Consider the following 57,671-nt stretch of genomic DNA (forward strand, 5'->3'; position numbering starts at 1 on the left):
GATTCCTGAGCTTTGCGACATCAGGTAAAACTAAACACTTAAATTTGTTTATAAAAACACCTTGTAAGAGTGTGCCCAACACGGTTCAATTTTACAACTTACAACTTACAGCTTACAGCTTACAGCTTACAGCTATATCATTTATTGCGGTTTTCTTTACTAAATGCGCGGATCTTACGTTTTTGCGAAAGAGTCACTTTATTAGTACGTCCTGCAAATGGGTTATCACCTTCTCTAAATTCGATTTTGATAGGCGTGCCCATAATTTTTAATGCTTTACGATAGTAATTCATTAAGTAGCGTTTATAGCTATCAGGTAAATCATGTACTTGGTTACCGTGAATTACGATACGTGGTGGGTTATAACCACCCGCGTGCGCGTATTTAAGCTTAACACGGCGACCACGAACCAGTGGCGGCTGGTGATCAGCTTGTGCCATATCCATGATACGGCGCAGCATAGCAGTGCTAATACGCTTAGTTGCTGATTCATAAGCTTCGTCAATTGACTCAAACAAATGACCAACACCTGTACCATGTAAAGCTGAGATAAAGTGTAAGCGTGCAAAGTCAATAAAGCCTAAGCGACGGTCAAGCTCCGATTTGATACGATCTTTCACGTAATCATCAAGCCCATCCCATTTATTCACAGCAATAACCAGTGAGCGGCCAGAATTTAAGGCAAAACCAAGTAAGCTTAAATCTTGATCCGAAATGCCAGCGCGGGCATCTACAACCAATAGCACAACGTTACAATCTTCGATTGCTTGGAGGGTTTTGATCACTGAGAATTTCTCAACCACATCACTGACTTTTTTGCGTTTACGTACACCAGCGGTGTCGATCAACACGTATTCTTTTTCGTTACGAGTCATTGGAATATAAATAGAATCGCGGGTTGTGCCCGGCATATCATAAACAATAACGCGTTCTTCACCTAATATACGGTTAGTCAGTGTTGACTTACCTACGTTAGGACGACCGATAATAGCAAGTTTTACTGGCTTATCTGCAAATGCTTCATGCGCTGTAGAATCTTCATCATCTTCAGAATATAAATCGATTAACTCGTCGTCATCGCCTTTACCATCATCATTTTGCGCACTCAGCTCTGCAAGCAAAGGCTGTAAGGTGTGTTCAAGTAACAAGGTAATACCACGGCCATGAGCGGCTGCAATATGATGTACTTCGCCCAGTGACAATTGGTAGAACTCAGCACAATTTGAGTCAGCATCAATACCATCAGTTTTATTGGCAACAACAAAGCTTTTCTTTTCTTGTTTACGTAAATGGTTGGCAATAGCTTGATCAGCTACTGTCATACCTACGCGTGCATCAACTAAGAATAATACGATGTCGGCTTCTTCAATCGCCAGTAGCGATTGATCAGCCATTTCGATTTCGATGCCTTCTTCAGAGCCATCAATACCGCCCGTGTCTACCACGATAAATTCATAGCCATCGTAATTAGCTTGGCCATATTTTCGATCTCGCGTTAAGCCTGGAAAATCGGCAACGAGTGCATCACGCGTACGTGTTAAACGGTTAAATAATGTGGATTTGCCCACATTGGGTCGCCCAACTAGAGCGATCACGGGAAGCATAAACTACCTCTTAAAAAAACAACAAAAGGCTTCGCATAGCGAAGCCTTAAAAAAATAAATTAACTATTAATAACTTATAGTTATTTAGCAAATTAGTCCGGTATTTTTACCGCACTAACTTCACCATCTCGGGTGTATAAAATCAGTTTGTCGTCAGCAACAATTGGCTCAATAAAAAAGCCTGAACTGTCGAAGTCTTCACGCGATACAAGTTCGCCTGATTCTTTATTCAGCCAATGTAGATTACCTTCTTGGTCACCCATGGCTAAGTAATTTCCTGCTACCGCAGGCCCTGTTAAGTACCAACCACGAAGGGCTGGCTGACTCCAGCGTTCAATGCCAGAGGTTTTATCTAATCCATAAACAACACCATTACTATCTACTACGTAAATAGTTTGGGTATCCATGGCAATTTCACGGTAACTGCTGTATTCGCGTTTCCAGACAACATTACCAGAGCGAATATCTACAGCTGCTAAGTTACCATTATAGGCAATAGCATACGCATAAGGACCACTGATCAGAGGTTGTGTATCAACATCGACTAAACGTTCGAATTCTGATGCGCCTTTTGCTGTAGCAATTTCAGCACTCCACGCAGAGTAACCACTATCAGAGATAAGTACACTTAACTTGCCTGTTTCAAGGCCAACTAATACACCGCCGTTAGCAACGGTCGGAGAGCTTTGTCCGCGTAGTGTTAATGCGGGTACTTCTTGCTCATGACTCCAACGCTCTTCACCGGTATCAGGGTGAAGGGCTAATAATTTACCTGAGCCTAGGTTAACATATATAAGGCCATCACCGGCAGCTGGTTTTGATAACACTTCACCGGGAACTTTTTTGCGCCAAACAACATCACCCGTTTCACGGTCAAGGGCAACTAAATAACCATGCTCAGAGCCGATAAAAATTTTACCATAAGCTTGTAAAATACCACCGGATAATTTTGCACTAATGTCGCTTTGCCATGGCCAAAAGGTCAAATTTTCGCGAACATCCGTCTCCCAAAGAGTATTACCGTTTTCAAGCGATAGCGCTTCGACTTTACCAGCGCGGCTTGCTACAAAAACACGGTCTTTATATACCGCCGGTGTTAGCCGAGAAAAGTAATGTTCAACACCGTCACCAATGCTTTCTTGCCAAATTACTTTGGTTTCAAACTGATTAACGATTTCAGGCAATACCAGTTTGTCTTCGTCATCGCTTGATGAACAACCGACTAAGGTTGCCATACATAGCGCTATGGTTGCCGCTGTTAATTTTTTCATGGTAACCCCTTACGCCGTTGGGCTAGTTACTGCTAAGTCATCAAGTTTGATTTGCAATAATGGGTTATTCTCCAGACCGCCCGCATCTGCAGCAGTCTGATAAGCGGTGCGAGCTTGATTTGCATCGCCTTGAGCTGTGTATATATCACCTTTAAGCTCAGCGACTGTTGCAGTGAATGAATCTGCAAGTTTAGCGTTAAGCGTTGTTAAAGCTTGGTCGTATTGCTGCTGTGCTATTTGCACGCGAGCTAAACGGGTGGTCGCCGTTGCTTTTAAATCTGCATTGGTAACATTATTCATTATCCAGCTGAGCTTTTCACTGGCTACATCAAGTTGACCTTTTTCTACGGCTTCTTTAGCAGCAACAAAGGCTGCAAGTGCGCTGTAGTTAGTATCTTTGTGCTCTGCGATAAATGTATCTGCCGAACCTAATACTTCGCCACCTTCAACCAGCTGAGTATATGCATCAGAGGCACTTTCAGCAGTTGTAATTTGATTTTGGTTATATGCTTTCCAGCCATACAGGCCACCTAAACCAAGCACTACACCTAGCGCCAGTGATACACCATTTTCACGAAAAAAACGTTTGATCGCTTCAGCTTGTTGTTCTTCTGTTGAATAAATATCCATTACTACCTCGTCTTTTTTAGCTGTTTATTAGCTCAGCTAAAAGCGTTTTAATTTGTTCTAATTCTAAGGTGACCTGTTCTTTACGCTCACGTAAATACTTAACTGTCACTACGCCTTGTTCTAATTCATCTTCGCCGATAATCAGTGCAACGAGTGCATCGCTTTTATCTGCGCGTTTAAGTTGTTTCTTAAAGTTACCGCCACCGGCATGGACCATGATACGTAAGCCAGGTACTTCAGCACGTAATTTAGCTGCGATAATAGGGGCTTGAATGCTGGCTTTGTCGCCCATCGCTGCCAAATATACATCAGCGTTGCGACGAATGTCACCAACACATTCCAATGCTTGTAACATTAACACTAAACGTTCCAGACCCATAGCAAAGCCCACAGCTGGCGTTGCTTTGCCACCTAATTGCTCAACTAAGCCATCATAACGGCCACCTGCACATACAGTACCTTGTGAGCCGAGGCTATCTGTAACCCACTCAAAAACAGTGCGGTTATAGTAATCAAGGCCACGGACTAACTTTTCATTAACCGTGTATATGACGCCTGCGGCGTCTAAACGTTCACATAAATTTTCAAAATGTTCTTTTGATTCAGCATCTAAGTGTTCAGACAGTTTTGGTGCATCAACTAAAACCGCTTGTACATCAGGGTTTTTGCTATCTAGCACGCGCAGTGGGTTGCTGTACATACGACGTTTTGAGTCTTCGTCTAGTGCATCAATATGTTGCTCAAGATATGCCACAAGTGCATCACGGTATTGCGCACGAGCTTCGTTTGAACCTAAAGAATTAAGCTCTAAACGAACATGTTCGCTGATGCCAAATTGTTGCCATAATTGCGCCGTCAGTAAAATCACTTCAGCGTCAATATCAGCGCTGGCAATACCAAAGGTTTCTAAACCAAATTGGTGAAACTGACGATAGCGACCTTTTTGCGGACGTTCATGACGAAACATTGGGCCCATATACCAAAGGCGTTGCTCTTGGTTATACAGTAAGCCGTTTTGATTACCAGCACGTACACATACAGCTGTACCTTCAGGACGAAGTGTTAAGCTGTCGCCATTATTATCGGCAAAGGTGTACATTTCTTTTTCAACGATATCGGTGACTTCACCAATTGAGCGTTTAAAAAGATCGGTTGATTCTACAATTGGAAAACGAATTTCTTGATAACCGAACGATGCTACTGTCTCGCGTAAGATGTTTTCTACTTTCTGCCAAACTTGGGTATCGCCCGGCAGACAATCGTTCATTCCACGTATTGCCTGAATTTGTTTTGCCACTGCTAAATCCTAAAAACTGTTTTTTGCGTAATAAAAGATGACTACACAACAAGAATGCTAAAAATTGACCCGTCATTATAGCGTTCTAGCTATAAAGGTAAACGGCAAACGGCTTTGTTTGCCGACTATATTGTATTTATTCGACGATTTTAATGTCGATAGGGGTCTGTTTTTCTTTTTGTGCGATAAAGTCGCGTACATAGCCTTCGAGTTGATCAACAATATTGTTGTTATCAATTCGGGCTTTTTGACGTTCGCCATTAATATAAAGGCCCGAGCGGCGATTTGCACCAGCTAAACCAATATCACTCACTAACGCTTCGCCAGGGCCATTGACCACACAACCAATAACCGATACTGATACCGGTTCGATGATATCTTCCAAACGCTCTTCAAGTTGGTTCATGGTACTAACCACATCAAACTCTTGACGTGAACAGCTCGGACAGGCAATAAAGTTAATCCCGCGAGAGCGAATGCGCAGTGATTTTAAAATATCAAAACCGACTTTGATCTCTTGCACTGGATCAGCCGCCAACGATACTCGCAGCGTATCGCCGATACCTTCGGCAAGTAACATACCTAAGCCTACAGCTGATTTCACTGAGCCTGAACGCATACCGCCTGCTTCTGTGATCCCTAAGTGCAGAGGTTGGTCGATTTCTTTAGCAAGTAAGCGATATGCTCCTACAGCTAAAAACACATCAGAAGCTTTTACTGATATTTTAAATTGATCAAAATCTAAACGGCGCAAAATATTCACATGGCGCATAGCTGATTCAAGTAACGCTTCAGGCGTTGGTTCGCCGTACTTTTCTTGTAAATCACGCTCTAATGAGCCGCCATTAACACCAATACGAATTGGAATGTTGTGCTCACGGGCAGCATCGACTACCGCGCGAATACGCTCTTCACTGCCAATGTTGCCAGGATTAATACGTAAACAATCAACACCATACTTTGCTACTTGCAAAGCAATACGATAATCAAAGTGAATATCTGCAACCAGTGGAATGGTGACTTGTTCTTTTATGCTTCTAAATGCTTCGGCGGCGTCCATAGTCGGCACGGAAACACGCACTATATCGGCGCCGGCATCTTGAATAGCTTGAATTTGTGCAACAGTTGCATCAACATCCATGGTATCGGTGTTGGTCATTGATTGCACTGCAATAGGGGCGCCATCACCGATCGGTACGTTACCCACATTGATGCGGGTAGATTTTCTGCGTTTAATAGGAGATTCTGAAAACATAGTGACTACTCTGTTAACGGTAAATTAAATTTAGCTAAACGATTTTTTGGGAAACTGGAAATATCAATCTTTTCACCGTCAAGAGTGATATCAACAGCTTGATGCTTACCAAGCACGATAGAAAAAGGCAGATGACCTGATACAGTCATATCATAACCCGCTTTTTTAACACCAAATGCCACTTTATCACCTTTACCGTCATGAATTTCAACCCAACTTTCTTCATTGAAATGCATAACTATGGTGCCAAGGCCATCATTTTGTGGCTCGCTTGACGCTTCGCTCGGGACAACGTCTAGTTCGGTGGTATCGGCTTGTTGCTCCATAATTTGCGCCGCAGTGGGGTCATCAATCGATTCATCAGGGCCAGCTTGTTCTAGCTGGCTGATTGACGCCACGTCAGGCTCTGCCTGTGCGACTGCAACTGTCTCTTCGGCAAAGCTATTTAAAGATTGCGTTACAACTTGTTCGTCAAGAGGGGTTGAATTTTGCCACCACCATAATGCGGATGAACCAATAACAATTGCCAGAATAACGTAACTCACCAGCATCAACCGACTATCATGGGCTTCTTTTTCTGTTCGTCTAGAAAAGCTTTGCATGTTGGTTTTTTTAACGGTTTCCTGAGGTTCAGGGAACAGCGCTAAAACGGCCGCAGTATCTAAATTAAAGGCGCGACAATAACTTTTTGCATAACCTTTAACAAAGGTAGCAGGGCCGATTAATTGGTGTTCGTCATTCTCAAGACGTTGTAATTGCAACACCGATAATTTTAAATTTTTTGCCAACTCTTCTAAGCTGACATTCGCTTGCTCGCGGCTACTTTTTAAAGTTTGGCCAAGAGTGAGCGTTGTTGATTCCGTATTTTCATCATTCATAATGAGTATGATTCAGGGTCCACTAGTAACAGTCTATGCCCAGGTTTAAGTGCAACATCCGGGCTTAATTTATTCCATCGCATTAACTGATCAATTAACAAGCGACGCTTGGTGGCAATACTATACAAAGTATCACCGACGTTAATTTCGTAATAAATGTTGGGATCGTTGAGAAAAATTTTCGTCCCATTGACCACCCGATCAGATTCTTTCAGACCATTCCATTGGAGTAATTTCTGTAGTTTAACATTGTATCGTACTGAAATGCTAAATAGGTTTTCACCATCTTGCAAAACATGGTAAGGCGTCGTTAATTGTGGGATCCGCGAATTTAGCAACGGTGCGTGAGTATTTTGTTGCGGATCTTGAAAACGGATTTCAGGTGTAGAGCTATATCCTGACTCTGCGAAGACGGCGGCGTTGCGTTTTGGCTGGTAAAAAACCACCTTTTCGTCATCCGTTAATTGCTCACTAAATTGTGCTTGGCTTGGGGTTGAAGCCTGGCTGTTATTTGCAACGGCTTGGCTATCAGTGGGCGCACCAAAAGAAACAATTTTTACACCATCTTGTGCTTTACTGCTGCGAGCAAGCGTTTGGGGAGGCGTTGCGGCAGTCGCTGTGGGCGCTGTTGCTAAATGCACAGTTGGTATTGCTAATGCTTTAGCAACTGCCTCCTCAGAGGCTAATGATGCAATGTCCGTCGCTTGAGTTGAAGTTACAGCTGGATTGTTTGGTGTTTGTGCGACCACCAGAGCAGACATTACTGCGGCAGGATCATTATTGTTTGCTGGAGCACTGATCTGTACAGCGGTAGTATCAACGTTTGTTTGCACTGGCGTTGTTATTGCTGTGGTACTTAAAGCCGCCAAAATACCACTCGTATCGACAGGTGTTGATACTGTTGCTTGGCTTTGCTGGCTACTTTGTGATGCGGTGCTTTGCGTTGGCGCAACCGGTGAGGTTAGCAACGCGGCAGTTAATTCATTGCTGCTTGCATTGTTATTTTTAACGGCCATTGTTGGCGTTGTGATACTTTGCGCCGACGTACTAGTTGCTGGCGCTTTTTTCTTTTTTACAATGCGTATTTTGGGTGCCGAGATCACCTCTCCCGCAGGGCTATTTGCTTGTAGCTCATCTAATTTTGCTTGGCGGTATTGCGAGCGCAGTATTTCAAACTCACTACGTTTGATTTTTTGCTCGCGAATGATCCCCGCTTCACTTGAGGTTGGGTAGGTTTGCAATATCATTGCCGCAGTGGTTTCGGCTTTTTCAATGTGGCCCATGCGCTGCTCAACTAAATAGCTTAATAGCAATGAGCGAGACGATACTTGACCACTATTCTCATAACGCTCGAGTATTTCTTTTGCTCTATGTAAATCACTTTTAGCGTAATACAAAGCGGCTAAACTGATCAGTGATGAGGCACGCATTGAACTGTGATTAATGGCCGATTTGAAATATTTTTCAGCGTTATCAAAATCATCAAACTCAATGGCGCACAGAGCTAAATTTTCATAACTTTCTGCTACTCGTATATAACTTGGGATGGCAATGGCTTTGAGTAGTTGTTCTGTGGCGCGGTCGTACTCGTCAATACCGCATAAAAATACCCCGTAGTTATTTCGGGTATTAGGATCATTGGGATCAATTTTTATTGCTTTTTGATAGGCTTTATCGGCTTGTACGTTTTCGCCGACTTGTTGGTAATAATAAGCAAATGAATAATGGACTTCAGGAAGATCAGGAGAGAAAGACGCGGCGCGTTCGAGGTTATACTTTGCTTGCGAGCTATTACCAGTGCTTAAATATTCTAATGCTAAGGCTATTCGGGTACGTGCTGCGCCGGTATTATTGATTTTATTTTCAACGACTGGTTTGTCATTGCCATCATAACTATTTTCAGTTACACACCCAGTTAAAGCGAGTGCACTGATAGTTAAAGCAAGTAAAGATCGCATTACTTCTTCTCTTTATTATTGTCCATGCACCTATATTACCGAAAAGCCCTTATCTTGCATCATTTATTTAAAAATAAAGCAGCGCTAAGGGCTTTTGATTCACGACAACAGATTATGCTTGGTGGATATTAACCGCAATCGCATTATCGTCGCGCATTTTCTTTTTCGCTAAACGTTTTGTACGGTCAACTACATCACCAACTAACTGGCCGCAGGCCGCATCAATATCATCACCGCGAGTACGACGAACAATACAGGTAATACCTGCTGCTTGTAGCACTTTTGAAAAGCGGTCAATACGGCTGTTACTAGAGCGTGTATATTCGTTACCCGGGAATGGGTTAAACGGGATAAGGTTCACTTTAGATGGTGTGCCTTTGAGTGTTTTAACTAATTCATGGGCTTGATCTGTGCTGTCGTTAATACCATTTAGCATCACATACTCAATGGTCACATCTTTATTGGCTTTAGAGCCATCAATGTAACGACGACACGCCGCTAAAAACTCTTCAATTGGGTATTTTTTATTGATTGGCACTAAAATATCACGTAATGCGTTATCAGGTGCGTGTAGAGAAATAGCCAATGCAACGTCGATTTTTTCTTTCAATAAATCAAGTGCAGGCACCACACCAGAGGTACTTAAAGTAACGCGGCGTTTAGATAAACCAAAACCCCAATCGTCCATCATTAATTCCATTGCCGGAACTACGTTTTTAAGATTAAGCAATGGCTCGCCCATGCCCATCATAACGACGTTGGTGACCGGACGCTTTTCACTGTTGCCATCAAGGCCTATGTCTTTGGCCACACGCCAAACTTGGCCGATAATTTCAGATACTTTTAAGTTACGGTTAAACCCTTGCTGCGCTGTTGAGCAAAATGTACATTCAAGCGCACAACCAACTTGCGATGATACACACAAGGTGGCACGTTCTTTTTCTGGGATCCACACGGCTTCAACTTCTTGGCCGCCTTCAAGTATCAGCGCGTACTTGATTGTACCGTCACTGGCTTGTTGGCGTACGGTGATTTCAGGTGCGACAATTTCACATTCCGCTTTAAGTTTTTCTTTCAGCTTTTTGTTAACGTTGCTCATTTCGTCAAAGTTATCAACGCCAAAATGATAAATCCATTTCATCACCTGATCGCCACGGAATGGCTTTTCACCGAACGATACAAATAACTCGCGCATTGCATCTCGGTTTAAATCTAATAAGTTAATCTTTTTTTGCTCAGTGGTCATGAAACAACCTTAATCAGTGACGGTAGTGATAAAAATTTACAAAGGCGAATTGTACACAATTCACTCACTTTAATCATTAAGTAAAACATCATAAATTAGATAATTAATACTTTAACTAATGACTAAAAAAGGGCTCGAAAGCCCTTTTTACTTTTGCTTAGCGCGTTCGAATTAACGAGTACGTGGGCAAAGCTCTTCGTCTGCGAAGAAGTACGCGATTTCGCGAGCAGCAGATTCAACAGCGTCTGAACCGTGAACAGCATTTTCGTCGATGCTATCAGCGTAGTCAGCACGTAAAGTACCAGCTAGTGCTTCAGCAGGGTTAGTAGCACCCATGATTTCGCGGTTTTTAAGAACAGCGTTTTCGCCTTCAAGAACTGTAACCATTACTGGACCAGATGTCATGAAAGATACTAAAGCACCAAAGAAAGGACGCTCGCTGTGTTCTGCGTAGAAACCTTCCGCTTTCTCTTGTGAAAGGTGAACCATTTTAGCTGCAACGATTTTAAGGCCAGCAGTTTCGAAACGGTTGTAGATAGCGCCGATGTGGTTTTTAGCAACTGCATCAGGTTTTACGATTGAGAAAGTACGCTCTAAAGCCATCTTTATGCTCCAATAATTTTTAAGTAAAAGTGTGAATATTAACGGGCGCGAATTATACGCGTTTTAGTAGGCAATGCCTAGTTTTATTAAAAACTAGCTTGATGACAATTGTGCGATTTATAAATAACCGTGGACCGAGTATAGGAAATAGGGCTTTATTAGCAGGAAAATTATTACTGTGTCGTAATTGTTTCATAAATTTGAGTTGTAATTAGAAAATTGAATATCTTAAAAAGGAAATAATAATGAAAAAGTTATTTGTGATTGTGCTGTTAGCCAATTTTATTACAGCGTGTGGTTCAGACAACGAGGCTGCATTAGAGTGCCCGCCTACAGCTATTGCAATTGATATAAATAAGATTGAACTAGCGGTTAATGGTGGTGAGTACCAAGCGAATACTTTAATTTCTTATGATAAAGTTGACTTATCATTTGAAGCTTCAGGAGCCAATGTTTACAGCGACGGTAACGAACTTGATGAAGGCAAAACTTATGCTGAAAATTGCGTAACTTTGCCTGTTGTTATTCCGGCTAATAATAAATTAACTAAGCTTAATATTTATTCGTCCGCTGACTTTAGTGCTGATTTAACATCTGGCAGCAGTTTAAATGATGTGTTTAGTGTCATTGAATTTAATATTGAGAACAGCCAAGAAGCTATTACAGTTGCAAAAGTGCAAGAGTCACTACCCGTTATGATGCAAAGATACTTTAATTTTACGCTCAATACAGCGCCTGAATTTGAAAGCAGCCATGTGTTTTATATCGAAATAAGCTTAGATAATGGCAAGCAGTTTTTATTACAAACACCTGAGGTGTTACTTTCTAAGTAACTCTTTGGTGATAGCTTGTAAGAACGATTGGCTGCAAGGTTTAAATGCCATTGCAGCTAATTAACATGTGCTCCCATCTACCTTATTGGATTATCTGCAGTTTGTAGACTGAAGCGGTCGACATATTGTTCTAACGAAAAAGTATCTAGGCAAAGATTACAAAAATGTAAAAAGTAACCACTTTAACTATTCACTTAGGCTCGCTTTGTTGCTGCCAGATATACTTTTTTAAAACAACTAAAAGCTGAATAATCAGCAGTCATGCCCCGCCTTTGTGACGGAAGAATTGATGAGCAATGTTTTCATTATTTTGATTATATTTAAGTTTATCTTAGTGGAATTGGTATTTTCATTTTCTTTTTAGGTAAAAAATTCTTATCCATCACAGAAAAAGAAATATTTTAACTCTTTTTGAGCTAGAAATAGTTATATTACGTACAATAGTATAACTAGCTTTAAGCTACACTTTTTTTATATTGTTTAGTCGTTTTCATTTTATTAGATACGTTTTCTGGCTAAAAATGTATACCGTGCACACTAAATAACTAGGGTAACATATGTTTTTTAACCAATCTTTTAAAAATAAAATTGCCGAATTAGAAGGCATGCTTGCTATTGGCGAGCAGGTAAAGCAAAGTCTAGAGAGCGAAATGCTTGTTCTAGAGCTCGATAAACAGGGCCATGTGAGCAGACAGAACACTAATTTTGAACGCGAATTTAACTATTCAGATAGACAGTTATTGGAGCAAAGTGTACTTAATTTTATACCTGAAAATGCCAGACAAAATCCTGATTTTAACTCATTTAAAAAAGCGATAAAGGACTGTAAACATTGGGCTGGGGCAATTCAATTTACACACCAAGATGGAAAACGCGATTGGTTGCGTAGCATTTTACACCCAATAACCGATCAGCATGGGCAGTTTATTCATCTTACTTTGCACTGCACTTTGTTAACACGAACCATAGAAACTTCCCGTGAAAATCAAGATTTAATTAAAGCACTGCATCGCTCTACAGCTGTGATTGAATTTGACACCAATGCAATCGTATTAAGAGCAAACGATAACTTTTTAAAAGGTATGGGTTATTCTGAGCGAGAAGTAGTCGGTCAACATCACCGTATTTTTTGTGAGTCGGATGAAGCCAATTCAGCCGGATATGATGCGTTTTGGAAGCGATTACGCAAGGGCGAATACATCGCAAGTCGTTTTAAACGCATTGATAAATATGGCAATACTGTATGGTTAGAAGCGTCTTATAATCCTATTTTTAATGAGGCGAATGAGCTTTATAAAATAGTTAAATTTGCCACTGTGATCACCGAACAGGTAGAAAGAGAGCAGGCTATTGCAGCTGCTGCAAGTATTGCCCATAGCACATCAACAGAGACCGACAATATCGCCGATCAAGGTGCGCAAGTAGTACAACAAACAGTACAAGTTATGAATGAATTAGCCGTTCAAATGGAGCAAGCCGGCAAAGAGATTTCAGCACTAGATAAGCAGTCTCAGGTTATAGCAAATATAGTACAAAGTATTAGTAGCATTGCCGACCAAACGAATCTTTTAGCGCTTAATGCCGCGATTGAAGCAGCCCGAGCGGGCGATCAAGGCCGTGGTTTTGCGGTAGTTGCCGATGAAGTTCGCCAATTAGCTTCAAGAACCAGTAAAGCAACCGAAGAGATTGTTGATGTGGTACAACAAAATCAAAGTTTAACGCAATCAACAGTGGCGGTTATTGAACAAGGCAAAGTTAAAGCACAACAAGGCTTAGAGCTGTCCAACGAGTCTGGCATTGTAATGAGCAAAATTAAAAAAGGTGCGCAACAAGTCGTTGATGCTGTTAGTCAGTTTGCAAACCAGCTCGGGAGTAAAAATTGATTTAACGAGCAGAAGGATCCTGCTAGTTGATTACAGTCTTTTATGATCTTGATCAAGGTTGCGGTTAATCGTAATCCTTATACTTGCGCGCTTTATTTACCTTAACTATTCATGCAACCGACTTGTACTCGGTTCGATGTATGGAGCGCACATGCCGTCAGCCACTAATACCTCAGAGTTTTTTTCAACTAAACCATTTATCCCAGAGTTATTGTCACCAGCAGGCAATTTAAAAAACATGCGTTATGCCTTTGCTTATGGGGCTGATGCGGTGTATGCCGGGCAACCTCGTTATAGCTTGCGAGTGCGTAATAATGAATTTGATCTGGAAACGTTAAAAATAGGCATTGATGAAGCGCATGCGCTGAATAAAAAGTTTTATGTAGTATCAAACATTGCCCCGCACAATGCCAAAGTGAAATCGTATTTACGCGATATTGAACCGGTAATTGCTATGGGGCCAGATGCGCTGATCATGTCAGATCCGGGTTTAATCATGCTAGTACGTGAAAAATGGCCTGATATGGCTATTCATTTATCAGTACAAGCAAACGCAGTTAACTACGCAAGCGTACAGTTTTGGGCGAAGCAAGGTATTGAACGGGTGATTTTGTCCCGCGAGCTATCACTTGAAGAAATAAGTGAAATTCGCACGCTTTGCCCAGAAACAGAGCTAGAAGTATTTGTACATGGCGCATTATGCATGGCGTATTCTGGCCGTTGTTTGTTGTCAGGTTATATTAATAAACGCGATCCAAATCAAGGCACCTGTACCAATGCATGCCGCTGGGAATACGATGTAAAACCGGGTGTTGAAAACGAAACCGGTGAAATGGTACATAAATTTGATCCTCAGCAGATTATTCCTACTCTTGGCGACGGCGCACCAAGTAACGATATTGTTATGCTTGAAGAGCAAGGCCGCCCAGGTGAATATATGCCCGCTTTTGAAGACGAGCACGGCACTTATATCATGAACTCAAAGGATTTACGCGCCGTGCAATACGTAGAGCAGCTTACAAAAATGGGCGTGCATAGCTTAAAAATAGAAGGCCGTACTAAATCGTTTTATTATGTTGCGCGTACAGCACAGGTTTATCGTAAAGCAATCGACGATGCCGCAGCAGGAAAACCATTCGACGCTGATTTATTTAAAACATTAGAAAACCTAGCCCATCGCGGTTACACCGAAGGCTTTTTAAAGCGCCACGCCCATCAAGATTATCAAAACTACGAATACGGCCATTCAGTTTCTACCAAGCAACAATTTGTTGGCGAAGTATTAGGGCGAAATGCCACTGGTTTAGTTGAGATTGATGTTAAAAACAAATTCTGTGTGGGTCATTCATTAGAGCTGATGACCCCTAAAGGTAATATTAGCTTTACCCTTGAATGCATGGAAAACAAAAAAGGCGAAAGTATTACCGATGCTAAAGGTTCAGGCCACATAGTAAAAATTCCACTGCCTGATACTATCGATTTAGAGCACGCCATACTTATGCGCAACTTGGATGAAAACCAAGACACCCGCAATCCTTTCAAACAAGCTGTTTAACGGGTAAATCATGGCATTACTAATAAACAGCAAATGCATTAACTGCGACATGTGCGATCCAGAGTGCCCTAACGAAGCCATTTATATGGGCGCTAAAATTTACCAAATCGACCCTGCAAAATGCACTGAATGCGTAGGCCATTACGACAAACCCACCTGCGTGAGTGTATGCCCGATAGATTGTATAAAGCCCGATCCGAATCATCGTGAAAGTATAGATGAACTGGCCGAGAAGTATGTAAGGTTGACGGGTTAAAAAGCACTGCCCATTATTACCGAAAAATTTAAACGCTTTATAGATAAGTTTATGGCAGTTTTTAAATTTTGCAGACAGTGTCTGCAAAATTTAGCTGGTTAACTCTTACCTTTCTCTTTTAACCATATACATCTAACTGCATTGATCCCCTACTGAATTGTAGCGCATTTAGACTTTAAGAATTCTAAAAATACTTTTACCTTTTCTAGCGGGTATTTCCTGCCTGCATAAAATGCGTATAACACCAGATCTTCTGGTTCATGGTCGAGTTTAATATTGATCAATGAGCCGTTGTCTATATCTTCTTGGCATGCATGAGTGGGTAAAATGGCATAGCCGAGTCCTTTTAGTGCAGCGGCTTTGGCCATGTTGCCACTGTTTACTTTAAAATTAGATTTTACTTGCACTGCTTGTTGTTGTTTAAAACGCCAAGGCATACCTTGCAGTACTGATAAGCTAGTAATACAAGGAACTTTACTTAACTCATCTAGCGAGCGAGGCGGTGGCGCATTGTTTATCAGTTGTGGCGCGCCAACAATGCAACTGGGCCAGCGCAGCAGTTCTTTAGCAATCCAACCTGAATCGTCCAATGGCCCACGGCCAAAGCGTAGCACCAGATCAAATCCCTCTAACAAGCCTTCGGTTGGATTTAATTGCGTATCGCAACTTAGTTGTATTTGTGGATGCACAGAGCAAAACTCTGCGCTTATTTCGGCTAAAAAAGGCAGATCAGGCATGATGATTTTAAGGTGCCCGGCAAGAGAATCACCATACACAGACACCTCTTCTAGCGAGTCATTCATTGCTTGTATCAGTGGGGTGATAGATTGATAAAGTTGTTTTCCTGCAGCCGTTGCAATCATTTTTCGGGTGGTACGTTGTAATAACCTTAAATTAAGTTGCTTCTCTAATAACGCGACATGGCGGCTAACATTAGATGTAGGCAATTGCAGTTGTTCGGCTGCGAGTTTAAAGCTCAGTTGTTCATATACGCACTGAAAGCTGAGTAACCACTGAAGTTCGATTTTATCAATCATTAATTAACTCAAAATATGGGATTAATAACGCAATTATTACTAATTTATCTTAAAAAATGACTTTGTGATAATGGTTATTCAGTTAATTATTGAGGTAAAGAATATGAACAGCAAGCGAATTGCCTTTGTGGGTGCGGGCATCGGGGGAATAGCGCTGGCCATTCTTGCAGCACGAAAAGGTTATCAGGTGAGCATATTTGAGCGCGATAGTGAGATTTCTTCTATAGATGCCGGGGTAACGTTATGGCCGAATGCAATGTTTGTGTTACAGCAAATGGGCTTGGATAAACATATCCAAGCGCTGGGCGGTATGCCTTTGTTTATGCGTCTGTGTGATCAGCATGGCACGGTGCAAAGTGAATTTGATATTGCAAAAGTAAATACACTCAGTGGTTTTTCTAGTATCAGTATATTGCGCCGTGATCTTATGAGTGTGTTGGGCCGCACATTAGCTGATTTAGGGGTAAACATACATTTTAACAGCGCAATAACCGTATCAGAGATTGCTCAACTAAAACAAGATTTTGATTTAGTTGTGGGTGCTGATGGGCGGATGAACTCGGTGGTAAGGCAATTCTTATATGCTGAAAAAATCACTCCTCAGTATCAGGGGTTTATTAATATTATTGCTATTAGCCAGTTAAAACCGGGCACTTTAGATAATGTGATCCATGATTTTCGCGGCAGTGGCGAGCGCTTTGGTATTGTGCCTGTTAAAGCTGACCTTTGTTATTGGGCTGCCGGGTGGAGTGCAAATATTGATAAAGCGCGGCCGCTATCTACTTGGTATGAAGAAATGCACCAACGTTTTTTAACTTGGCCAGATGCAGTACAGCAGGTGCTTAAGTCTTATGATGAAAACTCACTGAAGCGAATATTTGTGCACGATATTGACCGTTTGCCATATTGGCATCAAGGTAACGTACTGATTATGGGAGATGCGGCTCATGCTCCTTTACCTACTTCAGGGCAGGGGGCATGTCAGGCGCTAGAAGATGCTTGGCATCTTGTACGGGTGTTAGAAAAGTATGATGATTTAGAGCACGCCTTAACGGCTTTTTATCAACAACGTATAGATAAAACCTCAGCCTCTCAACTTGTTGGTCGGCAAGTTGCGCAGAAAATTTTTACTACAGCAGCTGACACTAATGAGACCCCAGCGCTAGGTATTTGTGCTCAGCAGTTAGTAACGTTATGGATGCAAGGTTTGAGTAATTAACCAATCGAGCTCTGTTATTTAGGTATGAGCAAGGCTACTTATGAGGTGGTTATTTGTTCGCTTATTCAGTTACTTGTAAGTTGTGGTTAACAATCCATTAAGTCTGGCTGTGTACAATTGCCGCCTTTACAATTGTTAACCAGTAATGGACTCGTACATTCAATGTCAACCTCAACGTGTTACTCGCCTTTAGCAGCATCGCTGCGTTTTTCAGTTATTAGTTTATCGGTTTTTAGTGCTATGAATGCGGCGGCTGCCGAGCAATTAACAGGCACTCAAACAGAAAAAGATATGGAAGTGATTGAAGTGCGAGGTATTCGCTCTAGCATGGCTGAAAACTTAGCGGTGAAGCGTTTATCGAGTTCTGTGGTTGATGCCATTACCGCTGAAGACATTGGTAAATTCCCTGATAAAAACGTGGCTGATTCATTAGCCCGTGTGCCGGGTGTAGTGATTGAACGTGAAGGCGGTGAAGGATCAACGGTAAGTATTCGTGGTTTATCGTCTGATCTTACTTACACGCAGTTAAATGGTAATTTTATTGCCTCGTCACCAGGGGAGCCATCTCGTTCATTTGATTATGCTTTACTCCCATCAGCGATGATCGCAAGCGTTGAAGTATTTAAATCACCTGAAGCGCGACTAGATGAAGGTGGCGTGGGTGGTACAGTGTTAATGCGTAGCCGCAAACCACTGGATATGGATGCTAATTCGGGCGTTTTTAATGTTGAAAGTACTTATGCAGATGTAACGGAAGATTATGAACCGCAGTTTACTGGTTTGTATTCATGGAAAAACGATAGCGATAGCTTTGGTTTTTTACTTGGCTATACCCGTCAAGAACGCACCAACCGTACGCTATCTGGTGGCACAGATGCCAATGTTTGGCGTTACACAGGTCAGCAAGCCGTTGATATAAATGGTAACGAGGTTGATAACAGTAATGACTGGGGCGCAGTGACTGATGCCAACGGGCAACGTTATGAGAATATATGGTTTCCGCAGGTGGTGCGCAGCTCTGTTGTGAATGAAAAACGTGAACGTGAAGGCATGCAGTTTTCGACTCAGTGGCGACCAACTAATCGCATTGAACTAGGTTTTAATTACTTTGGCTTTAGTTTAAAGCAACAACGCAGCGACTCGATTGTTGATATGCCGGAATGGGCGTTAAATCCTGACTTTTTAACAGGTATTACACTTGATGAAAGTGGCACAATTGTCAATGGCATGGACTATAGTGCCATGGCCAGTGGCGTTGAAAAAGATATGCAATTGCCGTGGTTGCGCGGCAGTTATGTGGATGAAGAGTCAACCTCTGATACTTTTGATTTTAACTTAAGCTATGAAGGCGATAACTTTACAGCACGCTTTGTCGTCGGTAAAACTAAAGCTAAAGGCGGGCCAAAAGAAAGTTGGCAAGCAGCGTATAAAAGCTCAAACGCGGGTGAGGGGCAAAGTAATATTGAGAACGCCTCGCAAAGTGCCGCTTGGTCAATCAGTGATGACCGTATTTCGATGCTGATAGACCCAAATACACTCAATAACTTACTCGCAGGTGTTGGCGGAGGTCGTGATGCAGGATCATCGAACTCAAGTTTTGTACGTAGCACCTTAGAAGAAAAGTACTACCAAGGCGACGTTGATTTTTATGTTGATTGGGGCATATTGACCACCATTCGCACTGGTGCAAAATACCGCGATGCATCACTGCATCGCGAAACGGGCAACAACTTTTTCCTTGATCCGAGTTTTGATATTGCCGCAGGCGAGGCAAGCGCAGGGGGTATCACGCAATTTGATAGCTATCAATGGAATAATGGTATGCCACAGGCACAAGATGTGTTTAATGTGGAAGGTGAAAGCAATATTGCTGGTGGCTTTAATATCAATTTAATGCCAACTATTAATTGGGATAAATATCGCGATTATATTTACAGCAACTACGTGCCGTATACTCGAATTGAAGATAACTTTGTCTATGATATTGCCGAGCAGATCAGTGCGTTTTATTTACAAGGTGATTTTGAATACAGTGATATACGCGGTAATTTTGGTGTGCGCGTTGTACAAACCAAGACTCGCAGTGCTTCAACCGATCTCTATACCTTTTTATTGGATGAAACCGATGACGAAACGGGCGAGCAAATCACCGGTGATGATCGTTTAGTTGAGCAATACCAGTTGATCACGCAGCAAACAACAGGCACCCACGTATTGCCGAGTTTAAATATTGCGTGGGATGCCAGCGATGATGTGGTGATCCGTGGTGCGCTTGCTAAAGTGATGTCGCGCCCCGATTACGGCGATTTGGGTAGTCAACAGCGTATTACTTATGTGTCGGACGAATGGGCAGATGATCGCGCCGCTTTTAATGAACAACCCGGTTTTAGTGGCAGTGGTGGCAATAAAAATTTAAAAGCGTTTGAGTCAGTACAAGCCGATTTATCTCTTGAGTATTACTACGCGCCAGGCTCTGCATTAGGTGTTGCGTTATTTCATAAACAGGTCGATAACTTTATCGTGCCACTGGTGATTGATTCACAGCGTGAATTTGCAGGGCAAGCAGGTCTTGTTGATGCTGGTACTATTAGCATTTCCCCGTATAGCACCGTAGGTAATGGTACTGATGCGGTATCAAAAGGGGTGGAAGTGTTTATTCAACACGCCTTTGATAGTGGCTTTGGTATTTACGCAAACTACACGTATAACAACACCAATCAGGCCGATGTAACAGTTGCAGGTGAAAAGTTAGCAGAGTCGCCATTAATAGGCAGTGCTGACTATCAATATAACACCTCCGTTTATTATGAAGGGGATAGTTTTAACATTCGCGCTTCGTACAATAAACGAGGTGAAACGGTGCTCGGTATTAACAGTGGTTTAAATGTCTACCAAGACCCATACCAGCAAGTAGATGTAAATGCAGCATATAACGTTACCGATAACTTAAGCTTTACCGCAGCGGTAATTAACTTAACGCAATCGGAGTCGGTAACACGTTTGGGTAAAGATACCGATGCGAGGCTACTTAATACTAGTTATTCAGGCCGCCGTTATTATGCTGGGATTAATTACAGCTTTTAATTTGAAAAGTACCGGCTTTGCTCACGGTTGAGCACTTGCTGTACATCAACACTCGCCAATGGTTGGCTAAGATCACGACAGATCTCGCCATTGGCGATCAGCGCGAGATAACGTGAGCAACAAACTCTTAAAAAAGAGGTGAAATTGCTCACGTCATGTTTTGCTTGCAGGGATTCGCGATACAGTTTACAAATCATCTGATTAATACTCATGTTATCGCGTGCGGCAATTTCTTCTAAAGTGTGCCAAAAAAACTGCTCTAACCGAATTGAAGTGACAACACCATCAATACGTAAAGACTTCGTTTTATTACTCCATAATTCACTGTGAGCATTTATAAATAATTGGCACATGACCTTTCCCTGTAATTTTAGTTAAAACAAAGCGACAAACTGTTTTAACATAGCCGGATGCGCAGGCCAAGCTGGTGCTGAAACTAAATTACCATCGGTAATTGCACCATCCATTGGTAACTCAACGTACTCGGCACCGGCCATTTTCACTTCTGGTTGGCAAGCTGGGTAAGCAGAGATTTTTTTACCTTTAATAACACCTGCGGCGGTGAGTAATTGCGCGCCATGACACACCGAAGCGATAGGTTTATTGTTATTTGCAAAATACTTAATGATCTCAATTACTTTAGCATTCAAACGTAGATATTCAGGTGCACGTCCTCCTGGTAAGTAAAGCGCATCGTAATCAGCGGCATTAATGTTGGCAAATGTCGCGTTGAGCGCAAAGTTATGACCGCGCTTTTCGCTGTAGGTTTGATCCCCTTCAAAATCATGAATAGAGGTGGCAATCATATCGCCTGCTTTTTTATCTGGGCAGACTGCATCCACATCGTGGCCCATTGCCATTAATGCCTGAAACGGCACCATATTTTCATAGTCTTCTACAAAGTCACCAGTGATCATTAGTACTTTAGCCATTTGCTGCTCCTTACGATTTGTTAATGTATTTACTGCTTGTCCAGTTAAACATGCTCACAGTAAGTAAGGGTAGTATGGGAATACTACAGCTTTAATTTATCAACTGATCGGTAATATCATGCTGCAATCGCTACGGTAAAAAATCAATAAATGCTCTGACCATATGTTTTTAAGGTTTTCTCGCTAGGCTTATAAAAAACAAAATATAATTATTAAATGATACTTTTGAGGCTGCTTTTATCCTCTGCTTTAGCAATATTTCCAGTCTTACCGAGTCTGTTGCAACTTAGATAAGACTGAAGATTATTGTTAATGAGCAGGCGAATTTTTTATGCTATGAGGTGCAAAAACCTATTTGCTCAGCTTAGTAATACGAAGATGTTATCCGTGTATAAGTTGACTTTTAGTAATTATTTCCTACTTTCACTTTTACAATGATCTTATGTCTAGACTATATTTGAACTGGTAACTGATTAATTATTTTAATTTTAGTGCAATCTTACAATCAGTTTTTGCATGCAAAGATTGCCTTTACTATTGATAAGTGATGCATTGTATTGATGATTAGCTATTCCGATATGGCCGAGCGAAAACTTATTATTAGGTTATTCGCCGCAATAGGTACGGTAACAACGCTTTGTATGGCGATGATAGCTTTGTTTAATAATCAACCTATTTTGGCCTATCCTTTATTAGGCTCATCGGCTTTATTTGCCTCCTCTTTTTTTCTTGGCGATAGAGTTGAGATTTCCTCTTTAATTGTTCTGTATACTTTATATGCTTTAATGATTTATTTAGTACTTACAGGTGGGAGCCATGGCACTGGGCCGATTTGGATTTTTATTGTATCTCCGGTTACTTTTTTTGTGCGTGGTTTTAAACGGGGAATCATTGATTTAATTATTTTTGTAATTTGCGTAACTGGCGCCTTTTATTTATCGAGCTACTTTAAATTTTACAGCGGCTACTCGGTTTATTTTCCAATTCGCATTATTGCTTCTTTTATTATTGTTGCTCTGTTGAGTGGCTTTTATGAATATTTTCGGCAAATGTACAGCCATCGTTTGATTGAACTTGTTCAAAAAAATGAATATTTAGCGACTCGTGACCCTTTAACAAACCTACCCAATCGACGTTATGCAATGGAAGAGCTCGAGCAATTTGAAGCACAGCAGCAAACGGCGAGTATCATTATTGCGGATGTAGATAATTTTAAGGATATTAATGATCAATATGGTCACTCAGTTGGCGATGAAGTGCTAAAACACCTTGCTGAATTATTTGTTGCTCAGTTAAGTGAAAATGATATGGTGGCGCGCTGGGGCGGTGAAGAGTTTTTATTTTTTCTACGTCATAAAAATAAACAACAAGCGACACAATTTGCCAACGATATTCATCATGCTTTATCACAAAATCGTTTAGATATTGGTGTAAACCAGCTGGCTGTTACAGTGAGTATGGGGATCAGTAAATTAACCGCGGATGTGTCTATTGATAAAGCGATGCACAAAGCTGATGAATTGCTTTATCAAGCAAAGGAGCAAGGCAAAAATAAAACGTGTGTTTAGCGCTTATTGGGAACGCTATGAATACATTATATATAACAGGAGCCGGTGTGAGTGCCGCCAGCGGTATTCCTACCTTTCGAGGTGAAGATGGGTTTTGGACTATTGGTAGTAAAAACTATACGCCAATGGAAATGGCTACACGTGCTATGTATGTAAACAACCCGCGTGAGTTTTTAGCTTGGTATTATCATCGCTTTGCCACCTACCGTAACCATGGTCCTAACGAAGTTCATCAATGGTTGAGCGATAAAAACCTGATCACACAAAATATTGACGGGCTAGATGGCAAAGCAGGCAATAAAAACTATATCGCCATTCATGGTCGGCTTGATAAAATGACTTTGTTTCATGAGCAAGGTGATGATGTGAAAGCGCATGCGACACCGTGGGATAATGTAGACGAAAGCCGCTTACATGAGTCACTGCTTGAGCTGTTTAACATCGAAAACCAGCAGCCTGTGCTGGATCAATCTTTAAAGCCTTTTGTGTTGTTATTTGATGAATATTACGCTGAGCTTTATCGTATTAGCGAAGCACAACAGCGGATGCTTGATGCCGATAAAATCGTTTTTATTGGCACTTCGTTTAGCGTTAATATTACTCAAATGGCGCTAGAAGTGGCACGCAGTTACGATATCCCAATCGAAATTGTTGATCCAGAACCTGCGCATGTTATGCATCGTAATGTTAATTATCATAAAATGACGGCATTAGACTATATTCAACGTAACTAAACGCGAGCTTGATACGCGCTTTATTTAGCAAAAAAGATCATAAAAAGCATAATCACGATGACTGTATTTTTGATTTTTACAAAAATAACCGTTACTAATTAAACATAGCAATACTGAAGAGATGTAAATGAAAGACTTAACAGCAATAGCCAATTTATCAATATTATTAGTAGAGCCATCAGATGTTCAGCAAAAGCTTATTATAAAGTCACTTACTCAATGCGGTGTTACACAAATAGAAACTGCTACTTCTCAAGCGCAAACGTTAACAATGCTGGAGAATTATCAGCCGGATTTGGTCATTAGCAGCATGTATTTTTCTGACGGTAGCGCTGATTCTTTATTGCAAAAAATCAGAGTAACCCCAGGTATTGAGCATCAAGCTTTTATGTTGGTATCGACAGAGCGCAATAAAACCTATCTTGAACAGTTAAGGCAGTCCGGGGTATTAGCTATTTTACCAAAGCCGTTTAGTGCTGAGGCAATTACGCGAGCGTTAAAGGCAACATTAGATATTATTACTGAAGAAGAAGTTGAATTAGAACATTTTGATGTAACGCTATTGCGTGTCCTTGTGGTTGATGACAGTCGTTTTGCACGCAAGCATATTATTAGGGTCTTGGCTGGAATGGGAATACCGGCGCCTGTAGAAGCCGAAAATGGCAAACAAGCGATTGACCACCTTAATAGTCAATCATTTGATTTAATTGTTACTGATTACAATATGCCAGAAATGGATGGTAAAGAGCTAACGGAGACCGTAAGAAGCTCGAATGCTTACTCGCATATTCCTATTTTGATGGTGAGTTCTGAGGCAAACGACACTCATTTAGCTAATATTGCTCAAGCTGGTGTAGACGCCATATGTGACAAGCCATTTGAACCTGCCACAGTAAGAGAGCTGCTATTTAAAATAATGTCTTAGATATTAATGGCTTAATAGTAATCTAGGCTGCTATTAAGTCTCGTAATTAAGAAAAGTAATTCTGAACACTAAAAAGACATAGTTGTTGTCTTTGCTAATGAAGTCATGTTTAAGCGTCAATATTCATCAAATTACACTGGAAGTTGCAGGCAGTTACGATATCCTTGATATATGTTTGCTCCAGCGTCAGCGCAAATGTGAGTTATAAAGAATGCTGGTATTGCAGTGCTGCCAATAGCTAACTCCAAGTGTATGTAAAGGAATACGTTGATATGCAATACATTGAGTATACTACAATACTTGCCGTGATATTTATCAGTGGTTGCAGTGATATTAAAATAGAGAAGCAGTGCTTTGAGCCCATTCATTATCAAGCAAATAAATTATTTCAAAGTAGTGAAATTCGTGTCGAACCTATATGGTTTGGCCATCCTCGAAACGACTACTTAAAAGATCACAACGTAGAGGGTCATCTCAGCCCTTACGGCGGGTTTGAAAAGATATCAGCCTCTAGTCAGCTTACTCTTACCGGAAATATATATAAGATAACGCCAAATATAGGTGAGCGTTATATTGGCAGAAATTCAGAGTATCTTTTATTTGAAGTCACAGTTGATGCAAAAAAGTATGTGATTTCTGATCAGATCCCTGAGCATATCCTGCTACCTTTACGGTGTTTTTTTAATTAATGCCGTGTCTATATAGATAATGTTATTTCGTTGGCTGCTAGTGGTGCTTATCTTGTCGCCTACTTGCATAGTTAAAAACATGGAAAGTCGTTGTTCAAAAATTTAATTTAATTTAAATAAGGAAATGTTTAACAATGAAGTATTTTAAAACCCCTGAATTTTTGCATGAAGTGTTTGGCGAAAAACAATCGATTTTAGAGATCACCGGTACTATTTTGTTTGCTTTAGTCGGCAGTTGGGTTATTTATTCGGTTGCGGAGATTAAACTCGATAATTGGCGAGCAATCTTAGCTTTTATATTAATTGCTGACGTATTAGCAGGATGTATTGCTAATTTCACTCTTGGTACCAATGAGTTTTACACAAAGCGTCCTAAAAATAGGCTGATTTTTATTGCCATTCACGTTCATATAATAGTGATTGCGTGGTTACTTTCACAGCCACTAGATACTGCACTGCTTATGTGGGCATATACAATAGTGGCAGCATCTGTTGTTAATGCGTTACATGGTAAATCAATCCAGGGTTTTATTGCTGCAAACTTAATGTGTTATGGCATCTTTTTGTTGATTTACTTATCGCTGCCAACGTGGTTTTTGATGGTGAGTCTATTTTTTATGATCAAAGTTTTATTTAGTTTTGCTGTTGATCACTATCGGCAATCAGCCTAGATGAATCCACTTAGGTATAAAAACCAGTACAGCTTAATTAGCTGTACTGGTTTGCTATTTGGCAAAAAAGCTTATTTAAATAATGCTAAGTCTTTTTATCTCCTGGGCAGAAGTGTGCCAAATGTGTTGTTAAGCGTTAAAAACGGGTACGAATACCAAACGTAATACGACGCTCAAAGATATTTTGGGTGATCACATGATCAGACCACTGTGCGTAAATATCTTCTTTTTCTTCGGTTAGATTGCTCACTGAGGTATAAATGCTCATATCTTCAGCAAATTCATAGCCGGCATACATATCAAAGTACAAAGTGCTATCGGTCCAAAATGGCATTACCCCTTCGCCCATTGGCGAGCTTAAGCTGTCTAAGCGATCACTACGGTAGTTGGCTGCAAGACGCAGTTGTAATGGGCCTTTTTCGTACCAAAGTACAGCATTGGCTGATTTTTCTGAGTTATCTTGAATTGGTAAACTTTTGCCATAAACATCAACGTTAGCGCTGTCACTTGGCGCATAAGTAAAGTTTAGTGATGAGCCTAAGCCATCAAATGGCGCTGGTAAAAAGTCAAATGCTTGCTGATAAACAACTTCAAAACCTTTTATGTCACCACCTTGGCCATTTATTTCAGTGGTTACAGGTACTTCACGGCGAATAATGCCATCAATATCAGGCAAGCCTTGCATGACAATACCGTTTTCAACAAATGACTCTATGTCCATTAAAAAGGCTGAAATACTTAATAAACCGCTGTCATTAAAATACCACTCAGCAGATAGGTTATAGTTAGTTGCGCGCCATGGTTCTAGATCAGGATTACCATTTTGGCGACCTTGTACTGCCACTAATAAGTCAGGGCTTACTCCAAGCTCAGCGGCAAGTACATCTCCGGCTCGGGTACGACCAACACTTATACCACCAGCAAGCTTTCCAATATCGAGCGTGGTCATTGTTTTACCGTAACCTGCACGTAGGATCACATCTTCGGTTAGGTTTAAATTAAAGTTCATTGATGGTAAAAAATCTGAGTAATCTCTGTTTAGCCATTTTTCACCGGTTTTCTCACTGGCAGTACACAACGAACAAGGACGCGCAGAGCCTAGTTGATTTTGCAGCATGTCGAGTTCGGTTTTAATATATTGTGCGCCGATATTTGCGGTATAGCTCAAATCACCCAATTCACCAGCAAAGTTTGCTTTAAAGTAAGCTGTTTGAGTTTGTTCTTTTACTTGGTAAGTACGTGACGGATTAGCTAATCGTTTGTTACCCGGGTAAATTGCATTTTGAAATGCCATTGGATCGTCCATTACTTTAGGATCGATTAAGTAAAAACTATGCCCAGTGCCACCTGGCCCTAAACCATTGACTTGGTTGACCCAACCATCGGGCATATCACTAAAGAAGTTAGTTTTCCCTATGGTTAAATCACCACCTGCTACGCTATTTTCACCGTCGCCATTGGTATCACCTAATGATGCACCGGAATCTTTCCACATCACATCGGCACTAATATTGCCGGTGGTAAATGGTGCAACGAGAATATAGGTTTCGCGCTCTACGTCTCGTTTTGATGCCCGCAGACCAAAATCAAGATTCTGTAGGTGATCTGTCTCAAAGGCATAATGGCCATCAATACGGGCAACATCAAGTGTGGCTTGTTCTTCAAAGTTATTTTCAGAGTAGGTTGAAACGAGATTATATTGGCTTATATCATTACCAAAGCCTTCTGCAAAACCAAGGGTTAAATATTCGCCGCTGCGAGAAAAGCTCACATCAACTTCTTCTGGGCCATAGCCATTGGGGTTAACTGGCGTAATACCATCACCATGATTTTTTAATAAACCATGTTGTGCGCCTGAGGTTAAAAAGCCGTGGGCCACATTTTCAGTATGGCTTCGCTCTGCAGAGCCATGAATATACCTAAATTCACCAGAGAGTGGGCCATCACCTTGGTATTCGAATAAAAAGCTAGCATTGGTTGATTCACGGTCGTTAGTTAAACTTTCAGAGTAGGCGCTTACCCGACGAACTTTTAAGTTAGCATCGTTGACTGTGTATATTTGTCCGCCCCGATCATTATCTAAGCGAGGAATAAAGTTATCAGAATACGCCCAAATAGAACCACGGGCATTATCAACCATCACCCCTTGCTTACGATCGGCGTCATCCATTTTTGTATAAAACAAGTCACCAGTAAAAGTTAGTGTGTCGGCAATTTGATATTGAATGGTAGTGTTTAGGCCAAGGCGATCACGCTCTGTTTCTCGGTCCATCACGCCATAAAAACGTTGGCTGTAAAAGCTGTCGTTAAAATCGCCATCACCGTTAAAATCGCGGTCGGTTTCATTTTGCACTTCTGAAGAGGTTAAAATTGTGCCATTACGGTAATTCGCTAAGGTGCTTTCGTCATAAGCGGCAGTAACAATAATGCCAAATTTGTCATTGTTATATCCGGCAAAGGCTACCAGTTTAGGGTCGGTTTGCTCTGATAAACTACCACGGGTTGCTTCTCCTGTGAGTGAGAAGGTTGTGCCTTGGTCAAGATCAAATGGTCTACGTGTTTTTAAATCTAAAGTACCTGAAATGCCACCGGCCAAGGTGTCGGCTTGAGGTGATTTAAGCACATCAATCCCTGATAGTAGCGCCGCTGGGACATCAGTGAAGTCTGGTTGTAATGTTGTAATTGAACCTGCACTTAAGAATTGTTCGCCATTGAGCAAAGTGGTTACTTGCGGCATACCGCGAACGTTAATGGTTGAGCCCTCACCCGCAGAGCGGCGAATTTGTATGCCTGGGATACGTTGCAGCGTATCGGCAATGGTTACATCAGGCAATTTACCAATATCTTCCGCGGTAATAGAATCCATTACTCCAGTACTAAAGCGTTTGTTGTTAATATCTTGTTTGTTACTGGCGGCAATACCGCGCACTTCAATAGTTTCTATGTCGTCATTTGCTGTCTGTGCTTGGTCTGCGGCAAAAACGCCAAAGCTGGTATAGCCACATACAATAGCGGCGACGGTTTTTGCTATTAGGCTCCTATTTAAAGTGGGTTGGTGACGGTTTTTAATGCTCATGCTGATATACCTCATCCTGTAGATTTAAAAGTTAATTATTATTTCCTGTTAATTTGTAACAGGTGTTGACTACTTGCTTGTTATTAATTAACATCACTTTCGAACAAAATGCAATAACAATTACATTAACATTTGATAATTTTTTGATTTTTAATCCAACGTTGCTATCTAAGGTAATGATTTAAAATAAGAGTTTTATTTATGGAAAAGTTAGCCATGAAACGCGCCGCAAAAATTTATACTATGAATAAAGGCTTAGGCAACAGCGAAACGATCATACAAGGTGATTGCAATGTTGCTAAGCAGCAGGTGAGTCTTCCTTGTGCGTGTATTTATCAAACGCGTTTAGATAATAACATTGCATGGATGGCTGAGTTCGCCAAACAAAGTCAGGTGGAGTTTTCACCGCATGGTAAAACCACCATGGCACCGGATATTTTTAAAAAGCAATTAAATGCAGGTGCTTACGCGATCACCATTGCAACTGTGCAACAAGCAGTGGTAGCAGCACAAGCTGGCGCTAAGCGCATTATCATGGCGAACCAATTAGTTGGTAAAGCCAACATGCAGCAGCTTAGCTATTTATTAAAACAGTATCAGGTTGATTTTTATTGTTTAGTGGATGATGTTAGCAATGTAACAAGTCTTGGTGAGTTCTTTAGTAAGCAAGGCATACAAGTTAAATTATTTATTGAGTTAGGTGTGCCAGGTGGACGTTGTGGTGTAGTTGATGAACAAAAGCTCCAACAATTGGTTGCGCATATTAAGCAGTTTTCTTCATTACAGCTTGCGGGCATTGAAGTGTATGAAGGAGTGTTGAGTACACAAAGTGAAGTGACTGCATTTTTAGCGGATGCGGTAACAACATGTAAAGAGTTGATTGAGCAGCAGGCTTTTGCCACAGAACAAGTAATTATTACCGCAGGTGGCTCAGCGTGGTACGACTTAGTCTGCGATGCTTTTGCACCTAGTAACATGCTCGATAACATGGTGCCTGTGATCCGCCCTGGCTGTTATGTCGCTCATGATCAAGGGATTTATGGCCATGCGCAGCAACAGATTCTAGCGCGTAATCCGTTGGCGTGTAATATTGGTAGCGATTTACAATCATGTTTAGAGGTTTGGGCATATGTACAGTCATTGCCAGAACCGGGACGAGCAATTATTGGTATGGGTAAGCGCGATGTGGCATTTGATGCCGGGCTACCTATTGCGAATTTACATATTGACCAACACGGTGTTGTTACTAAAGCAGGTGCTGATTGGCAAGTTGAAAAAATAATGGATCAGCATGCCATGCTGCGTGTTGATCAAAATAGCCACTTAAAAGTCGGTGATATTATTGCCTTTGGGACTTCACATCCTTGCCTGACATTTGATAAATGGCGTTATATTAATGTTATCGATGATAATTATAACGTTGTTGGTATCTTTGATACGTATTTTTAGGAGAGTAGTTAATTGGATATTGTTTCACGAATTAAAGAGCGTTTAGGCCATTTACGGCAATCAGAGCAACTCGTTGCACAATTAATTTTAGCCGATCTGCAATATGCAGCATCGGCAAGTATAAGTGATTTAGCACAGCGCGCAAAAGTCAGTCACGCATCTATCACTCGGCTAGCAAAAGCGCTGGGCTGCGATAATGTGCGTGATATGAAACTACAGCTTGCACAATCACTGGCAGTAGGAGAGCGCTTTATTAGTGAAAATGCCTCTGTACGTGAAGATATTCCAGCTATATACAAAGCAATACACGATATTCTCGATATTAATGCCGGATTAATTGAACAGTCGCAGATTGAAGAAGCAGCTCGCTGTATTGCTGAAAGCCGTCATACGTTAATTTTTGGCGTTGGTGGGGGTAGCTCTGTAGTTGCACAAGAATGCCATAACCGCTTGTTTCGACTGGATGTACTCAGTAACGCTTACAGTGATCCGGTGATGATGAGAATGACTGCCGCCAGTGTTGATATCAGTGATGTGGTGGTGGTGTTATCGCTTACTGGCTTAGCAAATGACTTAATTGATGCGGCAAATATTGCCAAAGATTATGGCGCTAAAGTGATTGCGGTTTGCCCAGAGAGTGCGCTTGCTGATATCGCAACGATTCACTTACCAATTAAAACTAACGAATCAGATTACATTTTTACGCCCAGTACAGGCCGTTATGCGATGCTTGCTGCAGTAGACATATTGGCAAGTGAAGTGGCTATTTTAACGCAGAAAAAATCTCGCGAAAAACTTCGTCGCATCAAACATGAGTTAGATGAGTATCGTCAAGGACCAGACAGAGCACCACTAGGAGATTAATGATGCGGCACGATATCTCGCAATCAGCAGACACAATCATTTATCAAGCAAAAGTATTTGATGGTTTAGGCAATGCGCCTCAGTACATGGATGTCGCAATTAAAGGTGAACATATTGTCGCACTCGGCGAGTTATCACAGTGGCAGGCAACACACACAATAATGGCCAATGGATTATGCCTAGCCCCGGGGTTTATCGATGTACACACCCATGATGATCTTGAGTTGTTAAGAAACCCAGCGATGGCAGCGAAAATAAGTCAAGGGGTGACAACGGTGATCACCGGTAATTGTGGGATCAGCGCGGCGCCGGCAAAACTAACTGCAGATGCGCCGGATCCAATGAATCTGCTGGGTGAAAAAGCAGAGTTTACTTTTGCACAGATGCGCGATTATATCGATGCATTTAATGTACAAAAAGCCAATGTGAATGTTGCAGCATTGGTAGGGCATACCACATTGCGCAATAACGTGATGGATGACTTATTACGTCCAGCGACGCTTGACGAAATTGCCGCGATGCAATTGCAATTGGATGAAGCCATAACCCAAGGTGCCCTCGGTTTGAGCACTGGGCTTGCCTATCGCAATGCAGAGTGTGCACCTGAACAAGAGGTACAGGCATTTGGCGCTATCTTACAAAAGCATGATGCTTTATATACCACCCATTTACGCACCGAGTTTGATGCCGTGCTTGAGGCGATGGATGAAGCGTTTGCTATGGAGCAAAAGTTTGGCATTAAAGTGATTATTTCCCACTTGAAGTGTGCAGGTAAAAATAACTGGGGACGCGCCCCAGAGCTGTTAGCAAAATTTGCAGCACAAGGCGAGCACTCAAAATGTAGTTGCGACGCATACCCGTATGCGGCCAGCTCCAGTACCTTAGATTTGAACCAAGTGACTGACGACTTCGATATTTTTATCACTTGGTCTGATGCCCACCCTGCAATGGCCGAGCAATTACTTGCTGATATTGCTAAACAATGGGACGTCAGTTTGCTGGATGCTGCTGAAAAACTGCAGCCAGCTGGTGCTGTGTACCATGGGTTAAATGAAGACGATGTAAACACTATTTTAGCGTTTGATAAAACCATGATTGGTTCAGATGGTTTACCGTGCGATCCACACCCACACCCTCGGTTATGGGGCTCATTTCCCCGAGTGCTGGGTCATTACAGCCGTGAACAAGGAATTTTTTCATTAGCAACTGCGATTCATAAAATGACAGGCTTAAGCGCGGCTAACTATCGGTTGGCAAATCGTGGAGTGATCAAAGTAGGCAACTTTGCCGATTTGGTGTTATTTGATGCCAATGAGATTATTGATAACGCAACATTTGTTGATCCAGAGCTGGCGGCTTCAGGAATTCATCGTGTCTGGACCAATGGCCAAGCAACCCTTATAGATAAACATATTCTACCTGCATATTCAGGTAAATTTTTAACATCCCTAGGAGCAAGTAAAGATGATTAGACGAATTGGTATTGAAGGCGGTAAAGGTACCGGTGGTCAGCACTTACCGTTTGCACGCGCAGTAGAAGCGGGTGGTTGGCTGATGGTATCTGGACAAACCCCAATGAAAGATGGAGAAGTGGTCGAAGGGGGGATTATTGAGCAATCAACACTGGCGATTGAAAATTGCCTCGAGATTATGAAAGAGGCCGGTTATGAGCTCAAAGATGTGGTGCATGTTACTGTTATTTTAACTGATTCTCGTTACTTTCAGTCGTTTAATAAAGTGTTTAAAGAGTATTTTGGCGCTAATCCACCGGCACGTATTTGTGCGGTCGCGGATTTAGTCGTCGATTGTAAAGTTGAGGTGGATGTTACTTGTTATAAGGCACCTTAAGATTTTGTCAGTAGCTGAATGACAGCGCTGACATTTACACCTAAGAGCACACAAAATAATAACCGCTCTTAGGTCAGAATAATAACTAACATCAACCACGTAATTAATAATTAGAAGTGCTGTTACAAAGCGCAGCGTGGATTGGTGGAGCAGGGTGTCTTATGAAGTGGCAATTATTAATGGCCTTTTTAGGCTACTTAGGATTTATGATTTGGTTTGGTTGGTGGGTAAGCCGAAATTCTAAAGGTGGCGATGACTTTTTACTGGGGGGACGTAATTTACCGTTTTTTCTTACTTTAGGTACTACAGTTGCCACTATGGTAGGAACAGGATCATCAATGGGGGCTGTGGGGTTTGCTTATTTAAATGGCTGGGCTGGGATGATCTATGGCCTTGGTGGTGCTGCGGGAATTTTATTATTAGCAAAATTATTTGCGCCAGTGCGTGAACACCAATTCATGACTATGAGTGAAGAAGTATCATACTATGTGGGAGCACATCCACTCGTTAAGAATACCATCGCAATATTTATTTTTGTCGCCAGTATTGGTTGGTTAGGAGCGCATATTCTGGGCGGTGGTATGTATTTAGCATGGCTTACTGGGTTATCGCCATTTTCGGCAAAACTTATTATTGCACTGGGCTTTAGTATTTACGTGGTGATTGGCGGTTATGTTGCTGTGGTATGGACCGACTCTATTCAAGCATTGGTGTTATTTGTTGGCTTTTTCTTGATGGCTGGGGTCGCTCTTTATGAAGTGGGTGGCTTGGCTGATATGGCCAATGCGCAACCTGCGCTTAACCAAAGCTTTTTATCATTGGATAAAATAGGTGCAGTGCATGGCTTATCATTATTTTTCGCGGTGTTAATAGGCGTCTTGGTTGCGCCATCATTTCGCCAACGTATTTATTCTGGCAAGCATGTTAAAAGTATTCGTCAATCGTTTTATTTATCGGGTGGCTTGTATTTAGTATTTGCCATAGTACCTGCCATCATCGGTATGGCAGCTTATGCACTGAATCCTGCTTTAGAGAACAGTGCATTTTCTTTCCCTTTTATGGCGTTTGAATTATTACCTTTTGGCTTGGCAGCGCTGGTTATTATTGCTGGCCTTTCAGCCACGATTTCCAGTGCTAGCTCAGATGCGATTGCAGCTGTGAGTGTATTAATACGTGATCTGTATAGTTTAGTATTCAAACGAATGCCCCACGCTAAAGATGTTGTATTACTTTCGCGGATGGGCTTAGTGATGACGATAGGCATTGCGTTATTATTGGCGTTATTAACTAACGATGTGATTGGTTACATTACAAATATGATCGCCACTTTAATGTCGGGTCTATGTGTATGCGTGTTATTTGGTCATTTTTGGCCACGCTTTAATTGGCAGGGGGCCATTACTGCTTTATTGGTTTCGCTGTTGGTCTCGTTGGCGATTATTTTAACGCCAAATTGGCTGGCTTATTGGAGTAACCCAATTATTCCGGCCACTTTAGGCTCCGCTTTATTAGCTGCTATGGTAACTTTGTTTACCCCAGTTCAAGTGTGCACATCTGCACAAGCATTAGCTATTTTAAAAGCTCAACGCGAGGAAATGCAACATGATTAAGATTGCGTTTTTTGGTGAAGCGATGCATGAACTATCTACAAATCAAGAGCTTAATTTTGGGGGGGACACCTACAATACGGCAGTTTACTTTAAACGTCTTATGGGAGAACAGGTGCATGTTTATTTTATATCTGCCATTGGTAGCGACGAACTAAGTAAGCAAGCTAAGGCTAGGTGGCAGCAGCAAGCGCTTAAACTCGATTTTTTACAATATGCAACAAATCATACTTTAGGCGCTTATGGTATTACGCTTGATGCTAATGGCGAGCGAGTTTTTCATTATGATCGAAAAAATAGCGCTGCCAGAGAGTATTTTAAGCTTGATACTCAACATCAATTCTTAACTGCATTGCAGCAGCAACAGTTTGATTACCTTTATTTTTCAGCTATAAGTTTAGCAATTTATGATGACCCAACTAAACAGCTATTAATGACTGCTATTGCACAGTTTAAGCAAGCTGGTGGCATCGTTATTTTTGATAGTAATTATCGCCAAGTGCTTTGGCAAAGTAATATGCAAGCACACTATTGGTTTCGCCAAGCCTTTTTAGTTGCAGATATCATTTTTGTTACCAACGACGATCACTTTGGTGTGTTTGGTGATTGTGAACAACAGCAGTTGGTCGACTTTTATCGGGCATACCCACAAGCGTTGCGAGTGATTAAGCAAGGACTGGATGACACCATTGTGTTACAGCAACAAACAATTAATTACTATCCAGTAACCGCAGTCGCGAAGGTAATTGATACTACCGCGGCTGGAGATGCGTTTGCAGCGGGTTTTTTAGCTGAACAAATATTAGCGAGTCCTTGTGCAATTGCAGTGCAGACTGCCCAGCAACTTGCGGCTCAAGTGATCACCGCCGCAGGGGCAATTGTCGCTACAACAGTGACTCTCAAAGCAAGCAAACAACAGGAATTAAACAATGCATAAAATTATTCATTTTATGATGGGGGCAATGCTACTGAGCAGCTCTTGTTATGCTTTTTCTGCGCCCGCCACCGAAGCGCTGATGCCAATGCCTAAAGAGGTGCAATCATTGGCTGGGAGTACTACCTTTGAAGCAACTCTTAAGGTATTTATACCTAAAACGCAGCACGCTATCGTCCTGCCTTTATTAAATAGTTCGTTGTTTGCTACCCAATTTCAGCATCTACAAGTTACGCCAAGAGCGGCTGCGCAATTACACATTAATATCACGCAAACAGTGAGCGAGTTACCTTATTTAAATATGGATGAAAGTTACACGCTAACTATTGCAGATAATAAAATTGACCTAACGAGTGCTAATCAATACGGCATGCTTAGAGGATTGGCGACTTTATCGCAGCTATTATTTAGTGCTAAGCAGCCGCTACAAGTTAATAATCTAATTATTACGGATGAACCAACTTATCCGTGGCGTGGTTTATTATTTGATGGCGTGCGTCACTTTTTGCCAATTGCAGATGTAAAACGGACATTACGTGGCTTGGCTTCAGCCAAGTTTAATGTGTTTCACTGGCACTTAACCGATGATCAGGGCTGGCGAATTGAGCTAAATAGTTACCCTAAACTACACCAGCAGGCATCCGATGGTCTTTATTATACTCAAGCACAAATTAAAGAGGTGGTTAGCTATGCGGCAAAGTTAGGTATTCGGGTGGTGCCAGAGTTTGACGTTCCGGGTCATGCCAGCGCGATTATACTTGCGTATCCTGAACTTGGTAGCGGAACTCAATTAACTCAGATGGAGCGACGTTGGGGCGTATTTAAACCGTTACTGGATCCAAGCAACCCTGAGGTTTATAAATTTGTTGATGCAGTAGTCGCCGAGCTTGCGGGTTTGTTTCCTGATCCGTATTTGCATATTGGTGGCGATGAAATTGATGATACTGATTGGCAAGCCAATAGTCATATTCAAGCTTATATGCATAAGCAAAAACTGGCTGATAGCCATGCATTACACGCCTACTTCAATCAACGGGTTGCTAAAATATTAGCAAAATACAATAAGAAAATGATTGGTTGGGATGAGGTATTACATCCTAATTTGCCTAACAACACCTTAGTGCAATCATGGCGTGGTCATCATTCATTGGCGGCGATCACTGAGGCCGGTTTCGATGGTTTGTTATCAAGCGGGTTTTATATTGATCAGCCGCAGTGGACGAGCTATCACTATCGTAATCATCCGCTGCCGCCGGCGAAACCCGCAGTAACGGCGAAGACTGTAATCGGACATGTTGATTTTACCCTCACACGCATAAAAGGCAGCGCGGTGACTGGCGATATTACTGTCTTTGCAAGTGATCAGTCTCGTATGCAAGCAATTGTCAACATCGCGGGTAAAGGGGCATTCATCACTGATAAAGTGACTAAAATAGCGAATAACTATCAGGTGCTTATTGATACTTGGCTTGGGCCAACTCAGCTGACATTTAGTTTAACGCAGGCTAGCAAAGATCCCGCATTCGTGGGTAATACTCCTTATGTGTTTAGGGCAAATGTCGGTGGTGAGATACCTCTGGTGCAGTTGAACCAACAACTAAAACATCAGCAGCAACGAGCCAAGCTAGGTAATGTATTGGGTGGTGAAGCAACTATTTGGGCTGAGCTTGTCACCTCTGATAATTTAGATACGCGTATTTGGCCAAGACTCTATGCAATAGGAGAACGTTTTTGGTCACCGACTAGCTTAACGGATGAGCGCAGCATGTACACTCGGCTTGCGCTAATGGACCAATACGCCGATGAACAGTTAGGCTTACTACATCAACAGCAGTTTATTCAACGTTTAGAGCAGCTACCAGAGGTTTCAAGCAGTGCGCTTAACGCGTTACTTACTTTTAGTCAGCTGATAGAGCCCGCACACTATTACACGTTGCATCATTTAGCGTTTCTAAGCGATGATTACCATCAGTTAGCGCCACTGGATAAATTAGTGGATGTTTTACCGGTAGAGAGTTTAACCTTAAAACAATTTGATTATGCGGTGGATGATTACCAACAACAATGTGATCGCCAACAACTTACCGCATTGCAAAGTCAGCTAGTAATGTGGCAGCAAGTACTTACTAATAATCCGCAGGTATTTTTAGCGGTTAATGAGTGGCAAGCAAGCTATTTGGCAATTGTTGATGCTCTGCAAAATAAAGATGCGTTAAGTGAGTCGCAAGTTATCGAGATCAATCATGGTACGATTGCGCAAGTTATCGCATCAATTAACCGATTAAAACAGGCGCGTTTAAGTTGCAGTAATTAATTTACTGCTTGGATCAAATTAAATGCCCTGTTAAGGGCATTTATTACTGTCGAGTCCGTTAATTACTCGGCATCAAAAATAACTCTCGTACATTGCAACGTGGGTTTGCCTCTATAGCAAATAGTACCGCCTCGGCTACATCATTTGGGTCAAGTTTGTCGGGTTTTGCTTCATCAAAAAAAGGCGTATTGACCATGCCTGGGGCAATAGTGGTGCAGCGTCCTTGCCATGGCTTCATTTCTTCAGCTAAGTTTTGTCCAAAACCGTAAGCAAACCATTTTGTTGCGCCATAAACAGAGCCTTTAAGGGCAATCCGTCCTGCGGCTGAGCTGGTTAAAATAAAGTGTCCTGTGGTTTTTCTTAGGTGTGGCAGAGTGAGTTTTGCGGTGTAAAGCAGTGCATTGATATTAATATCAATCATTGTTTGCCATTGCTCAGGATCGCCCTCTTCAACACCTGGCGTTTGAACACCCATACCGGCATTGGCAAATGCAACATCAAGGCGGCCAAAGTGTTTTATACCTGTATTAACTACGTTTTCAAGCGATGAAAAATCAGTGGCATCTGCGCAAACTGCTAATGCGTTATCAGCCCCGAACTCTTCAACCAGCGCATTAAGTTTGTCTTCACTGCGAGCGGTCAAAATTACTTTATGACCGTTTGCGACTAAGGTTTTTGCTGTTGCTTCACCAATACCACTGGAAGCGCCTGTAATAAGTACAACTTTTTCTTTACTCATGACTTGTTCCTCGATTAAATCTGAGACTAGATTTGATACTCTTAGTGGTAATGGTAACAGTGAAGGATTAACCTCCATTGAATGCTTATTACACCAACTTGCTGGTTTGATTTAACTATATGATTTTTAATTGTTTTTAAAGATTAAAATAAAAAGTTAGGTTTATATTTATTATGCTATATAATCGCGCGGTTTCGCTTTGAGGCCAGCTTATTTTTTAGCAGGCTACAAATCGCAAATGGTTATAGCAGCTCACACTTATTGGCTTATAACAATGTGGTTTTAACCTTGTGTAAGCTATGTTAAACCTTGCTCAATTGCAGCAATTACTTAGTGGAAATAAACAGTGAAAGATAAGTTATTAGTGTTTTGGCAAAATCATTCAGAAACCATAATGACTCTAGGTTATAAACTGATTCTAGCGTTGGCTATTGTTATAGCTGGTGCTCTAATTGCGCGCTCTGTTAAAAGAGCGATCCAAAACTCTAAGTCGCCTCTTAAGAAAATGGATAAAACCTTACTACCAATTTTATCGAGTGTGCTGGGCTACTTGGTGTATATCATTGCAGGGTTGTTTATTTTAGATATTTTTGGTGTTAATACAGCCAGTTTAATAGCACTTATGGGGGCGGCTGGCCTTGCGATTGGCCTTGCGTTAAAGAATACCCTCAGTAATATTGCCGCAGGTATTATGTTATTAATACTTAGGCCATTTAAAGTTGGTGACTTTGTTGATGCCAGTGGCACAACGGGTACTGTGAGTGAAATTAACCTCTTTACAACTATTTTTAAAACCAATGATGGCCTATATATCGCTTCGCCAAATGGCAAAGTGTGGGGTGGTAATATTAAAAATTTCACTCGCAATGGTAAAAGACGCATGGATATTGTAGTAGGTATTTCGTTTGCTGACTCAATAGATGATGGCTTAAATGTACTTAAACAAATAGCCGCATCAGAAAGCCGATTATTAGCGGATCCAGCACCTAAGGTGATGGTGACATCGATAGCTGAAAGCTCAGTGAATATTCAATTACGTGCGTGGACAGTTAACGGTGATTATTGGCAAACAGTCTGGGATCTTAATAAACGCGTAAAAGAGTCTATTGAGCAAGCAGGGCTGACAATTCCATTTCCGCAGCGTACGTTACATATATCGGAGTCGATGGCATCGGCAATAACCGTTAACAAGGATGTGTAAATAACAGATAGTGATTTAATATATTAAATAGCAATCTGTCAGCTTAACGCCAGTTAATTAATATTGACTGGCGTTTTCTTTTTGTGCTCATTGAAAACATGCTGATAAGTTCGTCTACTTGATCCCATTTTATCTGTTCTGTCAACGTATTAGCAGCGATTTAAACGTTATAGTAAATGCCTTTATGGTAGGTTACAAAAGCGAAGTGACTGCTGATAACATTATAAGGTTGTAAGCGATTGACGAATTTAACTCACTTAAGTAATTTATAAAACAGCACAGTACTTTGTAATTCGCCCGATGAACTAAGGGCAAACTGTGGTATTTCACCGGCTTCTATATAGCCTAATTTTTCATATAAAAGTGAGGCAATATCGCCTAAGCGGGTATCCAGTACCAGTAGTTTTAATTGTTGCTGCAGCGCACTTTTTTCAAGGGTATGCATAAGTTGTTTTGCAAATCCTTGGCCTTGGTATTGGCTATGTACCATTAGCTTTTCAACCTCACCGCGGTGAGCGCCATTAGCTTTTTGACACAACGATAATTGCACTGCACCAATTACCTCAGATCCTTCGGTGATAACAAATAATTCGCGGCTATCATTTAATAAATCGCATTCAATACTGTACCAGTAGTGATCTGCTTGTGCGCGCGTCAATGGCGCGATAAAACCAATCGATGCACCATTGTTAACGCTATCAACCAGTAAATGATTTAGCGATTGCTGATATCCCGCTAGTGAACTGATTTTATGTATTTGCGTATCTACAACGCTTGTATCTTGCATGGTTTATCCTTCTAATTGAAATGGATACACAGAGCCTAGGTGCAGATGTTGAGTTAATTCATCCAGCGCTTGCCAGCTTTCACGTAACAAGTTTGGATCTGCAAAATCATCATTACTAAGTTTGTCACGATAGTGCTTATTCGCCCAATCACATAGTTGTTGGTACTTACTATCGTTTAAAATAACGGCAGGATTGACTGCCGCGAGTTCTTGCTGATTTAGCGCTACACGTAAACGTAAGCAAGCAGGGCCACCACCATTTTGCATGCTTTGTTTTAAATCAAAAAATTGCACTTGATCAATTGGATTGTCTGCAAGGATCATTTCTTCAATATAACTGTTAACTGCCTGATTGTTTTTACATTCTTGTGGAGCAACCAGTAACATTTTGCCATTGTTTAAACTAACCAGTTGGCTATTAAATAAATAGCTAGTTACAGCATCTTGCACGCTTACTTTGGCTGTTGGCACCTCAATAATATGCAGTGTTTTGTCGCCAATATATGCATCTTTTATTTGTTGTAGGGCGATAGGCTGATTTAAGAAAGCTTGCTCGTGACAGAGTAATACATTGGCGTTACCCACCGCGATTACGTCATTATGGAACACCCCTTGATCAATCACCTCAGGGTTTTGTTGAATCATTAATTGGCTAGATGGTTTTAGCTGATGTAGTCGGCATATTGCTTGTGATGCTTCAAGTGTCTGCCTTGCAGGAAATTTAACTGGCTTAGGCAGTGCGCTGTTAAATGCGCTGGCACCATATACAAACAGCTCCAAACCTTGAACACCATGCTCGTCGCCTAAGCGAGTATGGTTAGCCGCGCCCTCATCACCAAAAAAACCTTGATCTGGCAAATGGGTATGATGACTAAAGTAGCCTTCGTTATTAAACATGGCTTTAAGTAATCGTGTTGTTGTTTGAGGCTCAAGGGAGCGATGAAATTTGTTATTCAAATTAGCAGCAGTAAAGTGAACTTTGCCATCAAGTGTGTCGGCTGATGGTGATACAGTGCCGGCATTGGCAGTCCACATTGATGATGCTGAATAACATGCGCGAACTAAAACAGGATCAGCTTTAAACGCTTTACTGATCACTTGTTCAGCAGTGCCTGTAAATCCTAAACGACGCAATACATTTATATCAGGGCGGGCATGTGGGGCAAATACCCCTTGAGTTAGTCCCAAGTCATGCATAGCTTTCATTTTCGCTAAGCCTTGCAGTACCGCCTCTTTTGGATTGGAGTAACTTGCCGCATTATTTAATGATGCTACGTTACCGTATGATAATCCCGCGTAGTTATGAGTCGGGCCTACAAGGCCATCAAAATTAACTTCTACAGCTGTCATAGTTATCCTGCAATTTTACTAATTTTAGTGTATTTAAACTATACAGAAAATAATCAGTAGTAGGTTAATTAAAATTAGCTAATTCTAGTTCTACGCTCTGCAAGTTTTGTTGCAAACGTTTTTGTGCTGCGAGTAGGTAGCTTTTTTGCTGTGCTATTTTTGCTTGTTGTTGACGCAGTGCTTTATAGATCACTCGTTTGGGTAAATCATAGTGCTCGGAGGCTTGGCTAATTGTTAATTGATGCACCGACAACTTTTTAAGCGCTTCATCTAAGTGCGGGTAGTTACTTAACATATTCACGCTCCTTTTCTGCGGTGGTGTGAGGATCATTGGCATGGTGAATATGCCAAATGCTTATATCTAAGCGCCATAGTAAATACAACATATGATAAATATTAGTCATAGCTCGCTCCCTGTAGACGAGGTAAATGAAGATAAAACTCAGATTAGTGAGTTACTTTTTTGTAAGGAAGATCTGTGCCAGTCTGAATAATTATTTTTAGTTAAAACAAATCAATAGCTTAAGGTTTTTTCGTTGTTGTATGATTGAGTATAAGCACTAATGTAGTGAAAAATAATGATGGCTTTGCACTTTGCTGGAGCAGAAGGGGAATTATTGCGCGTTCAGATGAGCGCGCAATAATATTAAGTAAGTTTAAAACCCTTCAAGTACCAGCTTACCGCGTGATTGATGAGATTCTAATATTGCGTGCGCTTTGAGCAGGTTTTCTATATTAATTTTCCCTAAATGTTGGCCTAAGGTAGTTTTAATGATGCCGTTATCAACTAGCTCTGCTAATTCAGTAAGTAACTGATGTTGCGCTATCATATCGTCAGTTTGGAACATTGAACGAGTATACATAAACTCCCAATGCAGTGAGATACTCTTACGCTTGAGCGCTAAAATATCAAAACTTGCTGGGTCGTCTATTAAAGCTAATTTACCTTGTGGTTTGATCACTTTCATAATTTCATCAAGATGTTGATCGGTATGAGTGAGGCTAATTACATAATCAAATTCAGCAAGATTATGCTCTGTTCGTTGTGCATCTAAGCTTTGTGAGTGATCAAGCACTTGATCAACACCTAGCGCATTTAACCAGCTAACGCTATCTACGCGTGATGCTGTGCCTATCACCGTTAAGTTGGTTAGCTGTTTGGCCAACTGCACTAAAATTGAGCCAACACCGCCTGCGGCACCAATAACTAATAATGAAGCTGGTTTTGCATTGTTGGAACGTGATATTTGCAAACGATCAAACAGTAATTCCCAGGCTGTAATACTGGTTAGCGGTAACGCAGCAGCTTGGGCATTGTTCAAGGTAGTAGGCGCACGGCCAACAATACGTTCATCAACTAGTTGAAATTCAGCATTACTGCCTGAGCGAGTTAAATCACCGGCGTAATAAACCCGGTCGCCCAGATTAAATAAACTTACTTTATCACCAACAGCTTTTACGATCCCAACAGCGTCCCAACCAATGACTTTATGACCTTGTTCAGGGCTAACATTTGCGCGGATCTTCGCATCGACAGGATTAACTGAAATTGCTTTTACTTCGACCAATAAATAGTGACCGGATGCTGTTGGAATAGGTAACTCGATGGCTTCGAAAGAATGATTGCTAAGTGTTTTGGTTGCTGTTTGGTATCCAATGGCTTTCATGAGTTGCTCCGTTAAATTGTTTTGCTGCACCCACTATAACGCAGTTTTATAATAGAAAAAGAGTGGGGTATATATACACGAATCTCTCTCAAAATTTTTGATAATTAACTTAAGTCAGTATTGAGTTTATCAAGTAAAGTAATTAGTTGTGTGGCTTCTTGCTGCGTAATAGATGGAAAACGGCAACGAATTTGCTCAGGGATATTCGCTGCTTGTTGTTGCAGCTGTATGCCTTGTTTGTGTAACTTTACGACTCGCTTACGTTTATCTGTTTCATCTTTAACCACGGCTAATAAGCTTTTATCGGTCATTTTTTTCAAAATTTGTGTCATGGCGCCGCCATCTATTGCGGTTTTTTCCAGCAGCTGTGCAATACTGATCTCATCTTCTTCCCAGAGCGCCATCATCACCACATACTGTGGATAGGTCAGTTCAAGTTCGTTTAGTGCATCTCGATAGGCACGTACCACTGAATTGGAGGCCATATACAGACGATGACAAATTTGATTATCTAATTTCAATTGTGGATATTTCATAGTAGCTCTCGAATGATGACACTGCATTTTAATTTGCATGCAAAATATTTGCAATGCTCAATAAACTACTTTATTATTTTGCATGCAAAATAAATTTAGTCCCAACCTTAAATAAGGAAAACATTATGAAAGAATTACTACAAGTCGCTTACACAGCTAAAGCAACTGCAACGGGTGGCCGCGAGGGCACTGCAAAATCAGACGATGGCCGTTTAGATGTGGCACTTTCAACTCCAAAAGGGTTAGGTGGCGATGATGGTCAAGGCACTAACCCTGAGCAGTTGTTTGCAGCGGGTTATGCAGCGTGTTTTATTGGCGCATTAAAATTAGTTGCAGGCCAAGCAAAAGTTAAGTTACCTGCTGATACCCGCATTGATTCAGAAGTATCGATTGGTCCAATCGAAGGTGGTTTCGGTATCGCTGTAAAATTAGCTGTTTTTGTCGGTGATGTAGATAAAGACACCGCAGAAGCGTTAGTGGCTAAAGCACACGAAGTTTGCCCATATTCAAATGCTACTCGTGGTAATATCGCAATTGAATTGTCGGTTATCTAACTTATTGTAAATTTAATAATTTATATTTTTAAAGGCGCATTTTTATTTTAAATGCGCCTTTTTTGTGGCTTTTATTTATAACCATGAGCTTTTTAGAGCGCCATTTATAACCAAGAAGCGCAATTGTGATAATCTGTACTAAAATTTGTAATCCTTAGTTTGCGCTACCCGACAATCAATATCCTCACTTATATCATTGTATATTAATACTATTTCAGTATGTTAAACCATGTATGTCATTGCCAAGCATTAACACAAATAGTTCAGTAATGATCAACTCGATGTCTAAATTGGCTTTGTTATCGGGAAAGTTTATTAACCACTGGTTAGGTTGAGTGGTCTAGGAATATCCATTAATACGGTTTTTTTCAACAAAATTGATTAACTTATGAATAATTGAACTAGAATGTAAACGTAGTTTTAATTCGAGGATAAGTGGAATGCGGCAATTAGCGTTGGCGAAAAAGTTACTATGGCTTACTTTAGGTAGTATTTTTATCACCGTTGTAGTGCTATCGAGTGTGCTTTGGTGGCAATTATCAAGCAGCAATAAAGTGTTATCAGCACAAGCTGAAAAATTGATAGTTACAGAGGTAGAAGAAAAGCTCACCAGTAATGCTGCAGTGTACGGTGAAAAAATCGCAGGGTTTATCAACGAAGCATATCGAGTGCCTTTTTCACTCGCTGCGATACTTGGTAATGAATCGGCTAAAGATGCTTTAACACGTGATTCGGTGGTACAGCTTAATCGCTCTATTATAGAAGGTAATTCGATACTTTCTTCAATCTACTCGCAATTTGAAGCTAATGGTTTTGATGGTAACGATCAACAATATAAAAGTGGTTTTGATCATTCAGTCGCAGGCCAAGGCACCTTAGAGATTTACTTCACTCGCAGCCGTGAAGGTGTGATTGAACAGCAAGTTGTTGAAGATGCAGCAGAAAAATACGTTACGACTTTAAACGAATTTGGTCAACGTGAGGCTGAGTGGTACTTATGTGCTAAAGACACTAAAAAACCGTGCATTATGGAACCCTACTTGTACGAAATCTCCCCCGGCAATTCGGAAATGATGACATCTTTGACTGTGCCAATACTGCGCGACGGTAAGTTTATTGGCCTCAGTGGCGTTGATATTACACTGCCAGTTTTTCAAACTATGACCGAGCAGTTATCAAAAGAATTATATAATGGTCAGGCGCGAGTTACCTTATTAAGTTCGATGGATTTAATTGTGGGTAGCAGTCATAACAAAGACAAACTTGGTCGTCCGCTAAAAGAAGCAGTCTCTGCCTCGGTGTTAAAAAATTATACTAGTTTGAAAGAAAGCTCTGGAGTACAAAAGAGCGAAAATGAATATTTAGTCAATTACCCAATAGATATTAAACTTGCTGGTCGTCAGTGGACTTTGCTAGTAGAAGTACCTGCAGAGCTTGCACTACAAGGACCACAGCAGCTCAGTGCAAGTATGCAAGATAATGCCAACACTCTTGGTGGGTTAATTTTAATATCTGGGTTAGTGATTGCTGGCGCTGCATTTATTATTATGACTTTAGTTGTCAAAAGCATCGTGGCGCCGCTGCAACAAATTCAGTTACGGGTTGATAATTTAGCCAGTAGTGAAGGGGATTTAACACAAACGTTAACGGTTGACACTCATGCAGAGTTAATTGCGCTCGCTGTTGGGTTTAATGCGTTTTTGGAAAAGTTACGTGATTTAATTGCGCAATTAAAAGATGTATCAGGGCAAACTAAGGAGCAGGCACAAATTGCCGCACATGTAGCCGTTGATACTAAGCAAAATGTGCAAGCTCAGTTTCAAGAAATTGAAAGTGTCGTAACGGCAATGAATGAAATGAGTGCCACTGCACTTGAAGTTGCCCGTGCTTCAGAGCAATCAGCGCAGCAAGCGGATGAAATTAATTCATTAGTGGTCAGTAGCGAAGCGAGTTTATCGTCTGCGGTATCACAAGTGAAAACTATGTCTGAAGAAATAAAGCAAGCCAATCAAGCCGTAGCCAAAGTGGCGGCGCGTAGTAACGATATTACACAAATTTTAGATGTGATCCGCACTATTTCAGAGCAAACTAATTTACTCGCACTTAATGCTGCGATTGAGGCAGCTCGCGCTGGTGAACAGGGGCGAGGCTTTGCTGTCGTAGCCGATGAAGTGCGTGCTCTGGCATCTAAAACTCGTGCGTCAACAGATGACATTAGTGGCTTAATTGACAACTTACAGCTTGAAGTGGGTAATGCCTCAACAGTGATTGAAAAAGGAGTTGTGCGAGCACAAACTGCAGTTGATGAAACTACCGTTGCTTTTGATGCTTTACACAGTGTGGTAATTAAAGTGGAAGAGATAACTAATCAGATCACCCAAATAGCGACGGCTGCAGAGGAGCAAAGTTCTGTAACTGAAGAAATTAATCGTAATTTAACGTTGATCTCCGATGCTGCATCACAACTTGCTGATTTATCAACTCAAGCTGGCGATGGTAGTCAAATGCTCAATCAGCTTGTTGCACAACAAGACGATGAATTGAATAAATTGAAAACATAATACCTCCAATGTGATTAACTTGGTTCTGTATAAAACCGGTATAACTTAACCTGTCGCTCACAAACTAGCCACGCCACTTCGGCGTGGTTAGTTTGAGTTACATTATCAACTCTAAACTAGGTCCACCCCTAATTCAGCTGTCAAAATAATACAAACCAAAGAGCGGCAAAATATTTCAACGCGCTACCTCTTTCAAATTAGGTATGGCTTTTATACGTAAATCATCAGTCCAGCAAATCGATTTACTCGACTATTTTTATGCCGTTTCTATTTAAAAATAACCTGTTTGTTACTGCGAGTGTAAATACGTTTTTCAGGTTTTGTCCATTCACCCTTTTTTAAATAAGAGGTAGAGACAACAAACTGCTCATCTTTAAAATCACTGGTTGATTTTACTTTTGTAATGCCTTCTTTTGAACCTGTTACGGTTTCGTATGCTACAAACTGCGTAGGGCTCAATACTTTCAATGTCCCTTGAGTATAAAAGCCTGCTGTAGTGAAATAATAAAAAACTAATGACTGCTTTTTACTATCCCAAAATATCATTGATTCGCCGCCATATTCACCTTCATTAATTGAGTGAAGGGTACGAATTGCTTTCCCATTGAGGGCTCGCTCCCAGCGACTTACATCCTGAATCTTTGGCTTATTATCGGCAACATTGAAATCAGCTTGCCATGTGCCGAGGTAAGGTTTAAATACTTCAAGCTCTGGTGCTAAGTCAATCGTTTGTGCACTAATAGCACCAGCGTAGATAAAGCAAAAAGATAGTAAAAGTGTTTTTAGGTATGACATAATCGTGCCTATCATTATTAGTTTTTCAAATTGTAGTATAGGCGAGAGTCCGTTGATTAAAAAAACATTATTGCTTTTTTCTGTTAGTTTTCTAGTTGTATTAGTGATTGGTGGGCTGCTTGATTATTGGCCATATTTGGTCGCCAGTGTTTACTGTACTATGAGCAGTATTACGTTTTTAGTTTATAAATGGGATAAGCGTTTGGCGATAGAGTCAACAGATCAGCCTATTAGAGTGCCGGAACGTAGTTTACATATTTTAGCATTAATTTGTGGTTGGCCGGGAGCACTGATCGCTCAGCAATGGTTAAGACATAAATCACAAAAACGTGCATTTATTGCGGTACTTTGGCTCACTATCATTATAAATACTTCTGTATTAGGGGCTGCCTATTATTGGCAATTGCTTTAAATTGATGCACTATCAGGTAACCTAAAAATAACAAAAGTCTGATTTTATGTATTTTTTATATCGCTGCTATCATTTTATTTTAAAATGTATTGTTATTTTTATTGGTATTCCTGATCCGCGTTTGTATCAAGGTTATAGCGGGTTTAAGCAATGGCTTGCATTACTTAATCCTAATAAACCTGTGTTAGTTGTAACTGACAATACGTTAAAAAATTTAGGCGTTGTTGCTCCCATTTTAGCTTCGCTGGATGAGCAGGCAATCTCTTGGCAGCTGTTTAGTGACGTTGATGCTAATCCAACGATTAGCAATGTTGAAAGCGGTTTAGCACTTTATCAGCAATACACATGTCATAGTATTATCGCCGTTGGTGGCGGCTCAGTACTTGACTGTGCCAAATTAATTGGCGCACGTGCAGTAAGACCTAATAAATCAGTTAAGCAGTTAAAAGGCTTGTTTAAAGTACTGAAAAAACTTCCCCCATTATGTGCTATTCCAACAACTGCAGGTACTGGCTCAGAAACGACCGTTGCTGCGGTGGTAAACGATCCGCAAATGCAAACAAAATATGCCGCCACTGACTTTGCTCTTGTACCAAGTGATGCAGTTTTAATTGCTGAGCTAACACAAACGGTGCCTGATTTTATTACCGCAGCTACAGGTATCGATGCACTCACGCATGCACTTGAGGCATACATAGGCACTAATGGCCTTGCTTTTAGTGATGACAAGTCATTGCGGGCAATCGAACTTATTTTACAAAATTTATTAACAGCGTATAAAAATGGTAATGACTTAGTTGCGCGGGAAAATATGTTACTCGCTTCATTTTATGCAGGACAAGCGTTTACCCGAACATCTGTAGGTTATGTGCATGCTATAGCGCATCAATTTGGCGCGCAATACGGCACAGCTCACGGTTTAGCAAATAGTGTGGTATTGATGCATGTGCTGAAATTTTATGGTTCCAGTATAGATAAAAAGCTGGCGGCTATTGCTGATCATTGCCAATTAACACAATCACACCAAAAACCAGCAGAAAAAGCAGCAATACTATTAAACACCTTAGAGCAGTTACTTATTGATCTAGCTATCCCTCGTCATTTAAAAGAGCTAAAAGTAGCTGATATACCTAAGCTTGCTGATGCTGCAATTGTAGAGGCTAACTGGGACTATCCAGTACCAAAATTTATGAACGTAGCTCAATGCCAAGCCATTATTCATAAAGTAGTGAGTGATACGTAATAAATGAAAACCTTCCCATCAGCACAGATAGGGAAGGTTTAAGCGTTAAATTAGCGTTTTAACTGTGCTTCAGGTTGATTTAATAATTCAATTATAGGATTTTGTGCAGTGATTTTTGCTTTAAGAGCAAAGCCGATCAATAACCCTGCGATAAAGCCACCTATATGAGCGCCATAATCGATACCATCAGGTGCTGCAATCATGCCATAAATATTGATCCCTAACCAAATTACAAAAAACCACACTGCAGATAATTTCTTTTGATAAATGATAAACATAAAAGTTAGGCTGGCGTGCCTAAACCACATTAAGTACATACCAAATAGCCCTGCAATTGCGCCGCTAGCCCCGACACTTGGAATAATCGAGCTGGGATCAACGATAAAGCTAGCAAAAGACGCTGCCAAACCGCATACCATATACCATATTAAAAACTTTTTATGACCTAATACGTCTTCGAGGTTATCACCAATAATGTATAAAAAGTACATATTACCAATAAGGTGCATTACTGAGCCGTGTAAAAAAACACAGGTAATCACGCTCCATAAATGTTCGCCTTGAGAGATCTTACTTGGATTCATTGCAAATAATTCGAGGGTGGCACTGAATGCGTCTGCATTGAAAAAATACAAGGCAAAAACAATGGCATTGAGTGCAATTAAACCGCGAGTAACCCACGGCGTTTGTTTTGGTTTTAGGTTATATTCAACGGGCATTTGCGTTAAAAATTGAAACAGATAAGTTTTCCAACTAACTTTTTGGTTTAGCTTGTCTAGGCTTGCTTTGAGCTCGGGGCTGTTTTCAACGCTTTCTAATTGACCTTTTTCAATCCAACTGCCATCACAATGACGGCAAACATCAATTTCGGTATGAAAATCTTCGAGTAAATGAAAGCGCTCAAGGTTCTTACTGCAATCGGGACAGTCTAGCTTAGAAATACCTAATGACTCACCAAAATGAGTCTCGTATTTTTCACCAATAGGACCTTCGTTGATTTCGGCAATCATCCGGTTAACTTCGTTTTTTTCAAACCATAAGCCACCGCATTCGCGACAGATATCTATCTCTTCACCTTGATAATGAGTAACATCCAAAGGGTGATCTTTGCAGTGAGGGCAGCGTTTAGTTGGCATTATCAGCCTCCTTCAATGAGCCGATAATAATATCGTTTTGTTGTAATTCTTGTTGTAAATTTAATGCACTAGCTTTTAGTTGAGGTAATGTTTGTTGCTCAATAATATCGGCAATTTGATTTAGTTCAATTGACGCTTGGCGCGCAGACATTTTACGCTTTAACGCCGCATCAATGACAAACTCAGCACGACTATAAAAACGACGAATTTGTGTTAGAAATATACTCGGCGTTTCAAGAGTTGTTGGTGAGTACTGCATAGTTTGCCAAATATACTTTTCAAGCGTGGGTTTATTATATTCAAGTTCACTTGTGTGTGGGCTTTTGGCTAAAAGTAACGAATAGCGTTTTATATTCTCTAAATTATCATTTACTTCATCATATAATGAAGTACGCAAATAATAGTTATCCTCCATTTTACTATATGAATCAAATTTTAGTGCTTGCTCTAAACCGCTTTGCGCAGCTAAGTAAACACCAAAAATAGTTGAAAGTACTAAAAACACTTGGTTCAACCAAAAGCTAGTACTTTTTAGCTCTTTATTATCAACTTTTTTCAGTACGTTAGGTATTCGAGGAGGTGTATTTGCTTGGTCAGAGTGGTTTTGTGATGACTCCAAAATTCATATCCTTATTTTTACTGTCCATTTAATAAGCGCAACAGGATACGGGGATTTTTTTAATACGACAATCACTTTTTATGGAAACTATACTTAATTTTTAACACAGGCAACACAAATTGGTGATGGCAAGAATAAACTTGCCATCAGTGGTGTCATAATGCAGATTGGCTTGCTTCAATTTGATCTAACTCGATAGTCAGGATCGTTTTCTTATCAACAGTAACCCACTTTCTATAGGTTAAGTAACCGTCTTTAGTAATTTCGATGTCGTATTTACCTTCATCGAGTTCAATACCTGCTTGGTATTTCGGCTTTATATTCATTATGCGAATACGGGCATCATCAGGAGAAGTAATAACGGTCAGTGAGATTGCACTGTTTACTTCTTCTGTGGTGACAACAGATTGCTCAGCAGAAGCCGTCTGTTGTTCAACTTTAGGGTTACTTGAACAACCTGATAGCATCACTATAGCAACCAGCGCACTTAATTTTTTCATAATTACTCCATTAAATTGTTCATTATAAACATCTTTGTTTATATCACTTTTAGCAACGAAAAATCATGGAATAACAATAGGAAGGATTATGTATTTACTAGAGTCTTCCATGACTTTTATATTTACTTTAACTATAAATCAAATGGCATTTTAGTATGTATAAGGATGAGGTTCAAATCATAGTTGCAAAAAATACCAGTTTTTCTTATTTTATTATGTTTATAGCAATAAAAGAAACAGTTTCATTATGACTATAATAAATATTAGTTTAGGGTTTTGCTCTTTTTAAGCTTAGTAAATCGTTGCCACGTACCCAATATTAAAAAAGCGACTAGCATAAATACAGTGATGTAAAAGGCCATTATGGCCACTTTGATCATTAGTAAACACGCGATAATAATGGCGAAGATGATCGCGATACGAATAATAGGGCTTTTGATAAATCTATTTGAAAAAAGTAAGGCGGTTAGGCTTAGCTTGCTGCGGGTGTTTTTCTTAACATCCATGTTTTGTGTCCTTAGTGTTTTTTGTATTAGCGTAATTTACGCGTTTAAATTAGTGTGTATTTTATGCAGTGATAACGTCATCATCATTATTATCACGCTCAAAGTTGAGATTGAATTGACCTTGGCGATTAATCGTGAAAATGGCGCGCGTCCAGTTTTCTGGTTGGTGTTTAGTGGCATTTTCAAATAGGGTTTTGAATGTCTCGATGATTGCGTCAGAAACAGCGATTGGGTGCTCACTTGAGTCATCTGCTGTTTGAAAGTGAGCTTCACATTCAAGTACGTTTTCATCTTCGCAGTTTAAAATAAGTTGTGCTTCAAGCCACGGCTCATTTATTTGCTGATAAAGGTACTGACCTAGGTGATGCGGGATGTTTTTAATATTTGGTTGCATGTGCTGTCCTTAGCGTTGTTTGATTTATTCAAAAATATTTGCTGTTTTAAGTAAAGAGCTTATCGCCAAAGTTAAAGTCGGGAAACTTTCTAGCTCTTCCCACGTGAAAGAGTCTACAATCTGAAATTGATTCACCTTTAAGTTATAAACCACCCTGGAGCTGCTTTCATCACAAAAAGCGACGAAATTACGTAAAGATTCTTCCGTATGAAATTCTTGATTGGCTTCAATAATTCCAGCTAAGTAATATGGTTCATTTTGTTCTTTAGCACTATAGAGATTTAATCCATTTACAGAAAAGCCATTTGATATTTTTAATAGATCTAAAAATTCACTTGGAGGTTGAAACTTGAAGGCTTTGGTGAAATACGCACTAAAAGCTTTTACCTCATCCAAACTGATAGGCGTTAGAAAAAAACCTTCGCCAAAGTGAGTTTGCTCTTCTGAGTTTTTCTCTATCAGGTAATTAATTAACTTTTTTATATCACTCATAGTAACTTTGGTCTGCCCCTACATAGAAACTTAAAAAGGTCAAAGAGATCTAATAAAAGGGCTTTAACCCATAACATTTTTGCATGCTAAGCTAGCGCTACTAAAGCCTTTTCAAATCAAGTTTAATTTTGCTGAGATAGCTGTTTTTCATATAATTGCTGAATGTCTATTTCGGCTTCTTCAATATAGTCACAGTCACCATAATCAATGGCAAGCTTCAGTCGTTGCTGAAATAGATTGGTTGATTTTTCAATTTCGCCTAATTCAAATTTAAGCACGGCTAGCTGGAATATGCTGTTAAACTTATTTATAAAAGTATCTTCAGGGTAACCACAGTCTGTTTTTGACATTTCTTTTAGGTAATGCTCAGCATCTTCCATCAAACCAAGTTCGTAACTATTGTTTGCTAAATTATTTAAAATGAGATGTTTTATTTCTTCTAAATCAGGATTACTCAAAATTTCTTTATTAAGCTGCAACGCTTCTTTATATCGCCCAACCTCATGGAAGCAAGCCGCTTTTAACGCAATTAAATTAGACACTTCGTTTTGAGTACGGTGGTTAGCATTAGCGATTGCTGCTTGTAAGTATTCAAGTGCATTTTGATGTTCATTGAATTCACTATATGCTTCGTATAAACGGTGATTTAAAGAAAATACTTGCTCTTGATTTAACTTTTTTAAAGTTGCATTTAATTCCAAAGCTATCGTTGAGTGACTAATAATTTCAGATTCATAATCATAACTCTTAGAGTAAATCATTGATAAGTAGTAATTTGCGTATAGCTTTTCTTCATTTGTTTGCGAACTAGCTAATAATTCACTTAAATCCTCTCGCATTCCAGAGAAGCTAAACATACGTTCAGGGTCTTCTATCGTTTTACCCAACTCGAGGATTTTAGATACAAGGGTAGATTTTTTTGACTTAAATATTTTGTTTAGTAATGTAGAACCCACATTGAGCTTTTTCATTTCATTCATCCTTAAATTTTAAATTGGCTTTCTAGTGCATTTACGAAGTAACGATGATGTCATGAACGGTATTCTCACGCTCAAAATTGAGATTAAATTGGCCTTGGCGATTAATCGTGAAAATGGCGCGCGTCCAGTTTTCTGGTTGGTGTTTAGTGGCATTCACAAATAGGGTGTTGAATAAATCGACTATCTCGTCTGTCACGGTAATCGGCTGTTCGCTTGTATCAGCAGCAGTTTGATAATGGGCTTTGCATTCAAGTACGTTTTCATCTTCACAATTTAAAATAAGTTGTGCTTCAAGCCACGGCTCATTTATTTGCTGATAAAGGTACTGACCTAGGTGATGCGAGATGTTTTTTATGTCTGGTTGCATGTGCTGTCCTTAGCCATAGATAAATTGAATCTATTAGTGATCATAACTTTCAATTTCATCAGCCAGCTCTTGATCCCATTCAAAATCAATATTGAAGTCGCCTGATGGCTCAAGTGTAAAGGTAGCCTTATTCCATTTAATTTCTGGGTTATCTGACATTATCGTAGAGAGACTTTGGAACTCTTTAAATAAGTAATACCCTGATTCTAAATCAAAGCTTTTATCCTCAAAATTTGTATATGTTGCATCAAACTCAGCAGCATCACCAAAAAACTCAACCTCAACCTTGCACTCTTTCCAATCAGCAGTGATTTGCTGTACTAGATATTCTGCAATATTCTCGTAAATATTATCAACATTATTCATTATAATTAACCCCCTATAGCAATAAAAAATTACTTTGATGGAGTTGTTTTAATTATTGAATCCAAGAAAGCATCATTAGCTAGCTTTAGCTTTAGCTTTGTTAGGTCATAATTCGTCGTCATTTTCTTCTAGGATAGCTAAAAACGCATGGAAATTTACGCTAATATTTCTTATTGCTTTATCACCATCTTCGAGTTGTGAAGAGATAATAAATATAACTTCGGGCTCAGTCAGTTTATGACGAAAATCAAAAGCGATTAAATTTGAATCAAAAGTTATAGCGATAGGCACTATTTTATTCGATAAAAATTCATCTATTTCTTCTTTTTGTTCGGAGATGCTATAAATGTCAAAATTATCATCTATTAACTCTTGGCAATGAAGGAAGTGTGCGATTGAGCTTTGCCCTTTCCCTACTTTAAAAGATGAATAAAATGGCTTATCTCCAAAGTGTAATTCTATGAAGTTTAAAAACTCTGACGGGAATTTAATCTGAAGTTCGCATTCAAGTTCCTTTAAGTAATCGGGATTGTAAGTTGGCTTATTTTCTTCCCACAAATACGGTTCACATTTTAACATAATTAATACCCTCCTCCCCAAATAGACATACCACCAGTATGCCTAAAAGTGTCATGTGTTGTTCTATCAATAAGCTGCATTCTGCCAGTATCTTGATGATGATGCCATGTTAAACCCTTTGCTGGATCTTTCGATGGTGGTTTTTTCATAATATGTACTACTTGTTCATTACTTAATCCTAGCGTCTTGGCTAAACTTGGGTTTCTTTCTAATTGCATAGCAAGATTTTTATTTGCTGCTTTAAAATGTTCAGTAGCTTTACCCGAAGTTATATGACGATCAGGTATGTGGGTATCAAATTTACTGTCAAATATGGGGAAACCATTCGAATCATACTGTAATTTCTTGCCTTTTCGATGTAAGTACCCATTTTCATCCAGGTTATTCTTATTTCTAATTGTAATTGCATCAGAGGGTTGTCCACCAATAGGGATAACTTTCCCATCTGGAGTTAATTTAGGTTTTCTGGCAAGATCATTTATTTTATCCAAACTATTAGGGTCAATAGCGGTGTTTCTGTTAACCGTTTTAGTCCCCTTCAAATCATTCCCTTTCGGCGGCTCAAGCTCATTGGCAACGGTTTTCTTCGGTTTGCCCACTACACCCGTGCTTGCCGGTGGCTCAAATTCATCGAGGGCTTTATTTACGCGATTGCCAATTTCATTTGCGGCGTTTCTTACGCCTTGGTCTATTTGCGGGGTGACTTCATCAAGCTGTTTGACCATAGCTTGCATGCCGTCAATGGCCGAGTCTGGCAGTAGGAGGTCGTATTTCCAGCTTGTTGAAATGTCATTAAGAGTATCTCTAAAGCTTTTAATAACTGCTTTGACTTCACTGGCGGCTTGTTTGCCTAAGTCTTGCCAGTTTATTTTACGTAAATACAGAACAGGGTCACCTTTGCCTACTTTCGTTGGGTAAAGGGCCGGAAGACTGCAATAGCGGCTTCCATCGATTCGTTGCTGTCATTGGCTTTATCATCAAATAATAATTCGTTGTGGGCTGCGGGGGAATTATGTCGCGGGGTAAACCCGCTGCTACGAATGCGTAGACTCGAATTTACTTGTGCAAAAATGAAAGGCAGGGCACTAATCAGCGGCTGTATTAGCGCCTAGCCTAACAACATCCATGTTGTTAAAGAGCGGGTAAATCAATATTGTTTAATAAGTTTGCTGTGCAGTGATAACGTCATCATCATTATTATCACGCTCAAAGTTCAGGTTGAACTGGCCTTGCCGTGTAATAGTAAAAATGGCGCGCGTCCAGTTTTCTGGTTGGTGTTTAGTGGCATTCTCAAAAAGGGTGTTGAATAAATCGTCTATCTCGTCTGTCACGGTAATTGGCTGTTCACTAGAGTCATCGGCTTTTTTAAAGTGAGCTTGGCATTCAAGTAAACCTTTATCTTCGCAATTTAAAATGAGTTGGGCTTCAAGCCACGGCTCTTTTATTTGCTCGTAAAGGAACTGACCTAGGTGTTGTGGAACGTTTTTAATATCTGGTTGCATATGCTGTCCTTAGCATTATAAATGTCATAATTAGGGAGAGCTCCTTAATTCATGAGGGATTTTTAAATTACTTTATTTTTTCTAAATAATTTTCAAATTCAAGATTCCTATGCTTATTTGTTGATAGTTGATTGATTTTTAGCATTACGTCAATCTCTTTATCAC

Annotated in this window: 56 protein-coding genes (1 of these 56 running past the window's edge); 23 read left to right on the forward strand and 33 right to left on the reverse strand. The window is 40.5% G+C overall.

Annotated features, from left to right (window positions below):
* Window positions 1-137 precede the first annotated feature (137 nt).
* The 9 genes from der to ndk all read right to left on the reverse strand — a co-directional run bounded on the left by der (window position 138) and on the right by ndk (window position 10,742).
* Window positions 138-1,604 carry a ribosome biogenesis GTPase Der gene (der, locus tag H5163_RS00005; protein WP_145239710.1) on the reverse strand — a complete coding sequence of 489 codons (1,467 nt, stop codon included), beginning with the start codon at window positions 1,602-1,604 and terminating at the stop codon, window positions 138-140.
* A gap of 92 nt (window positions 1,605-1,696) precedes the next feature.
* A complete protein-coding gene (gene bamB, locus H5163_RS00010) occupies window positions 1,697-2,875 on the reverse strand; it encodes an outer membrane protein assembly factor BamB (protein WP_182733851.1) in 1,179 nt (392 codons plus the stop codon).
* Window positions 2,876-2,884: 9 nt separating this feature from the next.
* Window positions 2,885-3,505, reverse strand: a complete 621-nt coding sequence (locus tag H5163_RS00015) for a tetratricopeptide repeat protein (protein ID WP_145239705.1) — start codon at window positions 3,503-3,505, stop codon at window positions 2,885-2,887.
* Between the two features lie 16 nt (window positions 3,506-3,521).
* Window positions 3,522-4,802, reverse strand: coding sequence for a histidine--tRNA ligase (hisS, locus tag H5163_RS00020; RefSeq protein WP_145239702.1), 1,281 nt, complete (start codon window positions 4,800-4,802; stop codon window positions 3,522-3,524).
* Between the two features lie 136 nt (window positions 4,803-4,938).
* On the reverse strand, window positions 4,939-6,057 hold the full coding sequence (gene ispG / locus H5163_RS00025) for a flavodoxin-dependent (E)-4-hydroxy-3-methylbut-2-enyl-diphosphate synthase (RefSeq protein ID WP_145239699.1): 1,119 nt from the start codon (window positions 6,055-6,057) through the stop codon (window positions 4,939-4,941).
* 5 nt (window positions 6,058-6,062) lie between these two features.
* The gene (locus tag H5163_RS00030; RefSeq protein WP_145239694.1) at window positions 6,063-6,935 is read right to left on the reverse strand and encodes a RodZ domain-containing protein; all 873 of its coding nucleotides are present in this window, start codon (window positions 6,933-6,935) and stop codon (window positions 6,063-6,065) included.
* Window positions 6,932-8,893: a type IV pilus biogenesis/stability protein PilW gene (gene pilW / locus H5163_RS00035; protein ID WP_182733853.1), complete on the reverse strand. Its 1,962-nt coding sequence runs from the start codon at window positions 8,891-8,893 to the stop codon at window positions 6,932-6,934. Before pilW ends, H5163_RS00030 begins: the two co-directional genes overlap by 4 nt.
* A gap of 112 nt (window positions 8,894-9,005) precedes the next feature.
* Complete coding sequence (locus H5163_RS00040; protein ID WP_145239689.1) at window positions 9,006-10,139, reverse strand: bifunctional tRNA (adenosine(37)-C2)-methyltransferase TrmG/ribosomal RNA large subunit methyltransferase RlmN; 1,134 nt, start codon at window positions 10,137-10,139, stop codon at window positions 9,006-9,008.
* Window positions 10,140-10,310: 171 nt separating this feature from the next.
* Window positions 10,311-10,742 carry a nucleoside-diphosphate kinase gene (ndk, locus tag H5163_RS00045; protein ID WP_008111339.1) on the reverse strand — a complete coding sequence of 144 codons (432 nt, stop codon included), beginning with the start codon at window positions 10,740-10,742 and terminating at the stop codon, window positions 10,311-10,313.
* A gap of 245 nt (window positions 10,743-10,987) precedes the next feature.
* Here ndk and H5163_RS00050 point away from each other — a divergent pair, with 245 nt between their 5' ends.
* The 4 genes from H5163_RS00050 to H5163_RS00065 all read left to right on the forward strand — a co-directional run bounded on the left by H5163_RS00050 (window position 10,988) and on the right by H5163_RS00065 (window position 15,269).
* Window positions 10,988-11,575 carry a hypothetical protein gene (locus H5163_RS00050; protein ID WP_182733855.1) on the forward strand — a complete coding sequence of 196 codons (588 nt, stop codon included), beginning with the start codon at window positions 10,988-10,990 and terminating at the stop codon, window positions 11,573-11,575.
* A gap of 557 nt (window positions 11,576-12,132) precedes the next feature.
* On the forward strand, window positions 12,133-13,458 hold the full coding sequence (locus H5163_RS00055) for a PAS domain-containing methyl-accepting chemotaxis protein (RefSeq protein ID WP_182733857.1): 1,326 nt from the start codon (window positions 12,133-12,135) through the stop codon (window positions 13,456-13,458).
* A 151-nt stretch (window positions 13,459-13,609) separates the two neighbouring features.
* Window positions 13,610-15,013 (forward strand): tRNA 5-hydroxyuridine modification protein YegQ, encoded by a 1,404-nt coding sequence (yegQ, locus tag H5163_RS00060; RefSeq protein WP_182733859.1) that lies wholly within the window; start codon window positions 13,610-13,612, stop codon window positions 15,011-15,013.
* A 10-nt stretch (window positions 15,014-15,023) separates the two neighbouring features.
* Window positions 15,024-15,269: a YfhL family 4Fe-4S dicluster ferredoxin gene (locus H5163_RS00065; protein ID WP_082355570.1), complete on the forward strand. Its 246-nt coding sequence runs from the start codon at window positions 15,024-15,026 to the stop codon at window positions 15,267-15,269.
* Window positions 15,270-15,418: 149 nt separating this feature from the next.
* On the opposite strand, the gene H5163_RS00070 is transcribed toward H5163_RS00065, so the two are convergent.
* Window positions 15,419-16,306, reverse strand: a complete 888-nt coding sequence (locus H5163_RS00070; RefSeq protein ID WP_182732107.1) for a LysR family transcriptional regulator — start codon at window positions 16,304-16,306, stop codon at window positions 15,419-15,421.
* A gap of 103 nt (window positions 16,307-16,409) precedes the next feature.
* Between H5163_RS00070 and H5163_RS00075 the strand changes: the two genes are divergently transcribed.
* Together H5163_RS00075 and H5163_RS00080 are read left to right on the forward strand one after the other, a co-directional pair.
* The gene (locus H5163_RS00075; RefSeq protein WP_182733861.1) at window positions 16,410-17,525 is read left to right on the forward strand and encodes an FAD-dependent monooxygenase; all 1,116 of its coding nucleotides are present in this window, start codon (window positions 16,410-16,412) and stop codon (window positions 17,523-17,525) included.
* A 162-nt stretch (window positions 17,526-17,687) separates the two neighbouring features.
* Window positions 17,688-20,609 carry a TonB-dependent receptor gene (locus H5163_RS00080; protein WP_182733863.1) on the forward strand — a complete coding sequence of 974 codons (2,922 nt, stop codon included), beginning with the start codon at window positions 17,688-17,690 and terminating at the stop codon, window positions 20,607-20,609.
* On the opposite strand, the gene H5163_RS00085 is transcribed toward H5163_RS00080, so the two are convergent.
* Window positions 20,606-20,962 (reverse strand): ribbon-helix-helix domain-containing protein, encoded by a 357-nt coding sequence (locus tag H5163_RS00085; RefSeq protein ID WP_145242060.1) that lies wholly within the window; start codon window positions 20,960-20,962, stop codon window positions 20,606-20,608. The two genes, H5163_RS00080 and H5163_RS00085, sit on opposite strands and share 4 nt — an antisense overlap.
* A gap of 21 nt (window positions 20,963-20,983) precedes the next feature.
* The gene (locus H5163_RS00090) at window positions 20,984-21,541 is read right to left on the reverse strand and encodes a DJ-1/PfpI family protein (RefSeq protein WP_182732110.1); all 558 of its coding nucleotides are present in this window, start codon (window positions 21,539-21,541) and stop codon (window positions 20,984-20,986) included.
* Between the two features lie 578 nt (window positions 21,542-22,119).
* On the opposite strand from H5163_RS00090, the gene H5163_RS00095 reads away from it, so the two are divergent.
* From H5163_RS00095 to H5163_RS00115, 5 genes are all read left to right on the forward strand, one after another.
* Entirely contained in the window at window positions 22,120-23,109 is a 990-nt protein-coding gene (locus tag H5163_RS00095) for a GGDEF domain-containing protein (protein WP_259397344.1), read from the forward strand.
* A 17-nt stretch (window positions 23,110-23,126) separates the two neighbouring features.
* Window positions 23,127-23,843, forward strand: coding sequence for a Sir2 family NAD-dependent protein deacetylase (locus H5163_RS00100; protein ID WP_182733865.1), 717 nt, complete (start codon window positions 23,127-23,129; stop codon window positions 23,841-23,843).
* Between the two features lie 127 nt (window positions 23,844-23,970).
* Window positions 23,971-24,768 carry a response regulator gene (locus tag H5163_RS00105; RefSeq protein WP_145242054.1) on the forward strand — a complete coding sequence of 266 codons (798 nt, stop codon included), beginning with the start codon at window positions 23,971-23,973 and terminating at the stop codon, window positions 24,766-24,768.
* Between the two features lie 272 nt (window positions 24,769-25,040).
* A complete protein-coding gene (locus H5163_RS00110) occupies window positions 25,041-25,457 on the forward strand; it encodes a hypothetical protein (RefSeq protein ID WP_182732112.1) in 417 nt (138 codons plus the stop codon).
* A gap of 134 nt (window positions 25,458-25,591) precedes the next feature.
* On the forward strand, window positions 25,592-26,128 hold the full coding sequence (locus H5163_RS00115; RefSeq protein ID WP_145242050.1) for a hypothetical protein: 537 nt from the start codon (window positions 25,592-25,594) through the stop codon (window positions 26,126-26,128).
* Between the two features lie 136 nt (window positions 26,129-26,264).
* Here H5163_RS00115 and H5163_RS00120 read toward each other — a convergent pair whose 3' ends face one another.
* Entirely contained in the window at window positions 26,265-29,204 is a 2,940-nt protein-coding gene (locus H5163_RS00120; protein WP_182732113.1) for a TonB-dependent receptor, read from the reverse strand.
* A 201-nt stretch (window positions 29,205-29,405) separates the two neighbouring features.
* On the opposite strand from H5163_RS00120, the gene H5163_RS00125 reads away from it, so the two are divergent.
* From H5163_RS00125 to H5163_RS00155, 7 genes are all read left to right on the forward strand, one after another.
* Window positions 29,406-30,653 carry an amino acid deaminase gene (locus H5163_RS00125; protein WP_182733867.1) on the forward strand — a complete coding sequence of 416 codons (1,248 nt, stop codon included), beginning with the start codon at window positions 29,406-29,408 and terminating at the stop codon, window positions 30,651-30,653.
* A gap of 12 nt (window positions 30,654-30,665) precedes the next feature.
* Window positions 30,666-31,517 (forward strand): MurR/RpiR family transcriptional regulator, encoded by an 852-nt coding sequence (locus H5163_RS00130; protein ID WP_145242044.1) that lies wholly within the window; start codon window positions 30,666-30,668, stop codon window positions 31,515-31,517.
* Complete coding sequence (locus H5163_RS00135; RefSeq protein ID WP_259399767.1) at window positions 31,517-32,989, forward strand: amidohydrolase family protein; 1,473 nt, start codon at window positions 31,517-31,519, stop codon at window positions 32,987-32,989. Before H5163_RS00130 ends, H5163_RS00135 begins: the two co-directional genes overlap by 1 nt.
* On the forward strand, window positions 32,982-33,365 hold the full coding sequence (locus H5163_RS00140) for a RidA family protein (protein ID WP_145242042.1): 384 nt from the start codon (window positions 32,982-32,984) through the stop codon (window positions 33,363-33,365). The genes H5163_RS00135 and H5163_RS00140 overlap by 8 nt, the downstream gene beginning before the upstream one ends.
* A gap of 161 nt (window positions 33,366-33,526) precedes the next feature.
* The gene (locus tag H5163_RS00145; RefSeq protein ID WP_145242040.1) at window positions 33,527-34,975 is read left to right on the forward strand and encodes a sodium:solute symporter family protein; all 1,449 of its coding nucleotides are present in this window, start codon (window positions 33,527-33,529) and stop codon (window positions 34,973-34,975) included.
* On the forward strand, window positions 34,968-35,909 hold the full coding sequence (locus tag H5163_RS00150; RefSeq protein WP_182733868.1) for a PfkB family carbohydrate kinase: 942 nt from the start codon (window positions 34,968-34,970) through the stop codon (window positions 35,907-35,909). Before H5163_RS00145 ends, H5163_RS00150 begins: the two co-directional genes overlap by 8 nt.
* Window positions 35,902-38,220, forward strand: a complete 2,319-nt coding sequence (locus H5163_RS00155) for a family 20 glycosylhydrolase (protein WP_182733870.1) — start codon at window positions 35,902-35,904, stop codon at window positions 38,218-38,220. The genes H5163_RS00150 and H5163_RS00155 overlap by 8 nt, the downstream gene beginning before the upstream one ends.
* A 58-nt stretch (window positions 38,221-38,278) precedes the next feature.
* Here H5163_RS00155 and H5163_RS00160 read toward each other — a convergent pair whose 3' ends face one another.
* Window positions 38,279-38,959, reverse strand: coding sequence for an SDR family oxidoreductase (locus H5163_RS00160; RefSeq protein ID WP_182733872.1), 681 nt, complete (start codon window positions 38,957-38,959; stop codon window positions 38,279-38,281).
* A gap of 346 nt (window positions 38,960-39,305) precedes the next feature.
* On the opposite strand from H5163_RS00160, the gene H5163_RS00165 reads away from it, so the two are divergent.
* The gene (locus tag H5163_RS00165) at window positions 39,306-40,160 is read left to right on the forward strand and encodes a mechanosensitive ion channel family protein (protein ID WP_182733874.1); all 855 of its coding nucleotides are present in this window, start codon (window positions 39,306-39,308) and stop codon (window positions 40,158-40,160) included.
* A 253-nt stretch (window positions 40,161-40,413) separates the two neighbouring features.
* Here H5163_RS00165 and H5163_RS00170 read toward each other — a convergent pair whose 3' ends face one another.
* From H5163_RS00170 to H5163_RS00190, 5 genes are all read right to left on the reverse strand, one after another.
* On the reverse strand, window positions 40,414-40,947 hold the full coding sequence (locus tag H5163_RS00170; RefSeq protein ID WP_182733876.1) for a GNAT family N-acetyltransferase: 534 nt from the start codon (window positions 40,945-40,947) through the stop codon (window positions 40,414-40,416).
* A gap of 3 nt (window positions 40,948-40,950) precedes the next feature.
* Window positions 40,951-42,297, reverse strand: a complete 1,347-nt coding sequence (gene astB, locus H5163_RS00175; RefSeq protein ID WP_145242028.1) for an N-succinylarginine dihydrolase — start codon at window positions 42,295-42,297, stop codon at window positions 40,951-40,953.
* A 64-nt stretch (window positions 42,298-42,361) separates the two neighbouring features.
* Entirely contained in the window at window positions 42,362-42,592 is a 231-nt protein-coding gene (locus tag H5163_RS00180; protein WP_182719062.1) for a helix-turn-helix domain-containing protein, read from the reverse strand.
* Between the two features lie 361 nt (window positions 42,593-42,953).
* Window positions 42,954-43,964 (reverse strand): zinc-binding alcohol dehydrogenase family protein, encoded by a 1,011-nt coding sequence (locus H5163_RS00185; RefSeq protein WP_182733878.1) that lies wholly within the window; start codon window positions 43,962-43,964, stop codon window positions 42,954-42,956.
* Between the two features lie 104 nt (window positions 43,965-44,068).
* Complete coding sequence (locus tag H5163_RS00190; protein WP_145242022.1) at window positions 44,069-44,500, reverse strand: MarR family winged helix-turn-helix transcriptional regulator; 432 nt, start codon at window positions 44,498-44,500, stop codon at window positions 44,069-44,071.
* Window positions 44,501-44,625: 125 nt separating this feature from the next.
* Here H5163_RS00190 and H5163_RS00195 point away from each other — a divergent pair, with 125 nt between their 5' ends.
* Together H5163_RS00195 and H5163_RS00200 are read left to right on the forward strand one after the other, a co-directional pair.
* Window positions 44,626-45,054: an organic hydroperoxide resistance protein gene (locus H5163_RS00195; protein ID WP_145242020.1), complete on the forward strand. Its 429-nt coding sequence runs from the start codon at window positions 44,626-44,628 to the stop codon at window positions 45,052-45,054.
* A gap of 440 nt (window positions 45,055-45,494) precedes the next feature.
* Window positions 45,495-47,615, forward strand: a complete 2,121-nt coding sequence (locus tag H5163_RS00200) for a methyl-accepting chemotaxis protein (protein ID WP_182732119.1) — start codon at window positions 45,495-45,497, stop codon at window positions 47,613-47,615.
* Between the two features lie 267 nt (window positions 47,616-47,882).
* On the opposite strand, the gene H5163_RS00205 is transcribed toward H5163_RS00200, so the two are convergent.
* The gene (locus H5163_RS00205; RefSeq protein WP_145242016.1) at window positions 47,883-48,410 is read right to left on the reverse strand and encodes a hypothetical protein; all 528 of its coding nucleotides are present in this window, start codon (window positions 48,408-48,410) and stop codon (window positions 47,883-47,885) included.
* Between the two features lie 52 nt (window positions 48,411-48,462).
* On the opposite strand from H5163_RS00205, the gene H5163_RS00210 reads away from it, so the two are divergent.
* On the forward strand, window positions 48,463-48,822 hold the full coding sequence (locus tag H5163_RS00210) for a DUF1294 domain-containing protein (protein WP_145242014.1): 360 nt from the start codon (window positions 48,463-48,465) through the stop codon (window positions 48,820-48,822).
* A gap of 46 nt (window positions 48,823-48,868) precedes the next feature.
* Window positions 48,869-50,065, forward strand: a complete 1,197-nt coding sequence (locus H5163_RS00215) for an iron-containing alcohol dehydrogenase (RefSeq protein ID WP_182733880.1) — start codon at window positions 48,869-48,871, stop codon at window positions 50,063-50,065.
* 50 nt (window positions 50,066-50,115) lie between these two features.
* Here H5163_RS00215 and H5163_RS00220 read toward each other — a convergent pair whose 3' ends face one another.
* The 13 genes from H5163_RS00220 to H5163_RS00280 form a co-directional block, all read right to left on the reverse strand.
* Window positions 50,116-51,201: a rhomboid family intramembrane serine protease gene (locus H5163_RS00220; protein WP_182733882.1), complete on the reverse strand. Its 1,086-nt coding sequence runs from the start codon at window positions 51,199-51,201 to the stop codon at window positions 50,116-50,118.
* Window positions 51,191-51,820, reverse strand: coding sequence for a hypothetical protein (locus tag H5163_RS00225; protein ID WP_259397348.1), 630 nt, complete (start codon window positions 51,818-51,820; stop codon window positions 51,191-51,193). The genes H5163_RS00220 and H5163_RS00225 overlap by 11 nt, the downstream gene beginning before the upstream one ends.
* A gap of 155 nt (window positions 51,821-51,975) precedes the next feature.
* Complete coding sequence (locus H5163_RS00230) at window positions 51,976-52,320, reverse strand: PEGA domain-containing protein (protein WP_145242524.1); 345 nt, start codon at window positions 52,318-52,320, stop codon at window positions 51,976-51,978.
* Between the two features lie 263 nt (window positions 52,321-52,583).
* Window positions 52,584-52,826 carry a hypothetical protein gene (locus H5163_RS00235; RefSeq protein WP_145242522.1) on the reverse strand — a complete coding sequence of 81 codons (243 nt, stop codon included), beginning with the start codon at window positions 52,824-52,826 and terminating at the stop codon, window positions 52,584-52,586.
* A 61-nt stretch (window positions 52,827-52,887) separates the two neighbouring features.
* Window positions 52,888-53,220 (reverse strand): DUF600 domain-containing protein, encoded by a 333-nt coding sequence (locus H5163_RS00240; protein WP_182733884.1) that lies wholly within the window; start codon window positions 53,218-53,220, stop codon window positions 52,888-52,890.
* A 24-nt stretch (window positions 53,221-53,244) separates the two neighbouring features.
* Entirely contained in the window at window positions 53,245-53,712 is a 468-nt protein-coding gene (locus H5163_RS00245) for a YrhA family protein (protein ID WP_182733886.1), read from the reverse strand.
* 122 nt (window positions 53,713-53,834) lie between these two features.
* Window positions 53,835-54,683, reverse strand: a complete 849-nt coding sequence (locus H5163_RS00250) for a hypothetical protein (protein ID WP_182733888.1) — start codon at window positions 54,681-54,683, stop codon at window positions 53,835-53,837.
* A 40-nt stretch (window positions 54,684-54,723) separates the two neighbouring features.
* Window positions 54,724-55,059 (reverse strand): DUF600 domain-containing protein, encoded by a 336-nt coding sequence (locus H5163_RS00255; protein WP_145242514.1) that lies wholly within the window; start codon window positions 55,057-55,059, stop codon window positions 54,724-54,726.
* A gap of 33 nt (window positions 55,060-55,092) precedes the next feature.
* A complete protein-coding gene (locus tag H5163_RS00260; protein ID WP_182730839.1) occupies window positions 55,093-55,425 on the reverse strand; it encodes an immunity protein YezG family protein in 333 nt (110 codons plus the stop codon).
* A gap of 105 nt (window positions 55,426-55,530) precedes the next feature.
* Entirely contained in the window at window positions 55,531-56,004 is a 474-nt protein-coding gene (locus tag H5163_RS00265; RefSeq protein WP_182733890.1) for an SMI1/KNR4 family protein, read from the reverse strand.
* A gap of 2 nt (window positions 56,005-56,006) precedes the next feature.
* Window positions 56,007-56,729: an HNH endonuclease gene (locus tag H5163_RS21170; RefSeq protein ID WP_310736635.1), complete on the reverse strand. Its 723-nt coding sequence runs from the start codon at window positions 56,727-56,729 to the stop codon at window positions 56,007-56,009.
* A gap of 432 nt (window positions 56,730-57,161) precedes the next feature.
* Complete coding sequence (locus H5163_RS00275) at window positions 57,162-57,506, reverse strand: immunity protein YezG family protein (RefSeq protein WP_182733891.1); 345 nt, start codon at window positions 57,504-57,506, stop codon at window positions 57,162-57,164.
* 67 nt (window positions 57,507-57,573) lie between these two features.
* Window positions 57,574-57,671: the final stretch of a DUF4303 domain-containing protein gene (locus tag H5163_RS00280; protein ID WP_182733893.1), read on the reverse strand. It continues 439 nt past the right edge of the window; only the last 98 of its 537 coding nucleotides appear in the window; its start codon lies beyond the right edge, outside the window; it ends in the stop codon at window positions 57,574-57,576.

Origin of the sequence: Pseudoalteromonas sp. SG44-8, assembly GCF_014164125.1 — a bacterium.
In the GTDB taxonomy this organism is placed as follows: Bacteria; Pseudomonadota; Gammaproteobacteria; order Enterobacterales; family Alteromonadaceae; genus Pseudoalteromonas; species Pseudoalteromonas rhizosphaerae.

Bases quoted from the DNA above. Each gene is read 5' to 3' on its own strand.
- H5163_RS00180 (WP_182719062.1), bottom strand. From the start codon at position 42,592: ATGTTAAGTAACTACCCGCACTTAGATGAAGCGCTTAAAAAGTTGTCG.
- der (WP_145239710.1), bottom strand. From the start codon at position 1,604: ATGCTTCCCGTGATCGCTCTAGTTGGGCGACCCAATGTGGGCAAATCC.
- H5163_RS00115 (WP_145242050.1), top strand. From the start codon at position 25,592: ATGAAGTATTTTAAAACCCCTGAATTTTTGCATGAAGTGTTTGGCGAA.
- H5163_RS00105 (WP_145242054.1), top strand. From the start codon at position 23,971: ATGAAAGACTTAACAGCAATAGCCAATTTATCAATATTATTAGTAGAG.
- H5163_RS00070 (WP_182732107.1), bottom strand. From the start codon at position 16,306: ATGATTGATAAAATCGAACTTCAGTGGTTACTCAGCTTTCAGTGCGTA.
- H5163_RS00145 (WP_145242040.1), top strand. From the start codon at position 33,527: ATGAAGTGGCAATTATTAATGGCCTTTTTAGGCTACTTAGGATTTATG.
- H5163_RS00015 (WP_145239705.1), bottom strand. From the start codon at position 3,505: ATGGATATTTATTCAACAGAAGAACAACAAGCTGAAGCGATCAAACGT.
- H5163_RS00095 (WP_259397344.1), top strand. From the start codon at position 22,120: ATGGCCGAGCGAAAACTTATTATTAGGTTATTCGCCGCAATAGGTACG.
- H5163_RS00250 (WP_182733888.1), bottom strand. From the start codon at position 54,683: ATGAAAAAGCTCAATGTGGGTTCTACATTACTAAACAAAATATTTAAG.
- H5163_RS00185 (WP_182733878.1), bottom strand. From the start codon at position 43,964: ATGAAAGCCATTGGATACCAAACAGCAACCAAAACACTTAGCAATCAT.
- H5163_RS00240 (WP_182733884.1), bottom strand. From the start codon at position 53,220: ATGCAACCAAATATTAAAAACATCCCGCATCACCTAGGTCAGTACCTT.
- H5163_RS00200 (WP_182732119.1), top strand. From the start codon at position 45,495: ATGCGGCAATTAGCGTTGGCGAAAAAGTTACTATGGCTTACTTTAGGT.
- H5163_RS00155 (WP_182733870.1), top strand. From the start codon at position 35,902: ATGCATAAAATTATTCATTTTATGATGGGGGCAATGCTACTGAGCAGC.
- ndk (WP_008111339.1), bottom strand. From the start codon at position 10,742: ATGGCTTTAGAGCGTACTTTCTCAATCGTAAAACCTGATGCAGTTGCT.
- H5163_RS00055 (WP_182733857.1), top strand. From the start codon at position 12,133: ATGTTTTTTAACCAATCTTTTAAAAATAAAATTGCCGAATTAGAAGGC.
- yegQ (WP_182733859.1), top strand. From the start codon at position 13,610: ATGCCGTCAGCCACTAATACCTCAGAGTTTTTTTCAACTAAACCATTT.
- pilW (WP_182733853.1), bottom strand. From the start codon at position 8,893: ATGCGATCTTTACTTGCTTTAACTATCAGTGCACTCGCTTTAACTGGG.
- H5163_RS00230 (WP_145242524.1), bottom strand. From the start codon at position 52,320: ATGAAAAAATTAAGTGCGCTGGTTGCTATAGTGATGCTATCAGGTTGT.
- bamB (WP_182733851.1), bottom strand. From the start codon at position 2,875: ATGAAAAAATTAACAGCGGCAACCATAGCGCTATGTATGGCAACCTTA.
- H5163_RS00190 (WP_145242022.1), bottom strand. From the start codon at position 44,500: ATGAAATATCCACAATTGAAATTAGATAATCAAATTTGTCATCGTCTG.
- H5163_RS00090 (WP_182732110.1), bottom strand. From the start codon at position 21,541: ATGGCTAAAGTACTAATGATCACTGGTGACTTTGTAGAAGACTATGAA.
- H5163_RS00170 (WP_182733876.1), bottom strand. From the start codon at position 40,947: ATGCAAGATACAAGCGTTGTAGATACGCAAATACATAAAATCAGTTCA.
- astB (WP_145242028.1), bottom strand. From the start codon at position 42,297: ATGACAGCTGTAGAAGTTAATTTTGATGGCCTTGTAGGCCCGACTCAT.
- H5163_RS00220 (WP_182733882.1), bottom strand. From the start codon at position 51,201: ATGCCAACTAAACGCTGCCCTCACTGCAAAGATCACCCTTTGGATGTT.
- H5163_RS00205 (WP_145242016.1), bottom strand. From the start codon at position 48,410: ATGTCATACCTAAAAACACTTTTACTATCTTTTTGCTTTATCTACGCT.
- H5163_RS00260 (WP_182730839.1), bottom strand. From the start codon at position 55,425: ATGAATAATGTTGATAATATTTACGAGAATATTGCAGAATATCTAGTA.
- H5163_RS00265 (WP_182733890.1), bottom strand. From the start codon at position 56,004: ATGTTAAAATGTGAACCGTATTTGTGGGAAGAAAATAAGCCAACTTAC.
- H5163_RS00080 (WP_182733863.1), top strand. From the start codon at position 17,688: ATGTCAACCTCAACGTGTTACTCGCCTTTAGCAGCATCGCTGCGTTTT.
- H5163_RS00245 (WP_182733886.1), bottom strand. From the start codon at position 53,712: ATGAGTGATATAAAAAAGTTAATTAATTACCTGATAGAGAAAAACTCA.
- H5163_RS00100 (WP_182733865.1), top strand. From the start codon at position 23,127: ATGAATACATTATATATAACAGGAGCCGGTGTGAGTGCCGCCAGCGGT.
- H5163_RS00050 (WP_182733855.1), top strand. From the start codon at position 10,988: ATGAAAAAGTTATTTGTGATTGTGCTGTTAGCCAATTTTATTACAGCG.
- H5163_RS00085 (WP_145242060.1), bottom strand. From the start codon at position 20,962: ATGTGCCAATTATTTATAAATGCTCACAGTGAATTATGGAGTAATAAA.
- ispG (WP_145239699.1), bottom strand. From the start codon at position 6,057: ATGTTTTCAGAATCTCCTATTAAACGCAGAAAATCTACCCGCATCAAT.
- H5163_RS00275 (WP_182733891.1), bottom strand. From the start codon at position 57,506: ATGCAACCAGATATTAAAAACGTTCCACAACACCTAGGTCAGTTCCTT.
- H5163_RS00160 (WP_182733872.1), bottom strand. From the start codon at position 38,959: ATGAGTAAAGAAAAAGTTGTACTTATTACAGGCGCTTCCAGTGGTATT.
- H5163_RS00135 (WP_259399767.1), top strand. From the start codon at position 31,517: ATGATGCGGCACGATATCTCGCAATCAGCAGACACAATCATTTATCAA.
- H5163_RS00075 (WP_182733861.1), top strand. From the start codon at position 16,410: ATGAACAGCAAGCGAATTGCCTTTGTGGGTGCGGGCATCGGGGGAATA.
- H5163_RS00215 (WP_182733880.1), top strand. From the start codon at position 48,869: ATGTATTTTTTATATCGCTGCTATCATTTTATTTTAAAATGTATTGTT.
- H5163_RS00125 (WP_182733867.1), top strand. From the start codon at position 29,406: ATGGAAAAGTTAGCCATGAAACGCGCCGCAAAAATTTATACTATGAAT.
- H5163_RS00255 (WP_145242514.1), bottom strand. From the start codon at position 55,059: ATGCAACCAGACATAAAAAACATCTCGCATCACCTAGGTCAGTACCTT.
- H5163_RS00235 (WP_145242522.1), bottom strand. From the start codon at position 52,826: ATGGATGTTAAGAAAAACACCCGCAGCAAGCTAAGCCTAACCGCCTTA.
- H5163_RS00120 (WP_182732113.1), bottom strand. From the start codon at position 29,204: ATGAGCATTAAAAACCGTCACCAACCCACTTTAAATAGGAGCCTAATA.
- H5163_RS00195 (WP_145242020.1), top strand. From the start codon at position 44,626: ATGAAAGAATTACTACAAGTCGCTTACACAGCTAAAGCAACTGCAACG.
- H5163_RS00110 (WP_182732112.1), top strand. From the start codon at position 25,041: ATGCAATACATTGAGTATACTACAATACTTGCCGTGATATTTATCAGT.
- H5163_RS21170 (WP_310736635.1), bottom strand. From the start codon at position 56,729: ATGGTCAAACAGCTTGATGAAGTCACCCCGCAAATAGACCAAGGCGTA.
- H5163_RS00065 (WP_082355570.1), top strand. From the start codon at position 15,024: ATGGCATTACTAATAAACAGCAAATGCATTAACTGCGACATGTGCGAT.
- H5163_RS00150 (WP_182733868.1), top strand. From the start codon at position 34,968: ATGATTAAGATTGCGTTTTTTGGTGAAGCGATGCATGAACTATCTACA.
- H5163_RS00040 (WP_145239689.1), bottom strand. From the start codon at position 10,139: ATGACCACTGAGCAAAAAAAGATTAACTTATTAGATTTAAACCGAGAT.
- H5163_RS00030 (WP_145239694.1), bottom strand. From the start codon at position 6,935: ATGAATGATGAAAATACGGAATCAACAACGCTCACTCTTGGCCAAACT.
- H5163_RS00140 (WP_145242042.1), top strand. From the start codon at position 32,982: ATGATTAGACGAATTGGTATTGAAGGCGGTAAAGGTACCGGTGGTCAG.